Below are 53837 nucleotides of genomic sequence, written 5' to 3' on the forward strand. Positions count from 1 at the left end.
CCGTGCCGGCCATTCGCGACCGCTTGCAGCGGCTCGGCATCAACGTGCCGCTGGTCGGCGATTTCCATTATATCGGCCACAAGCTCCTGGCCGACCATCCGGCCTGCGCCGAAGCGCTGGCAAAATACCGCATCAACCCCGGCAATGTCGGGTTCAAGGACAAGAAAGATCGGCAGTTCGCCGCGATCGTCGAGATGGCGATCAAATATGACAAGCCGGTGCGCATCGGTGTCAATTGGGGTTCGCTCGACCAGGAGCTGCTGACCCGGCTGATGGACGACAACCAGGCGCAAGGGTTTCCGCTGACCGCGCAGGAAGTGACGCGCGAGGCGATCGTGCAGTCGGCTATCCTGTCGGCCGAGATGGCTGAAGAAATCGGCCTTGGCCGTGAAAAAATCATCCTGTCGGCCAAGGTCAGCGGCGTGCAGGATTTGATCGCTGTCTACACCGAGCTTGCCACCCGCTCCAACCATGCGCTGCATCTTGGCCTGACCGAGGCCGGCATGGGCTCGAAAGGCATCGTCGCCTCGTCGGCCGCCATGGGCATCCTGTTGCAGCAAGGTATCGGCGACACCATCCGCATCTCGCTGACGCCGGAGCCGAATGGCGACCGCACCCGCGAGGTGCAGGTGTCGCAGGAGCTTTTGCAGACCATGGGCTTCAGGCAGTTCGTGCCGATCGTCGCCGCCTGTCCAGGCTGCGGCCGCACGACCTCGACCGTGTTCCAGGAACTCGCCCAGAACATCCAGGCCGATCTCAGGAAGAACATGCCGGTGTGGCGCGAGAAATACCCGGGCGTCGAAAACCTCAAGGTCGCGGTGATGGGCTGTATCGTCAACGGCCCCGGCGAATCCAAGCACGCCGACATCGGCATTTCGCTGCCCGGCACCGGCGAGACGCCGACAGCGCCGGTGTTCGTCGACGGCAAGAAGGCGGCGACGCTGCGCGGCCCGTCGATCGCGGCCGATTTCGAGAAAATGGTCGCCGATTATATCGATCAGCGGTTCGGCCAGCACGGCAAGGCCGCAGCGGAGTAGAGGATGCAGCGTTTCCTCACGGTGACGCTGGCTTTGCTTTGCACCCTGGGCTGGGTGACAGCCGTTCAGGCCGATCCACCGCAATCCGCCGCCAAAAGGTTGATCGGCCGGGTCTGCGACCTGATCGAGACCCATGCCGACCAGAACGGCTTGCCCAGGGATTTTTTCGCCCGGCTGATCTGGAAGGAAAGCCGCTTCGATCCGAACGCGGTCAGCCCGGTCGGCGCCGAAGGCATTGCCCAGTTCATGCCGGGCACCGCCAAGATGCGTGGCCTCGCCAATTCCTTCGACATTGCTCAGGCGATCCCGGCCTCGGCGAAATACCTCGCCGAAATGAAAACCGGTTTTGGCAATCTCGGCCTGGCGGCCGCCGCCTACAATGCCGGCGAAAGCCGCGTGTCGCGCTGGCTAAGCTCCGGCGGCTTCCTGCCGATGGAGACCGAAAGCTATGTTTTCGACATTATGGGCGAGCCGGCCGACAAGTTCACCGACACCGCCTATGCCGGCACCATCCAGCCGCTCGACAGGAAAGCGCCCTTCGCCGTCGCCTGCCGCAAGCTGCCGGTGATCATGTCGACAACCGTGGCGATGGCGTCGATCAACATCAAGCCATGGGGCGTCCAGGTCGCCGGCAATTTCCGCCGCGGGGCGGCGATCAATCAGTGGGTTCGGGTCAGGGGCCGGTTTCCGGCTCTGCTTGGCGACCATGATCCGGTGGTCAGCCGGGTGCGTACGCCGATCGGCCGGCGCGGCATCTATGCGGTCCGCATCGGCGTCGACGATCGCGCCGCCGCCAACGTCATCTGCCAGAAACTGCAGAGCATCGGCGGCGCGTGTATCGTCGTGCGCAACCGGTAAAACTTCGGAAGGGTTCGCGTTGCAGATGATCGCCAAAATCATCCTGCTCAATGGTGTCGGCAGTGCCGGCAAGAGCTCGATCGCGCGAGCCCTGCAGACACTGACCGCTGAGCCTTTCCTGCACGTCCAGATGGATGCCTTCATCGACATGCTGCCGGAGGCGCTTCAGGATCATGCCGAAGGGTTCTCCTTTGAGACGGTGCTGGAAGACGGCAAGCCGTCGGTGGTGATCAGGAGCGGGCCGGTCGGCGCGCGAGCCATGCGCGGCATGCGCCACGCCATCGCCGCCATGGCCGGGCAAGGCAACGATCTCATTGTCGACGACGTGATCTTCAATGACGAGATATCGGAGTATGTCGGGCTGCTGTCGGATTTCGACCTGTATCTGGTCGGGGTCATGGCGCCGCTGGCGGTACTCGAGGCACGGGAAGCCGCGCGCGCCGACAGGTTGCCAGGGCTGGCGCGCCGGCAGTATGAACGCGTCCACAAGGGCATTCGCTACGATCTCGAAGTCGACAGCAGTTCCGCCACGCCGTTGGAATGCGCCAGACGCATCCAGGAAAAGTTCCAGCTATAGGTTGCCATGACCGACCGCCTCTACAGCGACCCCGACCTCGTCCAGTTCTACGACATCGAAAACGAGCGCGGCGTTGATTTCGACTATTGCGTCCGTTTCGCTGGTGACGCTCGCTCGGTTCTCGATCTCGGCTGCGGCACCGGGCAACTGGCCGCGGCACTTGCCGATGGGCGCAGCGTCACCGGTGTCGATCCGGCCTCGGCGATGCTCGACATCGCCCGCCGCAGAGCGGGTGGCGAGAGCGTCGACTGGGTCGAGGCTGATGCGCGAAAAGTCCGGCTCGGGCGGCGCTTCGATCTGGTGTTGTTGACCGGACATGCTTTCCAGGTGTTTCTCACGCCAGAAGATCGCAAGGCGGTGCTTGGCACCATCGCGGCGCATCTTGCTCCGGGCGGGCGCTTCATCTTCGACACGCGCAATCCCGCGGTCGAGGAATGGCTGGAATGGACGCCGGAGCGGTCGCATCGGATGCTGGATCATCCCGGACTGGGCACGATCAAGGCATGGAACGATGTCCGGCACGATGCCGCCACCGGCGTCGTCACCTACTCGACCCACTATGAAATCCCGGGCCGCAGGGAGGTTCTGAGCGCCGAATCGAAAATCGCGTTCCCGGCAAAGGACGAGCTTGCAGGCATGCTCGGTGAGGCCGGCCTAGTTGTAGAAGAATGGCTCGGCAGCTGGCTCGGCCAGCCCTATGGTCCTGTGTCGCCGGAGATCATCCCGATCGGCCGGCTGCGCTAACGGGCTATGCCGTTTTTGCCACCACCGTCTCGCTGAGCCAGGTGCCGATCTTGCTGCCGAGGCGATCGGGCGAAACCGGCTTCGGCAGATAGTCGTCCATGCCGGCCTCGATGCATTTGTCGCGGTCGCCCTTCAGCGCGTGCGCGGTGACGCCGATGATCGGTGTATGGCTGCCGGTCGTCGCCTCCATCGTCCTGATGGCGCGGGTCGCTTCATAGCCGTTCATCTCCGGCATGGAGACATCCATCAGCACCAGCTTGGGCCGCAGCGCCCGGTACATCTCGACCGCCGTGCGGCCGTTGCCGGCAATGCGGTAGCTCAGGCCGAGACCGTTGAGGATCTGGCCGAAAACCAGCTGGTTGACGTCATTGTCCTCGGCAATGAGGATATCGATGGGGCCGTTCGGCGTGGCGGTCGATTCCGGTGCCATCGCTGCCGGCATCGCCGGGCCGCGGATGACGGTGAAGGCCGGCGGCGCCACTACGGGGACAACCGGCTCGCGGACGAACTGTGCTTTGCCGACCTGGAAACGGGCTCTCTGGATGACCGAGATGACGGTGCCGAGCAGGACGGCCGAGCGGGCCGGCTTGGTCAGATGCGCGGCGATGCCGAAATCGATGACCATCTTGCCGAAATCGATCTGGTCGACCGAGGTCAGCAACACGACCGGAATGGCTGACAGGCGGCTGTCCGAGGCAATGGCTCTGGCGACATCGGCGCCGTTCATGCCGGGCATCTGGTAGTCGAGGATGATGCAGTCGACGGCGGCGCCCAACTGGTTGGCGCGGTCGAGGAAGGCCAGGCCGACGGCGCCGCTTTCGGCGGCGGCGCAGTCGAAGCTCCAGCTTCTGAGCTGTTCGAGCAGGATCTCGCGGTTGACCGGATTGTCGTCGATGACCAGCACGCGGGCGCCGGTGACGTCGACCGGCACGATCTCGTCGCGCGCGTCCTGCTGATGCGCGGGCACGGGCACGGCGAACCAGAAGACGGAACCGCGGCCGATTTCGCTTTCGACGCCGATCTTGCCGCCCATCAGGTCGACGAGGCGGGCGGCGATGGCGAGGCCGAGGCCAGTGCCTTCGTGGCGGCGCGTCGACGAACCGTCGACCTGCGCGAATTTCTCGAACACGTTCTGCAGCTTTTCGGCCGGAATGCCGATGCCGGTGTCTTCGACGCGCACCTTGAGCTGGACCAGGCCGTCGACGATTTCGCCGCCGACATCGATCAGCACATGGCCCTTTTCGGTGAACTTGACCGCATTGCCGAGCAGATTGGTGACGATCTGCCGGAACCGGCCGGCGTCGCCGACGACAAAGGCCGGCAGGCGCGGATCGACACGCACGATCAGTTCGAGGTTCTTCTCGGCGACGCGCGCCGACACCAGGGTCGCCACGTCCTCGACCGCTTCGGCGAGACGGAACGGGGCAGGGTCGAGCATCAACTGGCCGGCATTGATCTTGGAGAAATCGAGGATGTCGTTGATGATGGTGAGCAGCGCATTGCCGGATTTGACGATGACGTCGGTGAAGGTCTTCTGGCGCGGGGTCAGCTCGGTCTTGGCGAGCAATTCGGCCATGCCCAGCACGCCGTTCATCGGGGTGCGGATCTCATGGCTCATATTGGCCAGGAATTCCGATTTGGCGCGGTCGGCGGCCTCGGCCTTGAACAGGGATTCGGCGGATTCGGCGAAGGCGCGGCGGATCGCCTTTTCCATCGGGCGGAAAATCCACAGGGCAACGATGGCAAGCACGGCAAACAAAAGTCCGCTCGCCCACAACAACAGCCTGTCGCCGGAGGCGTCGGCCAGATGGCGCTCGTCGTCCATGGCGGTGCGGACGCGGACCAGCATCGGCTGGGCAAACAGATCGTTCTGGTTGCGGATTTCGCGATAGCTCCATTCGTCGACCTTTTGCGCCACCGACATCAGGTTGAAGTTGCGCACCATGTCGCGCGTCGACCAGAACAGATCGCCATTGACGGAGGCGGATTCGAGCTCGTTGACGGTCTTGCTGGAGAGGCGCGGCCTGATCGAGGCAATCTGGGCGGTGAGCGTTTCGATCTCGCCGGTCAGGCGTTCGGAATGGCCGCGCGCCGATGCGGCCAGCCCGTCGCGCGTTTCCGCCCGCCAGGCGGTGCCGGTGGTTTCGGCGAAGCTGGTGGCGTTGCGCAGGTCGCGGGTGAACATGACGAGGTTGCTGCTCAGCGCATCGATGTCGTGACGGAAGGAATTTACGCGGTTCAGCGCAAACATCACGGCGGCGGAAGCCAGCGCGAAAATCAGCAATCCCGAGAGATAGCGGATGCGGATCGAGCGGATGAAGAAAGAATATTCCGGCATGCGCAACCCCAACACATACGCATCATTTTAATTGCCGGGATTACGCTTCATTTGCATTAAAATTTCGTTCGTACCGCGCGGCGCAAATCAGGGACTGACCGCTCTAGGAGGCCTTCTCGTCCTCAGACGGCTGGATCAGCTTGCGCGCCGCATCCGCTCCTGCCGCAAGGATGCGGTCCGACAGTTCCGTTCCTGCCACCGCGCGGGCCAGCTGAAGCGCGCCGATGAGGGTCGCAAAGACACCTATGGCGGCGCCTTCCGGATCTTTGGTCTGCGGTAGCGCTGCAGACAATTGGCGCACCAAAACCAGCAAGCGTTCGGTATAGACTGCGCGCGTTTCGGGTGGCTGACGCGCGACCTCCGGCAGCAGCGCGGCCGACGCGCAGCCCGTTCCAGGATTATCCCGGTGCTCGGCTGACAGATACGCCGCTATGCCCATCTCCGGACCACCGGCGGCCAATGCCTCCTGCAGTTGCTGCGACTGGATCTCCATAGCCGCCACCAGGCTTTCACGCACAAGCTCCGCCTTGGATTGGAAATGCGGATAGAAGGCTCCGTTCGTCAGCCCGGCGTCGCCCATGATGGTTGCCAGTCCGGAGGCGGCGATGCCGTCACCCCGAAAACGCTGGGCGGCGACCTCCACGATCCGATCGCGGGATGCGTCCTTTCGGCCCTTTTCGTAGCGCATGGCGGCCTTTCCTTTCTGCTATTGCATTATGCTCGTAATGTGATATTATGATCGTAATCCAATCAACGGCAAAAAGCTAGCCCTCATGTCTGTGGAGTATCAAATGAGCACCCTTTCGGGAAGAACCGCGATCGTGACCGGAGCCTCCTCGGGCATCGGCCGCGCCAGTGCCGAGGCCCTGGCGCGGGCAGGATTTACCGTCTTCGGGACAAGTCGCCGCAAGGCCGGCAACGGCCCGACACAAGTGACCATGTTGACGTGCGACGTGACCGATGGCGACTCCGTCAGTGCCCTCGTTTCAACCGTGCTGGCGCAGACCGGCCGGGTCGACATTTTGGTCAACAATGCCGGCGTCGGCCTGCTTGGCGGCGCCGAGGAATCCTCGGTCGCGCAGGTGCAGGCTCTGTTCGACGTCAATCTGTTTGGTGTCATCCGCATGACCCATGCGGTGCTGCCGTCAATGCGGCAGCGCGGCCAAGGGCGTATCATCAACATCGGCTCGATTCTGGGCCTCGTCCCTGCGCCGTATTCAGCGCACTATTCGGCGGTCAAGCACGCGCTCGAGGGTTATTCGGAATCGCTCGACCACGAGGTTCGTGCCTTCAATGTCCGCGTCTCGGTCATAGAGCCGGCATTCGTGCGTACCGTCTTCGACCAGAACGGCATCGAGCCGGATTCGCTGTTGAAGGAATACGATAGGGCTCGGGCCGGCGTCGACGCGCTGCTTCGCGATGTGATGCCCAAGGCCGACCGGCCGGAAGTGGTGGCGGATGTGGTCGTCAAGGCGGCGACCGATGCCCGTCCGCGACGGCGCTACACCGCTGGCAAGGCGGCGCGACAGGTCAGCCTTCTGCGCCGCTTTGCCCCCGCGGAGATGTTCGACAAGAGCTTGCGCAAGCAGTTCCGCCTGCCGGTCTGAACCACGGCGAGGCGAAGGAGTTCACGCATATGAGACTGGCAACCACAACACAATTGGTCAGGTCCCACAGCACGGAGGTGTCAAACATGGCACATGTATTCAATCAGTCGCCCCGTTCAGGGGTATCGTTCCAGGAGGCGCTAACACGCTCTGTCGATGTCGGCGGCACGGCATTTGTCTACCGGGAACTCGGGCCCAGGACGGGCGTGCCGGTGATCCTGCTCAACCATCTGGCTGCTCAGCTGGACAATTTTGATCCACGCATCGTCGATGGTCTGGCCGCGACCCGGCGGGTGATTGCCTTCGATAACAAAGGCATCGGCGCTTCGGGTGGCAAAACGCCGTCGACCATCTCCGGGATGGCGCGGGATGCCGTCGCCTTTATCCGGGCATTGGGGTTCGATAAAGTCGATCTCTTTGGTTTTTCACTCGGCGGCTTCGTGGCGCAGGAGATCGTGCTGACCGAGCCCAAGCTTGTGCGCAAACTCATCCTGGCCGGCACTGGGCCGGCCGGCGGCGAAGGCATCGACAAGGTGTCGCCGCTGACGATCGTGGACATGATCAAGGGCGCGCTGACCTTTCGGGATCCGAAATACTACCTCTTCTTCACGACGACGCCAAATGGGCGCCGCGCCGCGAACGCATTTCTGCAGCGGCTGAAAGAGCGCAAGAACAACCGGGACAAGCCAATTTCGCTGAGCGCTTTCGGCGCGCAACTCAAAGCGATCAAGGCCTATGGGCTGCATGCGCCGCAGGACCTGAGCGCCATCCGCATTCCGGCTTTGATTGCGAATGGCGATCAGGACAGGATGGTGCCGAGCAGCAATACCCACGATCTCGCCCGGCGTATCCCGGGGGCACAACTGGTGATCTACCCGGATGCGGGGCATGGCGGGGTCTTCCAGAACCACGCCGATTTCGTCCCGAAAGCCCTTTCTTTCCTTGAGGCATGACGCCTTCCCACAGGGCGGCCTTGCTGCGGAAACGCGTGGCTTGTTTCGTCCCTGAACACCAACAGACATTTTCAGAAAGTCACTGCCATGAAGGCATTCGTAGTCGACAAATACAACAAGAAGGGCATTCTGCGGCTGGCCGAGATGCCGGAGCCGGGGCTGCTGGACAATGACGTCCTGGTCGAGGTCCATGCCGCAGGCGTGAACCTGCTGGATTCCAAGATCAGAACCGGCGAATTCAAGCTCATCCTGCCCTATCGCCGGCCCTTCATCCTGGGTCACGACGTGGCTGGGACGGTTGTCAGGGTGGGCTCAAAAGTCCGCAAATTCAAACCCGGCGACGATATCTATGCGCGTCCGCGCGATGGCCGGATCGGGACATTCGCCGAATTCATCGCCATCGATGAAGCCGACGTGGCGCTGAAGCCCAAGAATCTCAGCATGGAAGAAGCGGCCTCAATTCCCTTGGTCGGCCTGACCGCTTGGCAGGTGCTCATCGAGAGGGCAGGCTTGAAGAAAGGCCAAAAAGTCTTCATCCAGGCTGGCTCCGGCGGCGTGGGGACATTCGCCATCCAGCTGGCAAAGCACCTTGGCGCGACCGTTGCGACAACGGCAAGCGCGGCGAGCGCCGATCTGGTCAAGCGTCTCGGCGCCGATGTCGTCGTCGACTATAGGAAAGACGACTTCGAGAAAGTCCTGTCGGGCTACGACGTCGTGGTGAATAGCCAGGACGCCAAGACGCTTGAAAAATCCCTGACTGTGCTCAAACCGGGCGGCAAGCTGATCTCCATCTCCGGTCCGCCGGATCCCGACTTTGCCAAGGAGAAGGGGTTGAACGTGGCGCTGAGGCTGGTGCTGCGCCTGCTGAGCCGCGGCATCCGGACCAAAGCCAAGCGCCGGGGCATGGGTTTTTCATTCCTGTTCATGTGGGCGCAAGGTGATCAGCTGAGCAAAATCACGGCCCTCATCGAATCCGGAGCGATTCGCCCGGTTGTCGACAGGGTCTTTCCCTTCGAAGCGACCAATGAGGCTCTGGCTTACGTCGAAACTGGACGTGCCAAGGGCAAGGTCGTCGTCAAGGTTAGATAGCGCGCGCCTTCCCGTTCCGCTGGCAGGTCATCACGAAGCGGACGCCGCGACTTTGGGGCGTCCGAACTCGACGTCCCAGCTGCGCTCCTGCGGTGCGGTCTCGCCGCTGAGCCCGAGTTTGGGGAACAGCAGTTCGGCGACGTTGAACGCCTCTTCCAAATGCGGGTAGGCGGACGCGATGATGGTTTCGATGCCGATCTCCTGATACTCGCGAATGCGCGCGGCAACATTGTCTGGATTGCCAACCAGCGCCGTTCCCGCGCCGCCGCGCACCAGCCCGGGTCCCGCCCACAGATTCGGGCCGACAACCAATTTGTCGCGCCGGCCCTGATGCAGCGCCGACATGCGCTTTTGGCCGAGGGATTCCGAGATGTGGACAAATCCCTTCTGGGCTTCGGCGATCAGGTCGTCGGTGACGTGGCTGATCAGCCGGTCAGCGGCCGCCCAGGCCTCGTCCTCCGTCTCGCGCACGATCAGATGAATGCGAAGGCCGAAGCGGATCGTGCGGCCTTGCGCTGCCGCTGCCTGTCTGACGCGGTCGATCTTTTCGGCGAGCTGGTCCACCGGTTCGCCCCAGCTCAGATAGGCGTCCACATGCTTGGCGGCGATCGCAATGCCGGCGTCGGAGGAGCCGCCGAACCAGAGCGGCGGATGGGGCTGCTGGATCGGAGGGAAGGAAATGTCGGTGCCGTGGGCAGACAGGTACTTGCCCTCGAAATCGGCCGGCTCACCCGAAAGGATCCGCCGCCAGATGGTCAGGAATTCGTCGGTCTGCGCATAGCGCTCGTCATGGCTGAGCTTGTTGCCGTCGCCGGCGAGGTCAGCCGGATCGGCACCGGTGACGACGTTGAGCAGGACGCGGCCGCCGGAGATGCGGTCCAGGGTGGCGGCATGACGTGCAAACAGCGCCGGTGTGCCGCTGCCCGGCCGCAGCGCCACGAGGAACTTCAGCCGTTCGGTCAGCGGGATCAGCCCGGCCGCCACGATCCAGGCGTCCTCGCAGCTCGTTCCGGTGGGCAGCAGCACCCCCTTGAAGCCAAGCCGGTCGGCTGCCTGGGCGATCTCCTTGAGATATCCGAAAGTTGCCGGGCGGTGCCGCTCGTCAGTGCCGAGATACGGTCCATCGCCATGGGTCGGCAGGTACCAGTAGAGATCGAGCGGCTTGCTGGACATCGGATTGTTCCTTCAGCGATGTGGAATGTGTGGAGAGGCAGGCGTCAGAGCTTGCCCTTCCAGGGGATGAGGCGGTGCTCCAGCCAGCGCATGCCGCTGGTGAAGGCGAAGGCGAGGACAGCGATGACAATGAGACCGACGAAGACGACGTCGGTGGCGAGGAAATTGGCCGCCGACATGATCATGTAGCCAAGACCCGACTGGGCCGCGATCAGCTCGGCGGCGACCAGCGTCGACAAGCCGGCGCCGATGGCAATCTTCAGGCCGGTCATGATTTCCGGCAATGCCGACGGCAGGATGATGCTGGTGAACAGTTGCAGGCGGCTGGCGCCAAGCGACAGAGCGGCGTTTATCCGTTCATCCGGCACGGACCGGACACCGGCCTGTGCGGCAAAGCAGATCGGAGCGAAGGTCGACAGCGACAGCAGCACGATCTTGGAGGTCTCGCCGATGCCCAGCCAAATGATCAGCAGCGGCAGGTAGGCCAGCGGCGGCAAGCCCCAGTAGAGGTCGATCGGAACGCTGAAGATGCCCTTGACCCAGCGGTTGAGCCCCATCAGCAGGCCGAGCGGAATGCCCAGCAAAATACCGACGCCGAGCGCCGCGGCGATGCGGCCAAGGCTGGCCAGCGTGTGCTCGAGGAGCGTGCCGTTGGCATAGCCGTCGACCCAGACGGCGCTGAACTGGGTCAGCACCTCGGCCGGCGACGGCAGGAACAGCGGCGACGCCCATTCGAAATGTGCTGCGAGGAACCACAAGGCAATCAACGACGCCAGCGTGACCAGGCTGATGCCAAGCGTGCTTGTCGATGAGGACCGGCGCGGCGGAGCGGACGGCCTGCGCTGGGTCGTTGAAGGCCGGAATGAAGTCGGGAAGTTGGCGGCAAGCGTCATTGCAAGTTTCCTGTTCGGGGCAAGGTTCCTGTACGGGCGGCTTCCGGCTGGTGGATGAGCGAGCGGATTTCCTGCCGCAGTTCGATGAAACGCGGATGGGACTGGATCGGCCCGATGTCGCCACTCTCGGCGAACTCGCGGACGAAGTCGGCGTCGAACCGGGCAACGATGCGGCCCGGCCTCGGCGACATCACGACGATGGTGGTGCCGAGCGTCAGGGCTTCCTCGATCGAATGGGTGATGAACAGGATCTGCTTGCCGGTCTTGGCCCAGACCGAGGCCAGAAGCTGCTGCATCGTCTCGCGCGTCAGGCTGTCGAGGGCGCCGAACGGTTCGTCCATCAGAAGAATCTTCGGATCGGTGGCCAGCGCCCGCGCGATGCCGACGCGCTGGCGCATGCCGCCGGACAGTTCATAGGGCGGCTTTTCGGCGAAATCGGCGAGCCCGACCAGTTCCAGCAGACGCCTTGACCGCTCATGGCGTTCGTTGCGCCGCACGCCCCGGTATTTCAGGCCGAGCGCGACATTGTCCAGCACGTTGGCCCAGGGCAGCAAGGTGTCCTTCTGGAAGACGACGCCACGATCGCCGCCGGGCGCCACAATCTCTTTTCCGTCCAGTGTGATCGTGCCTTCGGTGAGCGGCAGGAAGCCGGCGATGGCGTTGAGCAATGTCGACTTGCCGCATCCGGACGCACCGACCGCGACAACGATGGAATCCGGAGCGATATCGAGCGAGACGTGATCAAGCGCGTGCACGTCCTGGCCATCCGAGGCGGGAAAGGTGACGCTGGCATCGCGGATTCGAAGCATGGTGGCCTCCAAGCAGTCTGGCTGGCGGGAATTCCGCCAGCCAGAACCTGAATGTTGTCAGTGATTTCTAGTTCGAGGCCTTGGCGGCCTCCACATATTGCGGATCGGCGGCTGCGGCGTAGCTGTCCTTGATGGCGGTGATCTTCTTCTGGTCCTTCAGGAAGCCCGCAGTGTCCTTGAGGATTTTCGCAACGGCGCCCTTCTCACCACCGCCCAGCCATTTGTCGGACACCTGCTCGTCGAGCGGCGGAACGACTGTCGTCTTCAACTGCTCCGAATTCTCAGCCGCCGTACCGCCTTGCAGTTTTGCGATCAGCTTGGCGCTCTCGGACTCGGGTCCCCATGCGGCCGGGTTGCTCAGATAGGCCGTGTTGTAGCCGTCGATCAGCCGGACATACTGGCCGAGGAAGTCGGGATTGGCCTTGGCGAAATCGCCGGTCACCACCAGCGCGCTGAAGGTCGGCGCGCCACGATCGGCGACCTGGCCGGCTGTGAGCAGGACCTTGCCGTCCTTCTTGAGTTCGGAGAGTGCCGGATCCCAGACGAAGGCACCGTCAATGTCACCGCGCTTCCAGGCGGCGACGATTTCGGGCTGGGGAATGGCGATGACCTGGGTTTCTTTCTCCGAAATGCCTTCCTGCTTGAGGACGGCGAGAAGCTGGTAGTGGTCGGTCGAGACGGGTGCCGCGGCAAGCTGCTTGCCGCGCAGGTCGGCCGGCGACTTGATATCGGGCCGCACCACGAGCGCTTCGCCGTCACGGGAGACCGAGGAGATGTAGAACGCCTTCACGTCGAGGCCCCTGCTGACGGCAGCGGCGAACGGGCTCGATCCGACATCGCCGATCTGGACGTCGCCGGATGCGATGGCGGCGAAAATATCAGCACCGGAATTGAAGCGACGGAATTCGATGTCCCAGCCGGTCTTCTTGGCAAGATCGCCATTGGCGATGCCGAGATTGTAGGGGTTGGCTCCGGTCTGATAGGCGATGACGACTTTCTTATCGGCGGCAAGGGCTGCGGCGGAAGTGGCCGCCAAAGCAAGCCCGACAAGGGCAGCGGAAATCAGTTTTCTCATGGCATTTAATCCTTTTGAACAGAGGGCAAGTCCCTCGATTGCCCGCTCTGGCCAGGAGCGTTGGATTAAAGTCCACTTAACTTATAGACTTAGATAGAAATGGAATTCTGAAAATCAGCTCGCGCTTAAAAAAGAATTCGGATTGGACGGCAGGCCGTCGCTTCAGGACTGTCGCATACGCAAAATGCGGAGCTTCTTGCTGGTTTTACAGATTGCCTGGAAAAAGAGCGCAAGCGGCAATCGGAGATGGCTTCGACGGACGGTTCTCGACGTCAATCTCCCTTTGTCGCCTTTGTCGCGCACTGGCGCTCCGGCCGTCGCTCCATCACGGAGTGAGAGGATTTCCTTGCAGGAGGTGTAGCGCAGACGCCGAAGCACTTTGCAACGGCAAGGGCGGAAGGTTGGAGAACATATGATCCCAATGATGCTGGGCCACTTTCGTAAGCGTGTCCGGCACGCAATCCTTCAATCGATCTTCGAACCCGGGAAAAACCTCGACCTGCAGATAAATTTCGTTCTCCGCGAGCAGCCGCCGCATTCCAGCAAGCACCCGCGCCTCACTTCCTTCCACGTCGATTTTGACGAACAGGATCGCGCCTTTGACGTCCAGCAATTCGTCAAGAGTGACCACCTGGACGGGTTCGGAGTCTTCGCTGGATTCCTGTATCATTGCGCCGCCGCGATTGCCGTCGGCAATCGACGTGCTGCGCAGCAGTCTCGCCGTGCCCGGTTTGTCCAGAACGGCCGCCTTGATGCGCTTGATGTCGTAGCTGGCTCCATTGAGAAACATCTGCGCTTCCAACTGCGCGAAGTTGTTTGCGTCCGGCTCGAAGCAAAGTATCTCGTCAAACACCCCCAGGCGCCACATCTTGAGGCTATACAGGCCCCAATAGGCGCCGACATCGAGAAACAGTTTGCGCCGCGGGTTGCCTTTGAGGGCTCGCGCTGCGTCGATCATCAGGCCGATTTGTGTGGCCTCCCAAGCCCCATGGTCCAGCATCTCCCGGTCGACCAGCGAGGAAGGGTCGAGCAGTAGCCGAAGATCGCCCCGTTGCACAACGGTGGCCCCGTCGCGCCGATACAGTTCGGACACGATCCCTCCAAGGCGTCGTGCCTCTTGCTCGGCAAAGCGAAGCTCGCGACGAAGTCGCCTCACATGAGGGATGCGTTCGAGCGCCCATTTTGCAAAGGCGGGGGTTCTCATCGTCGGTTGCCAATTTCCATCCGGAAAGCCTACAGGCGATGCAGATTGCGTGGCAAATGATATCCGCCAGAGCTGCGTCGGGGCCCAAGCGGCGGTCATTCTATGACCACTGGTGGCGCAACGCAGACAATTCCAAAACCGGTCTTCCGACGATTTGACCGGCGCAGTCTCAGTTGTTGCGGGCCGCGACGAACTTTGCCGCAGCTTTGAGCAGAACCGCCTGTTCGCCATAGGGTTCGAGCAGCGCGTGGGCCTGGTCTACGAGGCCGTGGAGCTGCTCGCGCGCCCATTTGGCGCCATGCAGCGCCACCAGCGTCGCCTTGCCGGCGGCCGCATCCTTGCCGGTGGCCTTGCCCATCTGGCTGATATCAGCCGTCAGGTCGAGCAGGTCGTCGGCAAGCTGAAAGGCAAGTCCGATCGCCGAGCCGAATTCGGCCAGCCGGTCGCGGTCTTCGCGTGGCGCGCCGGCAATGATGGCGCCCGCCTCGCAAGCGAAGCGGATCAGCGCGCCAGTCTTCATCCCCTGCAGCCGGATGATGCCGGCCTCGTCGGGCCTGATACGCTCGGCTTCGAGGTCGAGCATCTGGCCGCCGACCATGCCGCCGGCGCCGGCGGCGCGGGCCATTGCAAGCACCAGCGCTGCCCGGCGCTCCGCCGGTAGTGCCGTCGCCTCGTCGGCGAGGATGTCGAAGGCGAGCGTCAGCAAGGCGTCGCCGGCAAGGATGGCGGTGGCCTCGTCGAAAGCCTTGTGCACGGTCGGCTGGCCGCGGCGCAGGTCGTCATCGTCCATGGAAGGCAGATCGTCATGGATCAGCGAATAGCAATGCACGCATTCGAGCGCTGCCGCCACGCGCAGTGCCGCCTCGCCATCGGCGGCAAACAGGGCAGCGCTTTCCATGACCAGGAAGGGGCGCAGCCGCTTGCCGCCGTTCAGCGCACCGTGGCGCATGGCTGCCATCAGGCGCTCCGGGCGAGCGATCTCGCCAGAAAGCGTGCGTGCGTCGAGAAGCCGCCGCAGCAGCGCCTCCAGCGCGCCTGCGCGCGCGCCAAGCAAGGCTTCGAAGGCGATTTGGTCGTCTTTCGTCATGGCCGGGAGCGGTAGCCGACACTCAGACGTTGCGCAAGAAGCCAAGCGCCATTATGCCGGAGCAGGGGTGTAGCACGGGTTGGGCGGCTTGGCGGAACCGATCGTCGATCAAGAAACCGAAGGGCTGGACATGGCGGCGAGACCGAAAGGCGGCAACCGCATCGGTCTCAAACGCTGGGTCCGGCGCGGCATTGTCGTGGCTGCGGTGCTGGCGCTGATCCCGACGGTGCTGACTTTTCTCTACATGCCGTCCTTCGTGCATCCGGTGTCGACATTGATGCTGAAGGATCTGGCGACGTTTTCCGGCTACGACCGGCGCTGGGTTTCGATCGACGATGTGGCGCCGGTGCTGGCCAATTCGGTGATCATGTCGGAGGATGGGCAGTTCTGTTTCCATCGCGGCGTCGATCTTGGCGAGTTGCGCGGCGTCGTCGACGATGCGCTGGCCGGCGAGATGACGCGCGGCGCTTCGACCATCACCATGCAGACGGTGAAAAACCTCTATCTGTGGTCGCGGCCGCTTGGCTCGGTGCGCAAGGTGGTCGAACTGCCGCTGGCGGTCTATTTCGACGCGGTGCTGTCGAAGCGGCGGATCATGGAAATCTATCTCAACATCGCCGAGTGGGGACCGGGTATCTATGGCATCGAGGCCGCCGCCCAGCATCATTTCGGCGTTTCGGCAAAACGGCTGACACGGCGCCAGGCGGCGCTGCTGGCCGTCAGCCTGCCCAACCCGATCACCCGCAACCCGGCCAAGCCCGGACCGGGGCTGAGACGGCTGGCGGCGCTGATCGAGCGGCGCGCGGGAAGGTCCGGCGCCTATGTCGGTTGTCTTCAATAGAGTTGCGGCTTCAAAAGTCTGGCGGCTTCAAAAGTCTGCCGGCTTCAAAAAAATTCGGCGCGGTGCTGGCCAAAACCACATCAGGCGTGTATAGGCACCCGACTTCTTCAGATTTCGGCCCCTGACACGGCCCTTTCACGAGGGCGGGCGGGGCTTTTTGACCATGTAGTGGAGCATATCCATGGCCGTTCCGAAACGTAAAACCTCTCCGTCCAAGCGCGGCATGCGCCGCTCGGCCGACGCCCTCAAGGCCCCGACCTATGTCGAGGACAAGAATTCCGGCGAAATGCGCCGTCCGCACCATATCGACCTGAAGACCGGCATGTATCGCGGTCGCCAGGTGTTGACGCCCAAGGAAAGCTGAGACCAGCTTTTCCGAAAGGTCTGAGTTCTAAAGGACCGGCCCAGTGGCCGGTCTTTTTGCGTCTGGCAGCCGGTCGTCGGGGCTGGAGCGTCTGGGCAGATCTGCCGGATTACGGCCAAGCTCCGCTGACATCGTTGTTTCGCGCCGTTTTTTTCCGTGTTTGCGGTTGTTTACGAAAATTCTTGACGGCGGGCGCCGGGCGCATACTACAGAAGGCAGTCCAACCCGGAGCCGTCTGATGTTCGGTGCCATTCCGCTGCTGATCGTGCCTTTCGTGCTCTACAATCTCGGGCTTCTGGGAATATTCGGCGGCGGCGACGATCCGTGGGCGGGCGAAATCTTCTCGTTCAAGATGATGTCGGGCGGAGTGTTCTCGATGACGCTCGGCGACCTGATGGTGCTGATCGGGCTGGTCTTCCTGTTCCTCGAAATGGTGAAGTCGGTGCGCACGACAAACGCCTCGATCATGGATCACCTTTTGTCGACGCTGGTCTTCGTCGCCTTCCTGGTCGAGTTCCTGCTGGTGAAGGGCGCGGCACACTCCGTCTTCTTCACGCTGATGCTCATCGCGCTGTTCGACGTGCTTGCCGGCTTCTCCGTCTCGATGCGGTCAGCCAGCAGGGATATCAATCTCAACTAGGCTGCATTGATATTCAGGTGATGCCGGCCTGCGAAGGGTGGCTTCCTGCGCTTCCAGTACTCAGCCCGGATCGGCGGTGAAACCGGCCGCCTCGATGCCGGCGATGGCGGCGGCCTCGTCATTGTCCGACGTGTCGCCGGAAATGCCGACCGCGCCGATGACGACGCCCGCCTTGTCGCGGATCAGCACGCCGCCGACCACCGGCAGGACGCGTCCGCCCGACACGTCGGAGATGCCGGCGACCAGATGCGGGCGTTCCTTGGCGAAAGCCTCGACGCGGCGCGAGCCCATGCCGATGGCCAGCGCGCCATAGGCCTTGCCGGCCGACATTTGCGGGCGCAGGAACGAGGCGCCGTCCTGACGCTGGAAGGCGACCAGATGAGCGCCGGCGTCGAGCACCGAGACACCCAACGGCCTGAACTTCAATTCGGCACCCTTGGCAAAGGCGGCGTCGATGATTTGCTTGGCTTTGTCGAGCGTCAGGGCGGTCATGGCAGTCTCCTGTTGGAACACGTGATTCATTGACCGGGAGCGGGAGGAATGAAATCCCGGTTGCGGTTGAAATTGCTTCGCGTGAAGAGGCGTAGTGGAAGGCGATGGCATTCTGGATCATGCCGTTGGCAGGCACCGTCCTGATATGGCGTTGCCGTGCGGCTGCTTCCAGACCTGCTGTAGAAGACGGGGTTTTCTAAGCGGTTTTTTTCTTGGCGCGCGCCGGCTTCTTCACCGGAGCCGCAGGCGCATTGGCGAGGTCTTCGGCTTCCTTGGCGAGGCGCAGGGCCCTCAGCTTATTGGTCTTGGCCTGGCGGGCATCGCTCTCGGCGACATATTCCGCCATTGCCTTCTGGCGGACCGTGGCTGCTTCTTCCTGCTTCTTGAAACGCGAATCGGCCCGCGCGCGGGCAGTGTCCTTAGAGTTCTCAACCAAGTGCGTTTTCCAATCCCGTAAATTATAATTTTCAGTCACTTGATAGCAGAGCCGGCCTGCAAATGGCAAAATATGTTGGTCAGGAGGCCGGCTAACGCCCGGTCGCCTGCGCCTTGCGGGCGACCACCGCCTCGTATGCGGCCTGCAAGGTGGCGCGGACGGTGGCGCCGGCCGGCGTGGCGGAAGGCGTCCCCAGGTGGTCGTGGCGCAACTCATCCATGAACCGTTCCCATAGTGGCGGGCCGCCTTTTTCGAGAAGCTCGGCGCGGATCGAGAGTTCCTCGCTGACCGGCAGCCAGACACGGCCCCAGGCGCCGAGATGCGCCAGGATGGGCACCAGGGTGATGGCCATTTCGGTCAGGCTGTAGATTGCCTTCTGCTTGTGGCTTGGGTCGTCGGCCTTGGTCAGCATGCCCAATTCCATGAGCCGCTTCAGCCGGTCAGCGAGGATGTTGGAGGCGATGCCTTCCATTGAGCCGTTGAGCAGTTCGCGAAAATGGCGTCTGCCGCCAAAAATCATGTCACGAAGGATGATCAGGCTCCAGCGGTCGCCAAACACCTCGAGCGACAGATTGATCGGGCATCCGGACCGGTGATCGAGGCTCATGCGACTCTCCAGGAAAAACTGGTTGCATTATCGTATCGGTTTTATTATCGTGCAACCGATTGCAAAATGCAATCAGTTTGAGATGCGGAGAGGAGATCCCCATGACAAAGACTGAAGCACCCGAAATCGCGTCGCAAACGTTTGGCGATCCCAAGGATCCGGCGCTGCTGCTGATCATGGGCGCCATGGCTTCGATGCTGTGGTGGCCGGAGGCGTTTTGCCGAAAGCTCGCCGGCGAAGGTCGTTTCGTGATCCGCTATGACAACCGCGATACCGGCCTGTCGACCAAATATGCGCCGGGCGCGCCGCCCTACACATTCGACGACATGGCCGACGATGCCATTCGTGTTCTCGACAGCCATGGCATCCAAAGCGCGCATGTGGTCGGCATGTCGATGGGCGGCATGGTCGCGCAGTTTGTGGCGTTGAAGCATCCGTCGCGTGTCATCTCGCTGACCGTGATCAGCAGTTCGCCGGTGGGGATCGACACGTCGCATCTGCCCGGAACGACCGAGGCTTATATCGAGCACTCGGCCGCGGGCGCCGATGTCGACTGGTCGAACCGCGATCAGGTGGTCGGTTTCATCGTCAAGGATGCACGCGCGATCGGCAGCACCGTGCATCCGTTCGACGAGACGCGGATGAGGATTTTCGTCGAACAGGACTACGACCGATCCGGCGGGTTTTTGAGCGCCACCAATCATTTCATGCTGAAAGGCGGCGAGGACTGGAAAGGACGCCTGCACGAGATCAGGACTCCGCTTCTCGTCCTCCACGGGACGTCAGATCCGATCTTTCCGGTCGAGCATGGCGCAGCCCTTGCCGAAGCCGTGCCCGACGGACAGCTTATCCGCATCGAAGGCGGCGGCCACGAACTGCATCCGCAGGATTGGACAACGATCGTCGCTGCTATCGTCGCCCACACTCAAGCCAGATAAGTGCCCGAGCCGGACCTTGACACCAAATGGCCGCGGCAATAGTTAAGTAAATGCTTCAGTGTTAAGCTCTGCCGCCTAAGCAAGGCCAGATCTGCAAACCACGAAAAGAGACGAGCAAGACAATGTCCCTGATGATGCATCTCCATCCGCTGGCGTCCTTCTGCTGGAAGCCGCTGATCGCGCTTTACGAGAACGGCACGCCGTTCGCCGCCGTGATCGTCGATCTCGGCGACGAGCAATCACGCGCGGCCTTCCTGAGGATATCGCCGACCGGCAAGATGCCGGCGCTGCGCGACGATGCGCGCGACCGCACGGTGCTGGAATCGACCATTGTCATCGAATATCTGGCCGCGCACTATCCCGGTCCGGTCGACCTCGTTCCCGCCGACATCGACCTGGCGCTGGCAGTTCGTCAGGCCGATCGTTTCTACGATTTCTACGTGCAGGCGCCGATGCAGAAGATCGTCGCCGACAGGCTGCGGCCGCAGGACAAGACCGACCCGTTCGGGGTCGAGGAGGCGCGCGCGCAATTGCGCAATGCCTACGCCATCATCGAGCAGGAGATGCAATCGAGGACCTGGGCGACCGGCGAGGCCTTCACCATGGCCGACTGCGCTGCGGCGCCGGCATTGTTCTACGCCAACAAGGTGGAGCCGCTGGGTGACAAATACCCGGCTGTGAGGCGCTATCACAACCGGTTGCTGCAGCGCCCGTCGGTCGCCCGCGTCATCGAGGAAGCGCAGCCTTACTTCAAACTCTTTCCCTACAATAACGGTTGAGGCGAACGCCGATGCTGCACGATCCCGCCCAGCTCGACCTGATGTTCCAGGCGCTTGCCGACCCGGCGCGGCGCAGCATGGTCGAGCGGCTGTCGCGGGGACCCGCTTCGGTCAGCCAGCTGGCCGAGCCGCTGGCGATGTCGCTGTCGGCGGTCGTCCAGCACCTCAATGTGCTCGAGGCGAGCGGCCTCGTGCGTACGGAAAAACTCGGCCGGGTGCGCACCTGCCAGATCGAACCGAAGGCGCTGCGGAACGCCGAGCACTGGATCAACGAGCGGCGCCTGACCTGGGAGCGCCGGCTCGATCGGCTGGGCGACTTCCTGGCGCAGGCCAAAGACGAAATCGACCAGACCTAGAGGAGCCCAGCATGACCGAACGATCCGTCGTCCATTCCACCTTCGTCATCGAACGCTTCTATCCGGCAGCGCCGGCGAAGGTCTATTTCGCGCTCAGCAATGCGGCCGCCAAGCGACGCTGGTTTGCCGACCCGGACAATCCGAACCCCAGCAGGCACGAGATGGACTTCCGCGTCGGCGGCAAGGAGGTCAATGCTGGTGGACCGAAGGACGGACCGATCCATGTCTACAACGCCGTCTATCAGGACATCGTGCCGAATGAGCGCATCGTCTACAGCTACGATATGCTGTTTGGCGAGGTCCGCATCTCGGTGTCGCTGGCAACGATCGAACTTCGCCCGGAGGGCAAAGGCACGCGGCTGGTCTTGACCGAGCAAGGCGCCTTTCTCGACGGCCATGACAAATCGGCGACCCGCGAACATGGCACAGGCGTGCTGCTCGATATGCTGGGCGCTGCGCTGGCCGCCGAGGGCTGACAGCGGCTCGACGCCTCAGCTTCCCGGCGTTCCAAGCTGCTCGGCTTCCCAGAACTGGTCGAGCCAGATGTTGAGTTTCAGGAAGCCGGCAGTGCTGACCGTATAGACGCGTCGCGTGCCTTCGGCCTTGGCGTTGACCAGCCCGGCCTCGAGCAGCACCTTGAGATGTTGCGAAACGGCCGGGCGGGACACCGGCAGTCCGGCAGCCAGTTCATTGACTGTCTTCGGCCCGCGCCGGAGCTCTTCGAGAAGATGGCGCCGATTGGGATCGGCAATCGCCAGGAAGGCGTCGGAAAAGATCATGCCTCATTTGTGAGGCAAAGTTTTCCGAATCTCAACCATTGGTTTCATCTTTTCTGCGCGGGTCGAGCCGCAATGCTTCCGGCGTGACCGAGCGATCGGCCGGTTGCGTCTTGAACGCATCGCGGTTTTCGATCGGCACCGGCGCGCGGCGGCTGATGCGCAGCAGCGTGTAGCCGGCCAGACTGAGATGGGCGAGCGCGGTCGCCAGAAACAGGCCTTCGGGACGCATCCAGCCCATCAGGCCAGCGGCCAGCAGCGGTCCGATCATGGTGCCGAAGCCATAGAGCAGCAGCAAGCCGCCCGACACTTTGACGAAATCCTCGGAGCGGGCGTGGTCGTTGGCATGCGCCACGGCGATCGAATAGAGCGTGTAGGCAAAGGCGCCGTAGGCGCCGGTGAAGACCAGGACGAAGACCGCGGAGCGTGGTTCGAACAGGAAGATGGCGAGGGCAAACAGTGCCGCACCAAAAGACGCGCCCGCCAGCACGAAGCGGCGATCGGTCTTGTCGGAAAGGCGTCCGGCCGGAAGCTGCATGGCCGCACCCGCGACGACGACCAGGCTCATCATCAGCGCGATCTCGGCCGTGGAAATGCCGATGCGGGCGCCGTAGACGGCGCCCAGCGTGCCCCAGGCGCCGTTGGCGATGCCGATCAACAGGCAGGCGATCGCCGACACCGGCGAATTTTTGTAAAGGCCTTTGACGTCGAGTGAGACGTCCTGCAGCGGCTTGGGGTGCGAAGCCGTCGAGACGGCGGTTGGAATGAGCGACAGGCAAAACAGGATGCCGGTGATCATGAACAGCGACGCCGATTTCACGTCACCGCCGGCGACGATCATCTGGCCGCCCATGATCGAGGCGTAGGTGACCATCATGTAAAGGCCGAAGACGGTGCCGCGGTTCTCGTTGGTGGCCTTCTCATTCAGCCAGCTTTCGATGACCATGAAGGCGCCGGCCATGGTGAAGCCGGTGAAGGCGCGCAGCAGGATCCAGAAATATTCGTCGATTATCAGGCCGGTGAGCAGCGCGACGATCGCGCCCGACGCGGCAAAGGCGCCAAAGGCCCTGACATGGCCGGCGCGGCGCACGATGCGCGGCGCAAAGAAGCAGCCGGTGACGAAGCCGCCGGCCCAGGCCGTGCCCATCAGGCCGAGCGATGCCGTCGAAAAACCTTCGAGCTGGCCGCGCAACGGCAACAGCAGGCCGTGCAGCCCCGATGCCGCCAGCAGGAAGGCGGTGCCGCGCAGCAGCGAAAGGATCGGTCGGTAGGTTGCAAACATTTTTGGATCCGGCTGGGGTTACGGGGCAGGTCTGAAGACAGTCGTATTCGGGCTTTTCGGCGGCGCTAGGGCGGTTCATCGTTTCAGGGAAAACGTCGAACCGCCCTGTCTCTTTGTTTTGACGCAATTCCCTAGGGAAAGCGCTATGCGCTTTTCCCGGGAAAACCGTTTCACACTTTTCCTGGAATTGCTCTAGCGCCAGCCCCCCGGAATTATCCGCGGCGAAACAGTGCTTCGGCCGCGGACTTGGTGGTGTCCTTGCTCTTAAGCTCAGCTTCCAACCGAGCAATTTCGTCGCGCAGGATGCCGATCCGCTCGGACAGTTCGCTGAGCGAAAGCAGCGACAGATCCTGTCCGATCTCGTGCGGTCGTGCCTTCTTTTTGGGTTCGTCGTCGAAGATCGCCATCGTCGCTCCTCCCTGATTTGGCCATTTGCCTGATTTGGCAATCAGCATACATAGGGCAAGGGCGTGGATGCAAATAGCGGCTAGAAACTGGCAGCCGGCCACAAGCAGGCGAAGCAAGACGGGAAAGTTCATGGCGAGCGGACAGAAAATTCCGGCGAAAATGACGGCCATCGCAATCTCCGAACCCGGCGGCCCCAAGGTGCTGAAGCCGGAAACGCGCGACGTGCCGATGCCGGGCCCAGGCGAAATCCTGATCCGGGTGCGTGCGGCCGGCGTCAACCGGCCGGATGTGCAGCAACGCAAGGGCGCCTATCCGGCGCCGCCCGGCGCGTCGGACCTGCCGGGCCTCGAGGCATCGGGCGAGGTGGCTGCGCTTGGCGACGAGATATCGCGCTGGCGCGTCGGCGACCGGGTCTGCGCGCTGACGCCCGGCGGCGGCTATGCGGAGTATGTCAAGGTTCCCGCCGGCAGCGTGCTGCCGCTGCCCGCCGGTTTCACCCACACCGAAGCGGCGGCGGTGCCGGAAAACTACTTCACCGTCTGGCACAATGTGTTCGAGCGCGGCGGCCTGAAGAAGGGCGAGACATTGCTCGTCCATGGTGGCTCGTCCGGCATCGGCACCACGGCGATACAGCTGGCGTCCGCCTTCGGCGCCTATGTCATCACCACGGCCGGCAACAAGGAAAAATGCGATGCCTGTCTGAAGATCGGCGCCGACCGGGCGATCAACTATCGCGAGGAGGATTTTGTCGCCGCGGTCAAGGAGGCAACCGGCGGCAAGGGCGCCAATGTCATTCTCGACATGGTCGGCGGCGACTATGTGGCGCGCAACTACGAGGCGGCAGCGATCGAAGGCCGCATCGTCCAGATCGCCGTGCAAAGCGGGGCGGTGGCGAGCGCCGATTTCTCGAAGATCATGGTCAAGCGGCTGACCCATACCGGTTCGACGCTGCGGCCGCGCACCGTTGAGTTCAAGGCTGCGCTGGCTGCTGCGCTGGAAGCCCAGGTGTGGCCATTGCTCGGCACGCGCAAGGTGGCGCCAATCATGGACATGATCTTTCCGCTCAAGGAAGCCTGGCGGGCGCATGAGCGGATGGAGGAGGGCGAGCATATCGGCAAGATCGTGCTCGACGTCGGCTAGGATGTGCCGATATTCAGGTGAGGTCGGCCTGCGAACAGCTGATACCTGCGCTTCCGGCCTTCGCCGGCCGAAGCACTCATGAATGGTCGTGGCAGCTAAGGCTACGGCCGGCGTAGGCCGGTGCTCACGTACTGAAGTACGCTCCGCGCCGGTTCTCGGGATCAGCCATTCTCGGCTCGGCCTGACCTGAATCTCGACACATCCTCCGCGCTCACCCCTGCCAACAAGATGAACAAAGGCTTAATGCTGCAATGCACAATTGCATTGCGGCCATGCAAAAGCGTCTGTTCATTTCGTGGGCAGCGATGCCTATCTAAGCGCCATCGAAACGATTTGATCCAACAAATGGAGGAATGTCATGAACCCGATCCGCGCTTACCGTAACTGGCGTATGTACACCGAAACCGTGCGCGAGCTGAACAAGCTCAACGCCCGCCAGCTCCACGATCTCGGCATCAACCGCGCCGACATCGAAGCAATCGCCCGCAAGGCGATCTGAATTAGAGCATGGTCCGCCCCCAAGACCGGACCATGCTTTAGAAGCCAGAGCCGAAGCAGACGCTTGCCGTCGCCGGTTCCGAACCCGCTGGACCCCGTCCGGCGGGTTTTGTCTTTTCAGCCGTTGGGTCCATGGCTTTCGCCGGTCCCACGTGCGTGCTGTCGCCGCCTTTGTCGCGTGCCCTCCCAAAACCGTTGCGATTTGACCTGAGAGCGGTTATACAGACCGCGAATTTCCCATTTTGGTGGCTCTAAACCACCGCCCGCGCGGGAACGCGGGCGAACGAGAAGGATTTTTGCAATGGCCAATACGCTGCTGATGCCCAAGGCGACCGCCGTCTGGCTGGTCGACAACACCGCGCTGTCCTTCGAGCAGATCGCGCAGTTCTGCGGGCTGCATCCGCTCGAGGTCAAGGCGATCGCCGACGGCGAATCGGCGCAAGGCATCAAGGGCATGGACCCGATCATGACCGGCCAGCTGAGCCGCGACGAGATTGCGCGCGCCGAGAAGGACCCGAACCAGCGCCTGAAGCTGTCGGATCCCAAGGTGCGGGTGCCAGAATCCAAGCGCAAGGGTCCGCGCTACACGCCGCTGTCGAAGCGCCAGGACCGGCCCAATGCCATTCTCTGGCTGGTGCGCAACCATCCCGAACTGAAGGACGCACAGATCTCGCGCCTCGTCGGCACCACCAAGTCGACGATCGATCAGATCCGCGACAGGAAGCACTGGAATTCGGCCAATCTGCAGCCGATGGACCCGGTGACGCTGGGTCTCGCCTCGCAGATCGACCTCGACATGGAAGTCAACCGCGCCTCGCGTGGCCGCGAGCAGCCGCAGGCGGTTGGCGACACCCTCCTGCCGGCGGCATTGACCGAACGGCTGGTGCCGGCGCCGGAGAAGCCGAAGGACGAGGACGCCGAACTCGACGCCAACGCCGTCTTCGCTAAGCTTTCGGCGCTGAAGTCGAAGAATCCGGATCCGGACGAAGAAGAGTAAGAATCGGTGGCCGCAGGCCGATCCGGCACAGCAAAAAGCCCGCTTCGAGCGGGCTTTTTATTGGCAGGATTTTTTGCGGTTTCAGGTTCGCGCCGCCCGGTCCGGCGCCATGCCGTAATCCTCTGAGCGCTCCACCGCCCGATAGAAGTCGGTCAGCTGCTTGCCACGCTCCGGCTTGAAGTTGCGGCCGGCGATGACCACCGAGGCGAGGCGATCGATGCGGAAGGCGCGGAAATCGTCGCGCATCTCGCACCAGGCGACCAATGTCCACACCTTGCCCCAGAACCAGAGGCCGAGCGGGCGGATATCGCGCGCGGTGCCGCGGCCGGCCTCGTCGGAATAGTCGATGGTCAGCACCTGGCGTTTTTCGACCGCGCGCTCGATCAGGTCGATCGCCTCGCGGGCTGCATCGCTCACCACCCACATCGGCGTGTGGATCTCGGTGCGGGCGATACGGTCTTTCTCGGCATCGGGCAGCACGGCGCCGATCTTGACCAGCGCCTCCTCGGCGGCCCGTGCCATGGCGGCACCGCCGAAGGCGCGCACCATGCGGGCGCCGGCGACCAGCGCCACGATCTCGTCACGCGTAAACATCAGTGGCGGAAGGTCAAAACCCTCCCTCATCATGTAACCGACACCGGCCTCGCCGTCGATCGGCACCCCGGTCGACTGCAGGTCGGCAATGTCGCGGTAGATGGTTCGCTCGGAAACCTCGAGCCACATGCCCAATTTCTGGGCGGTGACCAGACGGCCACCGCGCAGATGCTGCACGATCTGGAAGAGCCTGTCGGCGCGACGCATCGTATGGTCCCTCGGCGTTGTTTCTATGCATGTCGCGACCCCAAAACCGGTTCCCGTTTTTGGGCGGCATACACTATGGTTCCAGACCTTCGCGCTTGCGCTGCGCGGCAACGAATGCCGTGCCGAAGGACAATTTCTTGGTGGTCGGCGTGTTGGCGTCGAGCACCCGCCAGAAAGGCGCGATGTCATTCAATGTCATGCCGCGCTCGAGATCCTCGTTGGCGGCTTCGGCGACAGTGCGCAGATGATAGCCGATGGTGACCGGACATGTCACTTCGGCACCGTGCTCGATGGCGAGCGCGGTGCGCAGGGCACGGACATCCATGTCCACGCCTTTGGGAATTGTGCGGATGAAGTCGTCGACCTGCCGTGCCGTCGGCACCAGCATCGGCTGGCCTTCGACGACGTCGGACATCGTGCGCGGCGTCGGCCTGACGTCAGGAATGCCAGGCGCATTCAGTTTGTCGTTCCAGCTTTTCACCATTCCGGTTGCTCCCCTCTAGACGAACAGCCCAAAGCTGTTGCCGTCCGGGTCGAGACAATAGGCGAATGTGCCAGCCGGGATTGAGATCGCCGGCGAGACGACCTGCCCGCCATTCTCAGTCACCCGTGCCATTGCGTCTTCAATCGGTGCCGCGACCGACAAATGGATGGTCGGCCCGGTTCCGGGCACCGCCGGCTTTCCGGGATAGACGTGCCCGGATGCCATTCGCTCCTGGGCGGCGAACATCGCAATCGGGTTGGGACCGCTCTCCTCGAGCGTCAGATCGTTCTGCAGCACCGAGGCATAGAAGGCGCGCGCCCTGTCCATGTCAGTAACCGGTATTTCGAACCATGCCGATGCTTTTGCGGGAATCAAGGCCATGTCTCTCTCCTGACAGGATTGCACTATCGCACGCCACTCCTGACACCATACTGTCAGGAGCCTTCAGCATATTCCCTGGCGAACAGCGTACGCATGTGCGCAACGTCGCCGCTTCTCTCGGGATAGAGCGTCTTCAAGTAAGCCAGGGCAAACGTGCCCGGCGCTGAACCAGGCGCTGAGACGATGCGACTGTCGGCCACCGCATGCGGCATGTCCTGGTAGTTCTCGGCGCCGGAGTAGCCCGGCTCGTTTTCGTTGATCCAGTCGCGGCCGTTGCTGGTGTGTTTGACCTTGTCGAACAGGCCGGCACGCGCCAGTGCCAGCGTGCCGGCGCAGATGCCGCCAACCACGCCGCCGCGGGTCGCAACCGCCGTCAGCAATCCGGAGACGTCCGGCGACGCATCGCTGGTCCACCGGTCGGAGCCGATGACCGCAACCCCATCGAGGTCTGTGTTCTCGTCGGCTTTGGCCGAACGATCGGGTGTCAGCAGAAAGCCGCTGGCCGAGCCGACCGGCTTGCCGTCCGGCGTCAGCGACACCGCGCGGGTGCCGAACCATTCGACCGCCGATGCCGCCAACAGGCCGTATTCCCAGTCGGCGAAGCGATCGATGAAAAGCACACCGATGATCTTCTGTTCAGGCATATGTTCGCTCCATCCTCGTGCCAGCCGTATTTGTTATCTGGGCGCTGCGACGCCCGCATCCAACCGATGCGGGGAAGAAATTGCTTCAGTTGCCGCGGATGTGGCGGCCTTCAAACATATCCGGCCAACCAATGTCCTTGCGGACATCCGGCGGCAGCGAATTCATGAAGCGCTGGGTGCGGATCTCGTTGCGCATCGTCCGGATCTTGCCGACATAGTGCTGCACGCTGCGAAGAATTGTGGAACCGTTCATGGCGACTCTCCTCTGTTTTGATGAAAGCATCATCGCACACCCCTCCTGACAGCAGTCTGTCAGGAGCCTTCAGGGTCGTTGACGATCCTTGCCGCGCTCGCCGGCGTTGCGTTTGAGGCTTGGCGATTGTTCACTATCAGTGTCGGTTGAGGTGGGCGTCGTTCAGTCTCCAGCGACGGACTGTCGGCGTTTGCGGCCTTCAGCAACAGGGCCGGCATTCTGATATGGGAGGGGAATAATTTTCCATAAGAACAGGTCCACGACCTGGGGAGACGACCATGAGCCTGCAACTGACAGGAATTCACCATCTGACGGCAATCACCGCCAACGCGCCCGGAAATCTTCATTTCTACACCAGGGTTCTGGGCTTGCGGCTGGTCAAGAAGACGGTGAACCAGGACGACACGTCCGCCTATCATCTTTTCTACGCCGATGGAGAGGCGACGCCGGGCACCGACCTGACCTTCTTCGACTGGCCGGTCGGGCGCGAACGCCGTGGCACCCACAGCATCATCCGCACTGGCCTGCGGGTGGGCAGCCCCGAAAGCCTTACCTGGTGGAAAGAGCGCCTGGCCGGCGAAAACATCGCGACCGGAGAGATCGGCGATATTGGCGGCACCCTGTCGCTGGATTTCGAGGATCCCGAGGGCCAGCGCCTGCGTCTTGTCAGCGATGGCGGCGCAGGTGGCAGCCACCCCTGGGCGCAAAGCCCGGTCCCGGCCGCGCACCAGATACGCGGGCTCGGGCCGATCGTGATCAGCGTTCCCGACATCACCAACACCGAGGCGGTGCTAACCAGGGTGATGAACATGCGCAAAGGGCGCGACTATGCCTCGCCGGACGGTCAGGGTCAGGTGCATGCCTTCGAAATGGGCGAGGGCGGGCTGGCGGCGGAGCTCCATGTCGCGGTGCAGCCAGGCCTTTCGCCGGCCGGCCAAGGTGCGGGTGCCGTCCATCACGTCGCCTTCCGGGCGCCGGATCAGGCAACATTGCATCAGTGGACGGCGCGGCTGGCGGAGTTCCGCCTGCCGTCAAGCGGCGAGGTCGAGCGCTACTACTTCCGCTCGCTCTATTTCCGCGAGCCGAATGGCATCCTGTTCGAGATCGCCACCGACGGACCGGGCTTCACCGCCGACGAGCCGCTGGAGACGCTGGGCGAGAAGCTGGCGCTGCCGCCGTTCCTCGAACCGAAGCGCGCCGCGATCGAGGCCGGTCTCAAGCCGCTGGCCTAGCGTCTGCCAGGACAGGCGAAGGAGCGCTTTGACAGCCGGGCGCGATGCTGGTCAAAGGCGGCATGTCGAAACTCCTCGCCCTCGTCATCATCGCCATGATGGCCATCCAGCTGATCAAGCCGCTCGGCTGGCCGGGGCTGAAGCGGCGCAGCGATTTCTGGAAGCTGGCGCTGCTGGCGATGGCGGCGATTTCGATCACGGCGGTGCTGGGGCATTGGACCTGAGATCTGCCATCCGGCCTGCCGACTATTCCGCGATCACCAGCCCAACGAGATGTTCCGCCCAGGCGCGGTAGCCGGCCTCCGAGGCGTGAAATCCATCCGATGCGAAGCCGACCTCGGGGTCGGGGATCGGCAGTCGTGGCGCCGGCACCGCGCCGCGCTCGAGACAAAGGCGCTCGCCCATGCGGTTCATCTCGCCAGCGCGGATTTCCAGAATCTTGCCGAGCAGCGACGGCATTGCCGGAGCCCTCGTGAATTCCAGCACCGGCGACCACACCACGCGCGCCTCCGACCATTTGGCGCGTAGCGCATAGAGTAGGCCGCCAAACTCCTTCTTGAAGCGCGGCACCGAGTGAAAATTCTTGGTGTCGTTGGTGCCGATGGCCAGCACGATATGCGTCCACGGATCGGCCGACAGATTGGGTAAGACGTGGTCGCGGATCTGGCCCGATGTCGCCGAGTTGAAGCCGGCCGCCCGCCAGCGCACGGCGCGGCCGGTGCGTTGCGAGATCAGCGCTGCCAGTTGCGCGGCAAGCCCATTCTCGGAATTGCCGATACCGACCGAGGCAGCGGAGGAATCGCCCAGCACCAGCAGCGAGATGGTTGGCGCCTTGCCCTTGATATCGTGCATGACCGGGCCTTGCGCCGGCAACATGCGCGAGGTGCGGCGGCGAACGCCGAGCCCTTGCCAGATGTAGACCGGAAAGGCGAACCAAGTGAGGAGGGCAAGAAAGCGCACGGCGAAGACCTAAGACTATCGAGGATATGTACTTAACGCATCTGGCCTCGCCGGTGAACGACCTTGTGCCGGCCGGTGTCAGCCTTTGCTTTCGTGGCAGCAGTCGTCGCCCTGTGTTCCTGACCTGTCGCCATACTCATCGTGCAGCCGCACCCAGTCCATCAGGCTGTGGTAGGGACCGGTCTCGTTGCGGCCTTTCGGCGTCATGTCGAGATAATGATAGGCGCCGATCAGCGGATCGCCGCCCCTGGAGCGCGACATGAAGGTCAGGAAGATGTCGCCTTTCTCGTCCCTGTAGAACACGCTGCAGCCGGCAAGCTCCTTCGATGTCCGGGGGCGTGTCTCGAAATTGTAAGTGGTGTCGCCGGCCGCGATCTGCTTGTCGGTGAAGGAAACCTGCATGTCGAAGTTGAAGTCCGAGGCGTAGGCCGACAGCCAGTCGAACTTCCAGCCCATGCGCTGCTTGTAGGGAAGCAACTCGGCCAGCGGCGCACGCGACACCACGACCAGCGACACATCGTGGTTCCTCAGATGCTGGTTGGCGCCGTCGATGTGGTCGGCAAGGAAGGAACAGCCCTCGCAGCGGTAGTCGGCGCCTGGCCCGAACATGAAGTGGTAGACGATCAGCTGGCTCTTGCCGGCGAACAGGTCGGCCAACCGCTTCGGCCCCTGTTCGGTCTCGAAGACATAGTCCTTGCGCATTTTCAGCCACGGCAATTCCCGGCGCTCGGCGGCGATGCGGTCGCGAAACCGCGTCAACTCCTTCTCGCGCGCCAGATGCGCCTTATGCGCCTGGAACCAGTCTTCCCGCGAAACGACCTTGTTGCGATGCATGAACTTCTCCCTGTCATTCACCCCAAGGACGTTCGAGGTCGGCGCAAACCGACATTGCCGCCAGCTTTCCCAGACAGGAGATAGGTATGCCGCCGCAGCGCCCCAAGCCGGAGGGCCGCAAAACAAAACCCGGGCGCATCCGCCCGGGTCGGGATCAAGACAAATGCGTTGGGGTCAGGCAGCCTTTTCCAGGCTGGCCTGCCATTTTCCGAGCGCCGCCAGATGGTTCATTCGGGCGCGGTGGGCGAAGGCGGCCTGGCCGGCGGCGATGTTCGACGCCTTGCCGCTCCAGGCCTTCTGCGGCGCCGCCTGCAGCGCGCGGCCATAGGAAAAGGTCAGCTTCCACGGATGCGGGCCGATGGCATTGATGGCGTTGAGGTTGGCGGTCGCCTCCTCGTCCTCCTGGCCGCCGGAGAGGAAGGCGATGCCCTGCACCGCGGAAGGCACCGTCTCGCGGAACAGCTTTATGGTCTTTTCGGCGACTTCCTCGGGGCTGCTCACCTTGCCCGATTTCTTGCCGGCGAGCACCATGTTGGGCTTCAGGATGGTGCCTTCCAGCACGACGCCGGCCGCATGCAGCTCGTCATAGAGCTTGATCAGCGTCGCCTTGGAGATCGCATAGCAAGTGTCGATGTCGTGGGCGCCGTCCATCAACACCTCCGGCTCGACGATCGGCACGATGCCGGCCTCCTGGCAGAGCGCTGCATAGCGGGCCAGCGCATGGGCGTTGGAGGCGATCGAATTTGCGGAGGGCACGCCCTTGCCGGTGTCGATATCGATCACCGCGCGCCATTTGGCAAAGCGGGCGCCGAGCTTGTAATAGTCGGCGAGCCGCTCGCGCAGGCCGTCGAGGCCCTCGGTGACGGTGTCGCCGGGAAAGCCGGCCAGAGGCTTGGCGCCGGCGTCGACCTTGATGCCGGGAATGGCGCCGGCGGCCTTGATGATGTCGACCAGCGGCGTGCCGTCGGCGGCCTTCTGGCGAATGGTCTCGTCATAGAGGATGACGCCGGAGATGTATTTGGTCATCGCATCCTTGGCGCGGAACATCATCTCGCGATAGTCGCGGCGGCTGTCGGCGGTGGATTCGACACCGATGACGTCAAAGCGCTTCTTGATGGTGCCGGAGCTTTCGTCGGCGGCCAACAGGCCCTTGCCATCGGCCACGATTGCGGCGGCAATGTCTTCGAGACGTTCGCTCATGCTTGCTTCTCCTGAAACGGGTTTCCGCGCCAACGGAACTCTACCGCCAAAGGAATGGCGCCGGAAAGCGTGAATCGCTTGAAAGCCGCCGGCGCTCCTGTTCGCTCGCTGAGTGTTGATCGGTTCAGCGTTTCAACACATCGACGCCGGGCAGCGGCTTGCCTTCCATCCATTCCAGGAAAGCGCCGCCGGCGGTCGAGACATAGGTGAAGTCGTCGGCGACGCCAGCATGGTTGAGCGCCGCCACCGTATCGCCGCCGCCGGCGACAGAGACCAGCTTGCCGGCCTTGGTGCGCACTGCTGCGTGCCTGGCCGCCGCCACCGTCGCATGGTCGAAGGGCTCGATCTCGAAGGCGCCAAGCGGACCGTTCCAGACCAGCGTCGCGGCACGGTCGATCCATTCGGCAACGCTCTTCACGGTCTTTTCGCCGACATCGAGGATCATGCCATCGGCCGGCACCGCCGATATGGCGACGGTCTCGCTGGCAGCGCCCGCCTTGAACTCCTTCGCCACCACGCCGTCGACCGGCAGGATGATGGCGCAGCCGGCCTCGGCCGCTTCAATCATGATCTGCTTGGCGGTCGAGGCCAAATCATGCTCGCACAGCGACTTGCCGACAGCGGTGCCGCGCGCGGCAAGAAAAGTGTTGGCCATGCCGCCGCCGATGACCAGCGCGTCGACCTTCTTCACCAGATTCATCAACAGGTCGATCTTGCTCGACACTTTGGCGCCGCCGACGATGGCGACCACGGGGCGGACGGGATTGCCGAGGCCCTTTTCCAGGGCGTCGAGCTCGGCCTGCATGGTGCGGCCGGCGAAGGCCGGCAGCAGATGCGCCAGCCCTTCGGTCGACGAATGGGCGCGGTGCGCGGCGGAAAACGCATCGTTGACGAAGATGTCGCCATTGGCAGCCAGCTTTTCGGTGAAGGCCGGATCGTTCTTCTCCTCGGCCTTGTAGAAGCGGGTGTTTTCGAGCAGCAGCACGTCGCCCTTGTTCATGGCGGCAACCGCACTCGCGGCCTTGTCGCCGATGCAGTCGGCAGCAAAGCCGACCGGGCGACCGAGTACCTCGGCAGTCGCCTTGGCGATCGGCTCCAGCGAGAATTCCGGCGACGGGCCATCCTTGGGCCGGCCGAAATGGGCGAGCAGGATGACCTTGGCGCCTTTGCCGGACAATTCGGCGATGGTCGGGGCGATGCGCTCGATGCGGGTGGCGTCGGTGACCTTGCCCTCAGCGACGGGAACGTTGAGGTCGACGCGCACCAGCACGCGCTTGCCGGAGATGTTGCCGATATCGTCGAGTGTCCTAAAGCCGGCCATGCTGGTTCCTTTCCGCGGAAAATCGCCGGGACCATACCCCGCGCCAACGACGATGCAAGACCTGCGACCGGTCGAGGCGGAAAATATGATCTGGTGGCTTGTGTCGGGAGTGGTCAGCTCTCGCTTTGTGTCTTTTCCCCCGCCGGTTCCGGGGCTGGTTCCACCTGCGCCTCAGCCTCGGCAATCTGCGTTTCACCGGGCTTGCGCCAATTGCGGACAAGGGCGGAGACACGGTCGCGGATTTCGCCGGCGCTGAGGAAAACTGGCACCCGCGCCACCGGCGCTGTCGGCTCGAAGGACAGGCCGAGGCCCATGATCTTGCCCTTGTCGTCGACGTCGCGGACGATCAGTTCGATCGGGCCAATCAGCACCCGGTCCGCATATTCGGCATGGCCGCCAAGCCGCGCCGTCACCAGGGCGCCGACTGTGAGCTTTTGTTCTGCCTCGGTCAGGCCCGGCGCATAGGCGGCCTCCAGTTCCTCGGCCGAGCGGGCCGGGTCGACGGCGAAGGCGCCGAAGAAATCCGCATCCTCGGGATCGACCACGGCGCGGCTGGCGAACAATTTGTCGAGCAGGCGCGGATAGCGGTCCGGCACGAAGATGTAGACCTGGTCGCCGGCCGCCAGCCGGCCCATGTCCTGGAAGCGCATCGAGCGCCCGTCGCGCAGCACCAGTGAGGGCCGCGCCCAGCGCGGAATGCGCTCGCCGCGCGCCACCGGGCTGCCCGGCGCGACGCGGTAGGCAAGCAGCTCGTGATGGGCCGAGCCCGGCAGTTCGAGCTCGACCTTGTCCAGCGGCCCAAGGCGGGCCGGCACGATCAGGCCAAGGCGGCGCGCCAGCGGTCCGACGGTCCAGCCCTGGAAGACCAGCGACACCAGCACGATGATGAAGGCGGTGTTGAAGATGAGGCGGCCGTTCTCGAGGCCGCCAAGCAGCGGGGTGATGGCGAGCAGGATGGAGACGGCACCGCGCAGGCCGACCCAGGACACGAAGGCGACCTCGGGGCGCGGCAGACGAAACGGGATCAGGCACAGCCAGACGGCAAGCGGCCGGGCGATGAAGATCAGGAACAGGCCGAGCAACACCGCCGGCACCATGATCGCCGGAAACTGCGACGGCGTCGCGAACAGGCCGAGGATCAGGAACATGATGATCTGCGCCAGCCACGACATGCCGTCCTGGAAGCGCTTGAGAATGGTGACGGCGCGGATGTCGGAATTGCCGGCAACCAGGCCGGCGAGATAGACCGCCAGAAAGCCCGAGCCGCCGATGGCGCCGGCGGCGGCGAACACCATCAGCGACAATGTCAGCACGAAGATCGGCAGCAGGCCGTGATCAAGGTTAAGCCGGTCGACGAGGCGCACGATGGCCATGCCGCCGAGAATGCCGACGACGGCGCCGAGCCCCATATTGAGCAGGAAGCCGAGGACGAGGTTGGTGACCAGAACCTTGGCTTCGGGGTCGGCATGAGCGGCGATGATCTCGACCAGGGTGATGGTCAGGAAGATGGCGATCGGGTCATTGGTGCCGGATTCGACTTCGAGCGTGGCGCGCACGCGCTCGCGCAGATTGATCTCGCCGGCACGCAGCAGGAAGAACACCGCCGCGGCATCGGTCGAGGCGACGGCGGCACCGAGCAGGAAGGATTCCAGCCAGGTGAGATCGAGCACATAATAGGCTGCGGCGCCGAACAGGCCGGTGGTCAGGAGGACGCCGACGGTCGCCAGCGACAGCGCCGGTCCGGCTGCCTGGCGCAAGGCGTTGAGCGGCGTGCCGAAACCGGAATCAAACAGGATGACGGCGAGCGCCAGTGAGCCGGCAAAATAAGCCAGCCGTGCATTGTCGAACTGGATGCCAAGACCGTCGGTTCCGGTGGCCAGGCCGATGCACAAAAACAAGAGCAGGAGGGGTGCGCCGAAGCGGAAGGCGATCAGGCTCGAAAACGCGGCGGCAAGGACAAGCGCGGTGCCGACCAGCGTGACGAGATAGATCGCATGCTCCATCCGTGATTTGCCCCTCGAATTCCTCTGTCTCTCGCTTTACGGGAGAGTGGGGCGAAGGCATGGCCAGCGCAAGGCGAGAGGATGGTTTTTTGGCCTCATCGCCAACAACGACAGCGGCCGATCGCCGGGTGTGGTTTCAGACGCGAACGAAGAGCGTCGGATAATCCATGACCAGGGCGTGCTCGTCGACGGGAAGCTCGGCGGTGAAGCTGCCGTCGGCGGCCTCATAACGGTAAAGTTTTCCGGCTTCGAGACAGGTGTAGCGCTGGCCGTCGACGACGGGAATGAAGTCGTCGAAAGGAACGTAGAGCATCCGCAATTCGACGGTGCCGTCTTCGGGTCTCAGCGCCAGCCGCTGTATCGGCAGCGTGTTGGTGAAGGGTGTGCCGGCCAGGTCGATGTCGATGCAGCCGTCGAATTCCTGGCGTGGTTTGCCGTCCGGGTCGCTCCAGTGGCCGGCGCCGTCCGACACGAGCGAAAGCGTGCGGCCGTCGGTGGTCTCGACCGTGAACGAGCGCACGCACCAGCACGCATCGCACTCGATCCGGTAGGTCGCGCCGAAAGGCTTGCCGTCGCGCTCACCGATCACCACGCTGTCGGCAACGAGACCGCCAGCTTTCGGCTGCAACGTCAGATGCTCGAGCCCGGTGCCTTGCACCGGGCGCCAGCGACGCGTGAGCGGCGGCAACATGCCGTCAGATGGTTTTGCCGAAGGCGACTGCGGTGTCGGACATACGGTTGGAGAAGCCCCACTCATTGTCGTACCAGGACAGCACCGAAACGAAGTTGCCGTCCATGACCTTGGTCTGGTCGAGCGCCATGATCGAGGAACGCGGATCATGGTTGAAGTCGATCGAGACGTTCGGATGATGGGTAACGCCGAGGATGCCCTTGAGCTTGCCATTGGAGGCGGCGATGACCGCGTCGTTGATTTCCTGGACGGTGGTCGAACGCTTGGCGATGAACTTGAAATCGACGACCGAGACGTTCGGGGTCGGCACGCGGATCGAAATGCCGTCGAGCTTGCCCTTGAGGTCGGGCAGCACCAGGCCGATCGCCTTGGCGGCACCGGTCGAGGTGGGGATCTGCGACAAAGCGGCGGCGCGGGCGCGGTAGAGATCCTTGTGCATGGTGTCCAGCGTCGGCTGGTCGCCGGTGTAGGAATGGATCGTCGTCATCATGCCCTTCTCGATGCCGACGGTCTCGTGCAGCACGGCAGCCAGCGGCGCCAGGCAGTTGGTGGTGCACGACGCGTTCGAGATGACGATGTGGTCCTTGGTCAACTGGTCGTGGTTGATGCCGTAGACGACGGTGAGGTCGGCGCCCTCGGCCGGAGCCGAGACGATGACACGCTTGGCGCCGGCGGCCAGATGCGCGGCTGCCTTGTCGCGGGCGGTGAAGATGCCGGTGCATTCGAGCGCGATGTCGATGCCGAGTTCCTTCCACGGCAGCTGCGTCGGATCCTTGATCGCGGTGACCTTGAACTTTTCCTTGCCGACTGTGATCTGGTCGCCATCGACGGACACTTCATGCGGGAAGCGGCCGTGCACGCTGTCGTAGCGCAGCAGGTGCGCGTTGGTCTCGACCGGGCCGAGATCGTTGACGGCGACGACGTCGATGTCCTTGCGGCCGGATTCGTGGATGGCGCGCAGGATGTTGCGGCCGATGCGGCCGAATCCGTTGATGGCTACTCTGACGGTCATTTTTCTCTCCCGGGGAGCTGGAGGGCAGACAATTGGTCCGCAGCTTCATAGCGGCGGAAGCGGAAAGAATCCAGCCGCAGCGACATGAATTTAAATCGATTAGGTTAGGCCAGTCCGGCGAAACCGCTGTGTGCGATTCCGCCGGAGCATTCTTGTTTGGTGCATGTCGCTATCCCAAAACCGCAATACACGTTTGGGCGACAGGCACAGGTCTTACTTGCCGTGCAGGCGGGCTTCCGCCGCCTTGGCTGCCGCATCGGCGGTTATGCCAAAATGCGGATAGAGCTGTTCGATGGTGCCGGAGGCGCCGAAACCGGTCATGCCGATGAAGATGCCGTCGGAACCGATCAGATGATCCCAGCCCTGGCGGATGCCCGCTTCGATCGCCATCTTGATGGGCGCGTTGCCGATCGTCTTCTTGCGGTAGTCGGCGCTCTGCTGGTCGAACAGCTCGAAGCAGGGAACCGAGACGACGCGGGTCGGATGGCCGTGTTTTTCCAGCAGCTCACGGGCAGCGACCGCGATCTCGACCTCGGAGCCGGAGGCGAAGATGGTCACCGCCGCTTCGCCGCTGGCGGCGACGAGCTCATAGGCGCCCTGGCCGCTGAGATTCTTGGCGACGAATTCGGTGCGCAGCGTCGGCAGGTTCTGGCGGGTCAGCGCCAGGGTCGACGGCGTCTTTTCCGCTTCGATGGCCAGCTGCCAGCATTCGGCGGTTTCGACCGCGTCGGCCGGACGGAAGACATTGTGGTTGGGAATGGCGCGCAGCGCCGCCATGTGCTCGACCGGCTGGTGGGTCGGGCCGTCTTCGCCCAGGCCAATGGAATCATGGGTCATGACGAAGATCGAGCGGATGCCCATCAGCGAAGCGAGGCGCATCGCCGGACGCGCATAGTCGGAGAAGCACATGAAAGTGCCGCCATAGGCGATGAGGCCGCCATGTAGCGTCAGGCCGTTGAGCGCGGCGGCCATGCCGTGCTCGCGGATGCCGTAGTGGACATAGCGCTGGCCGTAGTCGTCGGCGGTGATGTTCTTGGTCTGGCTGGTCTTGGTGTTGTTGGAGCCGGTCAGGTCGGCCGAGCCGCCGATGGTTTCCGGCACCGCGCCGTTGATGATCTCAAGCGCCATTTCCGAGGATTTGCGGGTGGCGACCTTCGGCTTGTCGGCTGCGAGCTTCTTCTTGTAGTCGGCGATGACGGCGTCGAAGTTCGACGGCAGCTTGCCGGCGATGCGGCGCTCGAACTCGCCGCGCAGATTGGCGTCGGCCTTGGCAAGGCGACCTTCCCAATCGGTGCGGGCCTTGACGCCGGTCTTGCCGGCGCCGCGCCATGCGTCGAGGATGTCGGCCGGAATCTCGAAGGGCGGCGACTCCCAGTTGAAGAACTTGCGCGCGCCGGCGATCTCTTCGGCGCCGAGCGGCGAGCCGTGCGCCTTGTTGGTGCCGGCCTTGGTCGGTGCGCCGAAACCGATGGTCGTCTTGCAGGCGATCATCGTCGGCTTGTCGGAATGGCGGGCGGCCTCGATGGCATAGGCGATCGCTTCGGGATCGGTGCCGTCAATGTGGCTGGCGTTCCAGCCGGAGGCCTGGAAGCGGGCGACCTGGTCGGTGTTGTCGGCCAGCGAAACCGGACCGTCGATCGAGATGTTGTTGTTGTCCCAGAAGACGATCAGCTTGTTGAGCTTGAGATGGCCGGCAAGCGCGATGGCTTCCTGCGAAATGCCTTCCATCAGGCAGCCGTCGCCGGCCAGCACATAGGTGTAGTGGTTGACGAGGTCATTGCCGAAGGCGGCGTTCATGATGCGCTCGCCAAGCGCGAAGCCGACCGAATTGGCGAGACCCTGGCCTAGCGGGCCGGTCGTCGTCTCGATGCCGGCGGCGTGGCCATATTCGGGATGGCCCGCCGTCTTCGAGCCCAGCTGGCGGAAGCTCTTGATCTGGTCGATCGCTATGTCTTCGTAGCCGGTGAGATAGAGCAGCGAATAGAGCAGCATCGAACCGTGGCCGGCCGACAGGATGAAGCGGTCGCGGTCGGCCCAGTGTGGGGCCTTGGCATCGTATTTCAGGAAGCGCGTGAACAGCACCGTGGCGATGTCGGCGCAGCCCATGGGCAGGCCGGGGTGGCCCGACTGGGCCTTCTCGACGGCGTCCATGGAAAGAAAACGGATCGCATTGGCCATCCGGTCATGTTGTTCACGCGATGTCATGCTTCCTCCAATATGGGGGGTTGGGGCCTTGGGAGAGCCCTTGAAAAGGGTGCGCGACACATAGCAGGCGCGGCCTTTTAGTCAACAAACCGGTGCGTTTTTGCCGGCCTTGTGATGGTGGGTATGCGCGTACATTAGCGTTAGCGGGGGACAGTCGTGAGAGCTTTGTTGACGTCACCTTCACACGGCGCCTAATGTTTCGGAGATAACGCGTTCTGAATGCGAATGATTCGGTGATGGGCAGGGCACAGGACGAAGGCCATGACCGGGGAAACGACACTTAAGGAAGTCATCGGCAGGCTGGGCAAGGCCATCGAAGGGCTGGAAAACGCGGTCGCGGCCAAGCTCGAGCATGAGCGGGATTATTCCGAATCCGAAGCCGAGGTGCAGCGCATGAACGCCGACCGCTCGCGGCTGGCGCAGGAACTCGACAATTCAGAAGCCCGCGCCGAACGGCTGGAAGACGCCAACAAGGAAGTGTCGCGCCGACTGGTGACCGCCATGGAAACCATCCGCGCGGTGCTGGACAGGTAGGCTCATGGCACAAGTCACGGTTTCCATCGACGGCAAGCAGTATCGGATGGCCTGCGACGAGGGCCAGGAAGAACACCTGATCGACCTTGCCGAGCGCTTCGACCGCTATGTCTCGCATCTGAAGGATTCGTTTGGCGAGATCGGCGACCAGCGGCTGACGGTCATGGCCGGCATCATGGTCATGGACGAGCTGTCGGAACTGCAAAAACGCGTCAAGGGCATGGAAAGCGAAGTGCTGACGCTGCGCAAGACGCGCGACGACGCGCTGACCAAGGCCGACAAGAACGATTCCGTGCTGACCGGCGCGCTCGGCGCACTCGCCCAGCGCATGGAAGACCTGGCGACGTCGCTGGCGGTGAAGAAGGCCTGACGCTGCCTTCGTATTCCCGGCAGCAGGAAAATGCTCACGCCGCCGCTGACAAGAGTTTCATATTTTCTTGCAACCCGAATTTTTGCGCTAAGATGCAGCACGCCGGGCGGACGGCTTGAAGGCGGCTTGCCGGCTGCCCGACATTCGCTGCCGGCGGCAATTGTCTGTAAAAGCATCTGTTTACAAGGGGAGTGTGTCATGAGCCTTCGTATCAACGATATCGCGCCGGATTTCACCGCCGAGACCACGCAGGGGACGATCAGCTTTCATCAATGGATTGGCGACGGCTGGGCGGTGCTGTTCAGCCATCCGAAGAATTTCACCCCGGTGTGCACGACCGAGCTCGGCACGATGGCGGGGTTGGAAGGGGAGTTCAAGAAGCGCAACGTCAAGATCATCGGCATTTCGGTCGATCCGGTCGCGAGCCATGACAAGTGGCAGGCCGACATCAAGACGGCGACCGGCCAGACGGTTAATTATCCGCTGATCGGCGATAAGGAGCTCAAGGTCGCCAAGCTCTACGAGATGCTGCCGGCGGGAGCCGGCGAAACTTCGGAAGGGCGCACGCCGGCCGACAACGCCACGGTGCGATCGGTCTACGTCATCGGCCCCGACAAGAAGATCAAGCTGGTGCTGACCTATCCGATGACCACCGGCCGCAACTTCGACGAAATCCTGCGCGTCATCGATTCCATCCAGCTGACCGCCAAGCACCAGGTGGCGACACCGGCCAACTGGAAGCAGGGCGAAGATGTCATCATCACCGCCGCCGTTTCCAACGAGGACGCGATCAAGCGCTTTGGCGCCTTCGACACGATCCTGCCGTATCTCAGGAAGACCAAGCAGCCTTCCGCCTAGATTCAGGTGATGCCGGCCTGCAAATGGCGGCTTCCTGCGCTTCCGGTGCTCACGTACAAAAAGTACGCTCCGCTCCGGTTCTCGGAAGCCACCATTTTCGGCTCGGCCTGACCTGAATCTCATCACGCCCTGGAGCGAGCGACAAAAAAACGGCGGCGTCAGTTTCCTGACGCCGCCGTTTGTGTTCCTGCCGTAAGGCTTTACGCCGCCGGCTGTACCTCGATGGTGCGCAGCGCCTGCATCTGGCGCTTGGCCGCGGCCTTGACCGCGTCCTGTACCTTCTCGAAGGCGCGCACCTCGATCTGGCGCACGCGCTCGCGGCTGATGTCGAACTCGGCCGACAGCTCTTCCAGCGTCAGCGGCTCTTCGGCGAGGCGACGCGCCTCGAAGATGCGCCGTTCGCGCTCGTTGAGCACGGCAAGAGCGCCCGACAGCATGCCGCGCCGGTTTTCCAGCTCGTCCTGCTCGATCAGCATCTCTTCCTGGCTTTCATGGTCGTCGACCAGCCAGTCCTGCCATTCGCCGGATTCACCTTCGCTGGCGCGGATCGGCGCGTTGAGTGAAGCGTCGCCCGACAGGCGGCGGTTCATCGACACCACTTCGGCTTCCGAGACGTTCAGACGTGTGGCGATCTCGGTGATCTGGTCAGGCTTCAAGTCGCCATCGTCGAGCGCCTGGATCTTGCCCTTCACCTTGCGCAGGTTGAAGAACAGGCGCTTCTGGTTGGCGGTGGTGCCCATCTTGACCAGGCTCCACGAGCGCAGGATGTACTCCTGGATAGAGGCCTTGATCCACCACATGGCGTATGTGGCGAGGCGGAAGCCACGCTCGGGTTCGAATTTCTTGACGGCCTGCATCAGGCCGACATTGCCTTCCGAGATCACCTCGCCGATCGGCAGGCCATAGCCGCGATAGCCCATGGCGATCTTGGCAACGAGCCTGAGGTGGCTGGTGACGAGCTTGTGCGCAGCCGTGGTGTCCTCATGCTCGGCATAACGCTTGGCGAGCATGTACTCTTCCTGCGGCTGAAGCATCGGAAAGCGGCGGATTTCTTCCAGGTAGCGGCTGAGGCCGCCTTCGCCGGAAACGATACTGGGTAATGACTGGGCCATGATAGCGCCCCCTCTCTCTTGGAGTGATGCCCCCGAAACGCGGCGGGCATGTGACGCGAACGCCAAAAGGCTCATTCGCGACAACGAATTCATATAGGAACAAAACCAGAAAAGACAGGCATTTGTTCAACACGAAACAGTGTGTCACGCCAAAGTGAACAATGCCGCTCAGGTTTTAGAAGACCGGTTCAGAGTTTGCGAAAACCGCCGACGAGTTCCTCCATGTCCCCCGGTATCGGCGCCTCGAACCTCATCGGTAGATGGGTAGTCGGGTGGCGAAATGCAAGGAGGCGGGCATGCAAAGCCTGTCGCGGAAATGCCTTCACGTTGGTCTTCAACGGTTCGGGCAGCCGGTTGGCCTTGGTGCGGAAGGCCTGGCCATAATCGGGATCGCCGACCACCGGATGGCCGATATGCGCCATGTGGACGCGGATCTGGTGGGTGCGGCCGGTTTCCAGCCGGCATTCGACCATGCTTGCGGTGGCAAATTCCTGCTGCTGTTCGCCAAAGCGCTCCAGCACGGCAAAATGGGTGATGGCGTGGCGGGCATCGTCGCGACCAGCCGGCACCACGGCGCGACGCACGCGGTCGGCGGCACGGCCAAGCGGCGCATCGACCTTTCCCGTCGGCCTTGTCGGTATGCCCCAGACCAGCGCCAGATAGGCGCGTTCGAGATCGCCGGTCAGTCCGTGATCGGCAAAGGCTTCCGACAAGGACTTGTGGGCACGATCAGTCTTGGCCACGACCATGACGCCGCTGGTCTCCTTGTCGAGGCGGTGAACGATGCCCGGCCGTCTGACGCCGCCAATGCCGGACAGGCTGTCGCCGCAGTGATGGATCAGCGCGTTGACCAGTGTGCCGGTCCAGTTGCCGGCGCCGGGATGGACGACCAGCCCGGCAGGCTTGTTGATGACGATCAGCTCGGCGTCTTCGTAGAGCACCTCCAGCGCAATGGCTTCGCCTTGCGGCTCGGCCGGCTCCGGTTCCGGCATCTCCACCGACACTTGCTCGCCGGCGGTCATCTTGCGCTTCGTCTCGTCGACCGGTTTGCCGCCGATCTTGACCGCACCCTGCTTGATCAGCATCTGCACCCGGCTGCGCGACATGTCCGGGCCGAGCTGGCCGGCCAGCCATTGGTCGAGCCGCTGCCCGACCGCGTCAGCGCCTGCTTCCAGCGTGATCGGCGCGGCCTCTATGAATTGCTGGGTCTCTTCGCTATGAGCGCTCATCGAAAATGTTCCGGAATTTTGCCATGGCCAAGCCGCTTGCCGACGAAGACCAGGAAAAACCGCTCGACCCCGAAGTCGAAAGCGTGCGGAAGAAACTCCTGCGCTTCATGGCCGTCAATCTCGGCCTGCTGTTGCTGGCCCTTATGGTGGTGATCGGCGCGCTTGTCTACAAAGCCCGCAATGCGCCTTCCGTCAGCCCGCCGCTGGCCGGCGACATCCAGGTGCCCGCCGGCGAGCCGCTGACCGGGGACATCGTGCTGCCGGTCGGGGCGAAAATCGTCAGCCAATCGCTGTCCGGCAACCGCATCTCGATCGACGCCGAGCTTGCCGACGGCAGCCGGACAATCTTTGTCTATGACATTGCCGAGCGTCGCATCGTCGGCCGCTTCGCAATCCGCAACAAGTAGTTGGCCGCACATGCAGCAAACAAGTATGCAGCAGATATGACCGGGTTTGCCGAAAGCCGCCGCATTGCAACCGTCACGCTCGTCGTCGCCGATTATGACGAGGCGATTGCCTGGTATGTCAGCAAGCTTGGCTTTGCCCTCACCGACGACATCGATCTCGGTGACGGCAAGCGCTGGGTGACGGTCACACCGGCAAACGGGCAAGGCGCGCGGCTGCTTCTGGCCGAGGCAGCGGACGATGCGCAGAAAAGCCGGATCGGAAACCAGGCCGGCGGCCGGGTTTTCCTGTTCCTCGAAACCGACGACTTTGCCCGCGACCACGCGACGATGCTCGAAAACGGCATCGAATTCCGCGAAACGCCGCGCCATGAGCCCTATGGGACGGTGGCGGTTTTCGCCGATCTCTACGGCAATCTCTGGGACCTGATCGAGCCGAAACGCCAGGCCTGAAACAGCCCGGATAATACGGACAACCGATTGTCCCGAAGCCCCGTTGCTTTTTCCCAGCCGTCAGCCTATATCGCCGGTTCTTGAACGCGCCCATCGTCTAGCGGTCAGGACACCGCCCTCTCACGGCGGGAACAGGGGTTCGATTCCCCTTGGGCGTACCAACAAGATCAATACTTAGCTTTTCTCACTACCCCCCGCCCGCGGTGCGTTCCCGCAGGTGTGGCCTTAAGTCGCAAGCTATTGGCTTCACGGAAGGCGCAACCAACACCATATAGCGGTCCACAGCCTCTAAAACGAGAGAAGCTCACCCAAGCGCGGTCGCACTGCGGCCGTCAGCCGGCGTCGGCTTATGAACCAGGAACCTGAAAACCATCATGCCTAAGAATGTCAGACTAGCTTCGAGAGACGTCCCCCTTATTCAGCTCGGCGTTTATCAGTGCCGCTTCCCGGTTAGCGAAGATCGGTCAGTGCCCGGGGGTTACCGTTTTTGCGCTGGGGCAACTTCGCCGGATCGCGTGTATTGCGATCACCACCACACCATTGTGACCGCGGTGGACCCTCGTCGAGTCCGTTCGGGCCTCCAGTTGGCTCAACGACGCGCCGCGTAGGTTACGATTGGTCAGTTGAGCCCACCGCGCGCTGGCGGTGGACGTTGCTTCGTCGGCTATCAGGTCGTCCTTCAAATCCAATCGGCGACCCCATTTCGGTCAACGAAAAGGTTCAACGCAAACATTGACGGCGTCAGCGAACCAGCGCTGCGCGCACGCGGAATTGCCAAAGAGATCGCCGCGGCCGCTTGAAGCCGGTCGCGGCTGACGAGTGCGGCCGGGTCAGTCTGAGACAATTTCGTAGTGAAGAACCTGGGCGTCGCCGAGGGACGGCCTCAGTCCAGGCGAGATGACGCCGGAGCCGAAGAGGAGAATATCTTCGCGGCGTACGAACACTTCATGGCCGGGTCCCATCGATACAAATGTGCCCGACGAGCTTCGCTCGACAAGCCGGGCCCTGCCATTCGAAATGGTGAAGGTCGCGTGGTGCCTTGAAACCCAGGGCCGCTCGACGACAATATTGCATTCCGGAGATCGGCCGATGGTCACGAATTCGTTGTTTCGACAGGATCGCAACTGATCTCCATAGCGGATGACCAGTTTGGCCAGCCGCGGCGGGACGGAGCGCCTGCTGGTAATGGTGCCCCGGCTGGTGATCTGCGTACTGAGGGCCCCATCGTCGCTCCACAGGGTATAGACATCGAAGAGTTCTTGTTTCCCCTTCAAGGCCATTTTGTCGAGGAGCCGCAAGCCACTGCGGCTCCCCGCGGAAAGGGCTTCGCAGAAGCTCTGGCTGATCAGCACCTCCCCGGGGTTGGCCGTAGTGGACAACCTTGCGGTGACATTGACAACGTCACCGAAGACCTCGCCCCGTGCGCGGATGACCGCCCCGAAATGCAATCCTATACGGGCGCTCAACGGCCCTTCCGTCAGTTGGCGGCTGATTTGGCAGACGGCCCTCAGCGCTGCCTCCGGGCTCTCGAACAGGCTGAGTACGTCATCGCCTTTCGAATGAATGAAATCACCGCCGTGCCGGGCGACGATCTCGCGCATCGCGTCCAGGCAATCCGAGACCTGCTGCAGAGCGGCATCGTCGCCGATGCGCTCATAGAGGGGCGTGCTGCCCACGACATCAGCTAGGAGGACTGCAGCTAGAAGTCTTTCCTGATCCATCGAACTCGTATCCGCCCCGAGAACACAGCGTATATAACACACCAAAGCTGCCTTTGACCTATCCACTTGCGCGCCTGGGGCCGCGGCGGTGCTTCGCTTCTAAGGGTTACGCCCTCACTCGGGAACAGGGGTTCGATTCCCCTTGGGCGTACCAAGATCTCAAAACATTGTGCTCGGATTCGTCGCTTCTGGCGCGGCGCTGCCAATTGATTTAGCATCGCTTCAAAAGCCATGAGCCAAAGGCTCGGGACGGCGCGCAGGACGCCGGGGAACGGATCGGGAAAGCCGCCAGGCAAGCACATCCGCCGCGCGCATGACGTGGTTGGCTATGTCATGCGGCGGCCAGAGATCGAAGCTCGTCGCAAGGGACGGGACGAGGCAGGGAGAGGGCCAATGCAGAAACTGCAATCGCAAGGCGTCCATCACATCACGCTGGTCGGTGCCGGGCGCCAGACCTCCATCGATTTCTGGGAAGGTGTGCTGGGCATGCCGTTCATCTTCGAGCAGCCCAACCTCGACAAAGCCAAGGAGAGCCATCTCTATTTCGATCCGGGCGACGGAAGGCTGATCACCATCTTCACCGATGAGAGCCGCACGGCGGTCAAGCGGCGCACGCCGACCGATCCGGGTTGCGTCCACCACATCGCCTTCTCGGTGTCGCGCGTCACTTTCCTGCAGGCGGTCGCCCGGCTCGACGAGCGCGCCATCAAGCACAGCGGCGTCAAGGATCGCGGCTTCATGGATTCGATCTATTTCGAGGATCCGCTTGGCCTGCTGATCGAGCTTGCCTCCTACCGCTTCGAGCCGCCGGCGGGCTTCACGCATGCCGACGTGCTGATGGAGGCGCACAAGATCCGCGTCGCGCGCGGTGACTACGCAATAGCCGAAGTGCATCTCGCCGACGCGATCCAGGCGCTCGTAGAGCGCTCCCGCGCGACCTTGTCGGACGACCGGGCGGCGAAGAATCCGTACTGACGACCAACAAAAACCAGAGGGAGGACCACAATGGCAAAGACAGCGACGAAAAGTGCGAAGAAGCCCGCGGCCAAGGCAGCCGCCAAGCCGACAGCGAAAGCTGCAACCAAGGCAGCGTCGAAAGTTTCGGCAAAGCCGGTAGCGAAATCGGCGGCAAAGCCGGCGCCGAAGGCGACGGCAAAAGCCGCGCCGAAGACCAAGGCGAAAGCGGCGAAAAAGCCGGCGCTGAAGCTCAGCATGCTGAAGCCGAGCGTCAACAACATGACCGTTCGGGTGTTTGCGCGCGCTGCCGGGTTCGACGCTGCCGAGACCGACGCCTGGGGCCACACGCGCTCGCCCGAATATATGGCGCGCAACCCGGCGCATCTGACGCCGATGATCGAGGACAAGGGCCTGCCGCGCGGCGTGCTGTGGGAAAGCTGCGCCATCATGCAGTATCTCGCCAACAAGCACGGGCTGGACAAATTCTATCCCAAGGCACCGGCCAAGCGGGCGATGGTCGACAGCGCCATGTTCTACCTGATCGGCACGCTCTACCCCTATGTGGCGCGCGCCACCTATCCGGCGCTCGGCTTCCCGCAATATGCCGGCGAGGTCGGCCACAGCGACGCCCATCCCGACAGCAAGTCGCAAGCCCAGAAGGCTGCCATGGCCGCGATCGCCGAGCCGCTGGAAGTCTTTCACAGCTTCTTCCGGGACGGCAAGCCGTTCATCGGGGGCAACAACCCGTCGATCGCCGACATCCGCCTGGCGTCGACGCTCGAGTTCCTGGCGGTCATCGATTACACGCTGCCCAATTGGGCGAAGGAGTATATGGCGGCGATCGAGAAAAAGCTTGGCAAGGCCTATGCTGAGCCGGCCGCCGATGTTCGCGGCTATATCGCCTATGTGAAATCGCAGGCCACGGCATGATGCTAAGAACTCGTTAACCAAAGCCCTGTCTACTCAAGGCAATTCACTTCCGGTCCGTGACCACGGATGTACTGGCGCGGATGTCGAGGTGGAAGGAAAGGTCGGCCCCGCGCCGGCCTTTTTGCTTTTCGCGGACGCCCATACAAAAAGCCCGCGCGTTTCCGGGCGGGCTCGTTCAAGCGCGGGTCAGCGTCGCTGGTGCGGACAGTCCTAGACTACGGGGGACTGTTTGGTAGCTGCCGTGACGTTCGACAGCTTTTCTCGCTTCTGAAGCGTCGGCTTTTCGTAGGTCTTCTTCATGATTTTCCCCCGGGGCAAATGATGGTGCGAGTGGTCATATTCCACTGAAGACTGGATCGAATTTCTATCGAAAATGCTACGTCCGGACAACAAAAAGTATCAAGCCCACGAGATGCGGGCCAGTCACAGGTGGGTGGAGCATTGCTGCCTTGTCGCGATCAATGGTGTTGGCGCCTGGCATTGACATGCCGTTCCAGCTCCGGCGTCTCGAAAACATAGTCGTTCCAGGCCGATTCCGGAATCTGGCCGGCCAGATAGCATTCCAGCAACAGGCTTTGCTCAGGCGTCAGGGGTCTCGGCGCCCGCTCATGGTCCAGTCCCAGCGAGTGGATCAGGTTTCTGGTCAGGCCAGAGACGGTGAAGTGAATAGACATCTTCGGTCTCCTTTGCGCATACAACGCGCAAGGCCGGGCAAAGGTTTCAACGGCAAGCGGCCGATTTTGCGGGATTGGTCACCGTGGCGCGCCTCGCTCGATGCCGTCTGTCCGGCTTCACATTGAACTGCCTGGAACGCTCTTGCTGTCACGGCGTTGTGGCAGGCGATCAACCAGGAGCAATCGCCATGGTTACGTTCAGGGAAATGAAGGTGCAGGAGATTGTCGAGGACCAATCTCTCACCATCGAAGAGAAAATCGCCGGGCTTCGCGAGATCGAATCCGAGGCGCGCGGGTTGCAGCGCGCAGCGTCAGAAAGTTCGATGAGCGACGACGACGGCTGGCAGGACGAGTTGCGCCAGGTGCGTTTCGCTCTGGAAAAACTCGGCGCCAAGGAGCCTAAAAAGGGCGCAGCGTCGCTTTGACTACCTTCAGCTGAGAAAAGTCGGCCGGCTATTCGCAGACCACGCGGTAGCGCTTGCCGGGTGCGGTGACATCCTTGCAGGCCAGCGGCTTCGTTGGTTCGGCAGAAAGGCTTGGTGGGTTGGAGAGCCTCGTCGGGCGCCTTGCCGGCGGAGCGTCCCTGCTGGCTGCGAACCGTCTTGGCTCGTGCGGCGCCACCGGAAAGACACCGGTTTGCGCCTGCAATTGGCTTGCCCGTGTCTGCGATGGATCCGGGTCCCAAAACCGCCTGACATCGAGCGGCCTGGGGATGACCACCGTGCCGTCATAGCTGCGTGCGCAACCGCTGCCGAAAAGCAGCGTCGCGCCCAGGAAAAAAGGCAGAATCCGACCGAACATTAGCAATACCCCTGGGTACTTATAACGCGGCCGCGGTCTCGCCGACAACCGGCCGAATTGACGCGTTCCAGTTGCGGTTTTTTGGATCATTGCAACCCGTTATGGTTAGCGGATCGTTAATGCTTCTCGGGCACATTCCGTCGGCGAACCGCGGGGAGGGTTCGGCCTTGGTTTTCGGGGTGGGACGGGATGGCGGAAGCGGACGAAACAGTTGGGGCACGTGGCAAGCGCGGTGCCCGCAAGAAGGGTGTGCACGGCAACGATGCGCTCGCCGATCACATCGATTCGGCCGAGGCGCTACGCCAGCTGGTCGAAGCGGGTGCTGACTGGATCTGGGAGACCGACGCCGAGCTGCGCTTCTCCTGGGTTTCGGAAAACTACCAGGCCGCCACCGGCATCGATCCCGCCAGCATTCTTGGCCGGTTCCGCTTCGATTTCCTCAAGCAGATGCTGGACGGCAATCGCAATGCTGCCGCACATCTGGAGGATTTGCAGGCGCATCGGCCGTTCCGGGATTTCGTCTACGAATTGCAAGGCGGCCGCCCCGACTGCCAATGGGTTTCGATCACCGGCTTTCCACGCTTCGATGCCGAGGCGAAATTTGCCGGCTATCGCGGCATTGGCCGTAACGTCACGGCGTTGGCCGATGCATTCGACCAGCTGAAGCCGACGCCGCAAGTCAGCGATGCGCCGGCAGCCGGCGAGAATGCGCAGCATCTGGCCGATCTCGAGCGGACCATGGATGCCATGCATATGGGCGTCGTGCTTCTCGACGCCCGGCTCGACACGCTGATCGTCAACAAGGCCTATCGCGACCTCTCCAGGATTCCGGAAGGCGCCGTGACCATCGGCGCCCCGTTCAGCCTGTTGATGGAGTTGAACCGCCGCAACGGCATCTATGGCGATATCGACGAGGGGGCGTGGCAGCGCTACCTCGCCAGCCGCATCGAGGAGATTCGCGCCGGCTCCGTCGCGCCGCGCGAGTTCCCGCACGCCGATGGCCGGACGATGATGTTCTCGGTGACGGCGCTGTCCGGAGGCAAGCGGCTGTTGACCTACTACGAGGTCACCGAGCTCAAGGCTCGCGATGCCGAGATCGTCAGCGCCAACGCCCGCACGGCTGAAACCTTCGCCAATCTGCGCACAATGGTCGACCAGATGCCGATCGGCGTCCTCGTCCTCGATGCCGATATGCGCGCCGAAGTCATCAATCGCGCCTTCTACGATTTCTGGGGGATCGACGCCCGGCGCGCCGAGATCGGCTGCAGCTTCCGCGACCTGATGCAGGCCAGCCGCGACGTCGACCCCTATGGTTCGGACGATGCGACATGGCAGCAGCATATGGTCGAGCGCGAGGCGGAGATCAGGGCGGGCACGGCCGGATCCAAGCAATTCCCGCGCAATGACGGCCGCACGCTGATCTCGTCGATGGCGCCGCTGGCCGGTGGCAAGCGGCTGATTTCCTACGTCGACGTCACCGAGATGAAGGACCGCGAGGCGGAACTGGCGGAAGCGCTGGAGAAATCGCGGCTGGCCGAAGCGGTGATCAACGGCGTCAAGGACCCGATCTTCGTCAAGGACGACAATCTGCGCTTCGTCTTCGTCAACGAGGCGTTCTCCTCACTGTTCGGGCAGAAGCCGCAGGCGATGCTCGGCAAGTCCGGTGTCGATTTCGTCACGCCGGACGAGGTGGTGCTGTTCGAGGAAAGCGAAAAGCAGGTCCTGGCAAGCGGCAAACCTTACGAAGTGGAAGAGAACTTCGCGTCTGCCGGCATCGGCCGTTCGCGCATTGTCAGGAAAAACCGCGTCTCGATGGCCAGCGGCCGCAACTATGTCGCCGGTTTCATCTTCGACATTTCCGACATGAAGCGCCGTGAGACGGAAGCCGAGGATGCGCGCAAGAATCTCGCCACCGTGCTGGAATCGCTGCCGGCTGCCGTCATCATCTACGATCGCGACGACAAGTTCGTTTTCGCCAACCGCAAGCTGCAGGACACGCTGCCGGCCCTGAAGCCGGCATGGCACCCCGGCGGCACCTTCCGCGACGCGCTGAAGCTCGGCCATTCGGTCGGCTATTTCCGCCTCAGCGGCGATCCTCAGGTCGACAAACTGTATGACGGCGATCCCGAGCGCTGGCTCGACGCCATTCTCGCCCGCTACCGCTTGCCCAACTCGTCCTATGAGCGCCTCAATCCCGATGGCCGCTGGTACCAGGTCTACGACATGCGGACCGAGGACGGCACGTTCATCGGCGTGCGCGTCGACATCTCGGAGATCAAGTCTCGCGAAAAGGCGCTGCAGGAAAGCATGCGCCAGATCGACCTGTTCCGGCACGTGATGGACGAACTGCCGGTTGCCGCCTTCATCAAGGCCGAGGATCTGAGCATCGAATTCGTCAACAAGGCCTGGTGCGCGCTGACCGGCATCCCCAAGGAAGAGGTCATCGGCCGCACCGACCGCCAGCTTTTCGGCGTCGACGATGCCGAAAGCTACAGTCATGACGACACCGAAGTCGTCGTCACCGGCCGCGTCCGCGAGATCGAGGAGCCCGTCACCCATCGTGACGGCACGCTCAAGCAATTGATGACGCGCAAGAGCCGGCTGGTGGCGCTCGACGGGTCGGTGCACCTGGTCGGCTCCAGCACCGACATCACCGAGGTCAAGGCGCGCGAGCACGCGCTGCAGGAGAGCATGCGCGAGAACGAGGTGTTCCGCAGCCTCATCGACAACGTGCCGGTGTCGATCTACGCCAAGCGCTCCGACCTCAGGCAGTTCTATGTCAACAAGGGCTGGTGCGACCTCACCGGTCTCAGCAGGGAAGATGCGATCGGCAAGACCGACATTGAGATTTTCGGGCAGGACGGCGAAGCTTTCGTCAATGGCGATCTCGCCGTGCTGCGCACCGGCGAGACCCAGGAGGTCGAAGAGACGGTGACGCTTGCCGACGGCAGTGTGCGCTACCAGTTCGCCCGCAAGGGCGCGATGATCGCGTCCGACGGCTCGCTCTATCTGATCGGATCGACCACCGACATCACCGAATTGAAGCTGCGCGAGGCCGAATTGCGCGAGGCGCGGCAGCGCGCCGTGCTTGCCGATCGAGCCAAGTCGGAATTCCTGGCCAATATGAGCCACGAGATCCGCACGCCGATGAACGGCGTACTCGGCATGGCCGAACTTCTGGCCAAATCCGATCTCGATCCGAAGCAGAAGACGTTTACCGACATCATCGTCAAGTCGGGCAACGCGCTTTTGACCATCATCAACGACATCCTCGACTTCTCCAAGATCGACGCCGGCCAGCTCGTGCTCGACCCGGCGCCCTTCAACCTCCCCGAGGCGATCGAGGATGTGGCGACCCTGGTGTCGACACGCGCCAAGGAGAAGGACCTCGAGCTCATCGTGCGCATCGAGCCTGGCCTGGAGAGCCTGTTCATAGGCGATGTCGGCCGCATCAGGCAGATCGTCACCAATCTGGTCGGCAATGCGGTGAAATTCACCGACGAAGGCCATGTGCTGGTCGACGTGACCGGGCAAAAGGTGCCGACGGGAACAAAGCTCACCATCTCGGTGACCGATACAGGCATCGGCATTCCGGATCAGAAGCTGAAGCTCGTCTTCGAAAAATTCAGCCAGGTCGATACCTCGTCGACCAGACGCCACGAAGGCACCGGGCTCGGCCTCGCCATCACCTCGCGCCTGGTTGAGCTGATGGGGGGCGAGATCGGCGTCGAAAGCGACGAAGGCAAGGGCTCGACCTTCTGGTTCACCGTGACCT

General features: G+C 62.9%; 60 protein-coding genes and 1 tRNA gene (2 of these 61 running past the window's edge). 29 read left to right on the forward strand and 32 right to left on the reverse strand.

Translation table 11 applies throughout. From position 1 onward, the window contains the following. The 4 genes in view from ispG to AC1DX6_RS23795 are tightly spaced (at most 25 nt apart) and all read left to right on the forward strand, a layout consistent with a single transcriptional unit that may run on beyond the window. Positions 1–1037 carry the 3' portion of a flavodoxin-dependent (E)-4-hydroxy-3-methylbut-2-enyl-diphosphate synthase gene (ispG, locus tag AC1DX6_RS23780; protein WP_477317852.1) on the forward strand. It extends 217 nt beyond the left edge of the window, so the window shows 1037 of its 1254 coding nt (coding positions 218–1254); its start codon lies beyond the left edge, outside the window; the stop codon is at positions 1035–1037. Positions 1038–1040: 3 nt separating this feature from the next. Continuing rightward, a complete protein-coding gene (locus AC1DX6_RS23785; protein WP_477317854.1) occupies positions 1041–1895 on the forward strand; it encodes a transglycosylase SLT domain-containing protein in 855 nt (284 codons plus the stop codon). A 25-nt stretch (positions 1896–1920) separates the two neighbouring features. Further along, positions 1921–2472 (forward strand): chloramphenicol phosphotransferase CPT family protein, encoded by a 552-nt coding sequence (locus AC1DX6_RS23790; protein WP_477317856.1) that lies wholly within the window; start codon positions 1921–1923, stop codon positions 2470–2472. Positions 2473–2478: 6 nt separating this feature from the next. Further along, a complete protein-coding gene (locus tag AC1DX6_RS23795; RefSeq protein WP_477317858.1) occupies positions 2479–3216 on the forward strand; it encodes a class I SAM-dependent methyltransferase in 738 nt (245 codons plus the stop codon). A 4-nt stretch (positions 3217–3220) separates the two neighbouring features. On the opposite strand, the gene AC1DX6_RS23800 is transcribed toward AC1DX6_RS23795, so the two are convergent. Both AC1DX6_RS23800 and AC1DX6_RS23805 read right to left on the reverse strand, forming a co-directional pair. Further along, on the reverse strand, positions 3221–5554 hold the full coding sequence (locus AC1DX6_RS23800) for a response regulator (protein ID WP_477317860.1): 2334 nt from the start codon (positions 5552–5554) through the stop codon (positions 3221–3223). 103 nt (positions 5555–5657) lie between these two features. Next, complete coding sequence (locus tag AC1DX6_RS23805; protein ID WP_477317862.1) at positions 5658–6242, reverse strand: TetR/AcrR family transcriptional regulator; 585 nt, start codon at positions 6240–6242, stop codon at positions 5658–5660. Between the two features lie 103 nt (positions 6243–6345). Between AC1DX6_RS23805 and AC1DX6_RS23810 the strand changes: the two genes are divergently transcribed. The 3 genes from AC1DX6_RS23810 to AC1DX6_RS23820 all read left to right on the forward strand — a co-directional run bounded on the left by AC1DX6_RS23810 (position 6346) and on the right by AC1DX6_RS23820 (position 9203). Further along, the gene (locus AC1DX6_RS23810; protein ID WP_477317864.1) at positions 6346–7161 is read left to right on the forward strand and encodes an oxidoreductase; all 816 of its coding nucleotides are present in this window, start codon (positions 6346–6348) and stop codon (positions 7159–7161) included. An 86-nt stretch (positions 7162–7247) separates the two neighbouring features. Next, positions 7248–8114 carry an alpha/beta fold hydrolase gene (locus AC1DX6_RS23815; RefSeq protein ID WP_477317866.1) on the forward strand — a complete coding sequence of 289 codons (867 nt, stop codon included), beginning with the start codon at positions 7248–7250 and terminating at the stop codon, positions 8112–8114. An 87-nt stretch (positions 8115–8201) separates the two neighbouring features. Continuing rightward, positions 8202–9203 (forward strand): NADP-dependent oxidoreductase, encoded by a 1002-nt coding sequence (locus AC1DX6_RS23820; protein ID WP_477317868.1) that lies wholly within the window; start codon positions 8202–8204, stop codon positions 9201–9203. A gap of 30 nt (positions 9204–9233) precedes the next feature. On the opposite strand, the gene ssuD is transcribed toward AC1DX6_RS23820, so the two are convergent. The 6 genes from ssuD to AC1DX6_RS23850 all read right to left on the reverse strand — a co-directional run bounded on the left by ssuD (position 9234) and on the right by AC1DX6_RS23850 (position 15444). Then, positions 9234–10376 carry an FMNH2-dependent alkanesulfonate monooxygenase gene (gene ssuD / locus AC1DX6_RS23825; protein ID WP_477317870.1) on the reverse strand — a complete coding sequence of 381 codons (1143 nt, stop codon included), beginning with the start codon at positions 10374–10376 and terminating at the stop codon, positions 9234–9236. A 44-nt stretch (positions 10377–10420) separates the two neighbouring features. After that, a complete protein-coding gene (locus AC1DX6_RS23830) occupies positions 10421–11269 on the reverse strand; it encodes an ABC transporter permease subunit (RefSeq protein ID WP_477317872.1) in 849 nt (282 codons plus the stop codon). Next, entirely contained in the window at positions 11266–12078 is an 813-nt protein-coding gene (locus AC1DX6_RS23835; protein WP_477317874.1) for a taurine ABC transporter ATP-binding protein, read from the reverse strand. The genes AC1DX6_RS23830 and AC1DX6_RS23835 overlap by 4 nt, the downstream gene beginning before the upstream one ends. Before the next feature lie 67 nt (positions 12079–12145). Continuing rightward, the gene (gene tauA, locus AC1DX6_RS23840) at positions 12146–13153 is read right to left on the reverse strand and encodes a taurine ABC transporter substrate-binding protein (RefSeq protein WP_477317876.1); all 1008 of its coding nucleotides are present in this window, start codon (positions 13151–13153) and stop codon (positions 12146–12148) included. A 325-nt stretch (positions 13154–13478) separates the two neighbouring features. Next, positions 13479–14357 carry an FkbM family methyltransferase gene (locus tag AC1DX6_RS23845; RefSeq protein ID WP_477317878.1) on the reverse strand — a complete coding sequence of 293 codons (879 nt, stop codon included), beginning with the start codon at positions 14355–14357 and terminating at the stop codon, positions 13479–13481. Positions 14358–14526: 169 nt separating this feature from the next. Next, on the reverse strand, positions 14527–15444 hold the full coding sequence (locus AC1DX6_RS23850; protein ID WP_477317880.1) for a polyprenyl synthetase family protein: 918 nt from the start codon (positions 15442–15444) through the stop codon (positions 14527–14529). Between the two features lie 79 nt (positions 15445–15523). Between AC1DX6_RS23850 and AC1DX6_RS23855 the strand changes: the two genes are divergently transcribed. From AC1DX6_RS23855 to AC1DX6_RS23865, 3 genes are all read left to right on the forward strand, one after another. Beyond that, entirely contained in the window at positions 15524–16285 is a 762-nt protein-coding gene (locus AC1DX6_RS23855) for a biosynthetic peptidoglycan transglycosylase (RefSeq protein WP_477317882.1), read from the forward strand. A gap of 181 nt (positions 16286–16466) precedes the next feature. Further along, positions 16467–16649: a 50S ribosomal protein L32 gene (gene rpmF / locus AC1DX6_RS23860; RefSeq protein ID WP_008834724.1), complete on the forward strand. Its 183-nt coding sequence runs from the start codon at positions 16467–16469 to the stop codon at positions 16647–16649. A 238-nt stretch (positions 16650–16887) separates the two neighbouring features. Continuing rightward, entirely contained in the window at positions 16888–17289 is a 402-nt protein-coding gene (locus AC1DX6_RS23865; protein WP_477317884.1) for a hypothetical protein, read from the forward strand. Positions 17290–17349: 60 nt separating this feature from the next. On the opposite strand, the gene AC1DX6_RS23870 is transcribed toward AC1DX6_RS23865, so the two are convergent. From AC1DX6_RS23870 to AC1DX6_RS23880, 3 genes are all read right to left on the reverse strand, one after another. Beyond that, on the reverse strand, positions 17350–17781 hold the full coding sequence (locus AC1DX6_RS23870; protein ID WP_477317886.1) for a GlcG/HbpS family heme-binding protein: 432 nt from the start codon (positions 17779–17781) through the stop codon (positions 17350–17352). A 196-nt stretch (positions 17782–17977) separates the two neighbouring features. Next, entirely contained in the window at positions 17978–18217 is a 240-nt protein-coding gene (locus tag AC1DX6_RS23875; protein WP_477270769.1) for a hypothetical protein, read from the reverse strand. 91 nt (positions 18218–18308) lie between these two features. After that, complete coding sequence (locus tag AC1DX6_RS23880; RefSeq protein WP_477317888.1) at positions 18309–18824, reverse strand: winged helix-turn-helix transcriptional regulator; 516 nt, start codon at positions 18822–18824, stop codon at positions 18309–18311. 101 nt (positions 18825–18925) lie between these two features. Here AC1DX6_RS23880 and AC1DX6_RS23885 point away from each other — a divergent pair, with 101 nt between their 5' ends. The 4 genes from AC1DX6_RS23885 (at position 18926) to AC1DX6_RS23900 (ending at position 21373) form a co-directional block, all read left to right on the forward strand. Further along, the gene (locus tag AC1DX6_RS23885; protein WP_477317890.1) at positions 18926–19762 is read left to right on the forward strand and encodes an alpha/beta fold hydrolase; all 837 of its coding nucleotides are present in this window, start codon (positions 18926–18928) and stop codon (positions 19760–19762) included. Positions 19763–19884: 122 nt separating this feature from the next. Then, positions 19885–20541 carry a glutathione S-transferase family protein gene (locus AC1DX6_RS23890; RefSeq protein WP_477317892.1) on the forward strand — a complete coding sequence of 219 codons (657 nt, stop codon included), beginning with the start codon at positions 19885–19887 and terminating at the stop codon, positions 20539–20541. 11 nt (positions 20542–20552) lie between these two features. Continuing rightward, a complete protein-coding gene (locus AC1DX6_RS23895; RefSeq protein WP_477317894.1) occupies positions 20553–20897 on the forward strand; it encodes an ArsR/SmtB family transcription factor in 345 nt (114 codons plus the stop codon). An 11-nt stretch (positions 20898–20908) separates the two neighbouring features. After that, positions 20909–21373, forward strand: coding sequence for an SRPBCC family protein (locus AC1DX6_RS23900; protein WP_477317896.1), 465 nt, complete (start codon positions 20909–20911; stop codon positions 21371–21373). Positions 21374–21388: 15 nt separating this feature from the next. Here the strand turns inward: AC1DX6_RS23900 and AC1DX6_RS23905 are convergent, their stop codons facing one another. The 3 genes from AC1DX6_RS23905 to AC1DX6_RS23915 form a co-directional block, all read right to left on the reverse strand. Continuing rightward, positions 21389–21676: an ArsR/SmtB family transcription factor gene (locus AC1DX6_RS23905; RefSeq protein WP_477317898.1), complete on the reverse strand. Its 288-nt coding sequence runs from the start codon at positions 21674–21676 to the stop codon at positions 21389–21391. A 31-nt stretch (positions 21677–21707) separates the two neighbouring features. Then, positions 21708–22955, reverse strand: coding sequence for an MFS transporter (locus AC1DX6_RS23910; RefSeq protein WP_477317900.1), 1248 nt, complete (start codon positions 22953–22955; stop codon positions 21708–21710). 212 nt (positions 22956–23167) lie between these two features. Then, positions 23168–23362, reverse strand: a complete 195-nt coding sequence (locus AC1DX6_RS23915) for a DUF1192 family protein (protein WP_477246286.1) — start codon at positions 23360–23362, stop codon at positions 23168–23170. 130 nt (positions 23363–23492) lie between these two features. Here AC1DX6_RS23915 and AC1DX6_RS23920 point away from each other — a divergent pair, with 130 nt between their 5' ends. From AC1DX6_RS23920 to AC1DX6_RS23930, 3 genes are all read left to right on the forward strand, one after another. Continuing rightward, complete coding sequence (locus AC1DX6_RS23920; RefSeq protein ID WP_477317902.1) at positions 23493–24503, forward strand: NAD(P)H-quinone oxidoreductase; 1011 nt, start codon at positions 23493–23495, stop codon at positions 24501–24503. Positions 24504–24861: 358 nt separating this feature from the next. Beyond that, the gene (locus tag AC1DX6_RS23925) at positions 24862–25002 is read left to right on the forward strand and encodes a DUF1127 domain-containing protein (RefSeq protein WP_477317903.1); all 141 of its coding nucleotides are present in this window, start codon (positions 24862–24864) and stop codon (positions 25000–25002) included. Positions 25003–25302: 300 nt separating this feature from the next. After that, positions 25303–25998: a DUF1013 domain-containing protein gene (locus tag AC1DX6_RS23930; protein WP_477317905.1), complete on the forward strand. Its 696-nt coding sequence runs from the start codon at positions 25303–25305 to the stop codon at positions 25996–25998. Positions 25999–26079: 81 nt separating this feature from the next. Here the strand turns inward: AC1DX6_RS23930 and AC1DX6_RS23935 are convergent, their stop codons facing one another. From AC1DX6_RS23935 to AC1DX6_RS23955, 5 genes are all read right to left on the reverse strand, one after another. Further along, entirely contained in the window at positions 26080–26799 is a 720-nt protein-coding gene (locus tag AC1DX6_RS23935) for a helix-turn-helix transcriptional regulator (protein ID WP_477317907.1), read from the reverse strand. Between the two features lie 73 nt (positions 26800–26872). Next, positions 26873–27283 carry a hypothetical protein gene (locus tag AC1DX6_RS23940; RefSeq protein WP_477317908.1) on the reverse strand — a complete coding sequence of 137 codons (411 nt, stop codon included), beginning with the start codon at positions 27281–27283 and terminating at the stop codon, positions 26873–26875. A gap of 15 nt (positions 27284–27298) precedes the next feature. Beyond that, complete coding sequence (locus AC1DX6_RS23945; protein ID WP_477317909.1) at positions 27299–27664, reverse strand: VOC family protein; 366 nt, start codon at positions 27662–27664, stop codon at positions 27299–27301. Between the two features lie 53 nt (positions 27665–27717). Next, positions 27718–28308 carry a DJ-1/PfpI family protein gene (locus AC1DX6_RS23950; protein ID WP_477317911.1) on the reverse strand — a complete coding sequence of 197 codons (591 nt, stop codon included), beginning with the start codon at positions 28306–28308 and terminating at the stop codon, positions 27718–27720. Between the two features lie 85 nt (positions 28309–28393). After that, on the reverse strand, positions 28394–28561 hold the full coding sequence (locus tag AC1DX6_RS23955) for a hypothetical protein (protein ID WP_477246300.1): 168 nt from the start codon (positions 28559–28561) through the stop codon (positions 28394–28396). 278 nt (positions 28562–28839) lie between these two features. Here AC1DX6_RS23955 and AC1DX6_RS23960 point away from each other — a divergent pair, with 278 nt between their 5' ends. After that, positions 28840–29793 (forward strand): ring-cleaving dioxygenase, encoded by a 954-nt coding sequence (locus tag AC1DX6_RS23960; RefSeq protein WP_477317913.1) that lies wholly within the window; start codon positions 28840–28842, stop codon positions 29791–29793. A 44-nt stretch (positions 29794–29837) separates the two neighbouring features. Next, the gene (locus AC1DX6_RS23965; RefSeq protein WP_477271510.1) at positions 29838–30017 is read left to right on the forward strand and encodes a hypothetical protein; all 180 of its coding nucleotides are present in this window, start codon (positions 29838–29840) and stop codon (positions 30015–30017) included. A gap of 22 nt (positions 30018–30039) precedes the next feature. On the opposite strand, the gene AC1DX6_RS23970 is transcribed toward AC1DX6_RS23965, so the two are convergent. The 8 genes from AC1DX6_RS23970 to tkt form a co-directional block, all read right to left on the reverse strand. Continuing rightward, complete coding sequence (locus AC1DX6_RS23970) at positions 30040–30753, reverse strand: SGNH/GDSL hydrolase family protein (protein WP_477317915.1); 714 nt, start codon at positions 30751–30753, stop codon at positions 30040–30042. Positions 30754–30831: 78 nt separating this feature from the next. Continuing rightward, positions 30832–31587, reverse strand: coding sequence for a DUF899 domain-containing protein (locus tag AC1DX6_RS23975; RefSeq protein ID WP_477317917.1), 756 nt, complete (start codon positions 31585–31587; stop codon positions 30832–30834). Between the two features lie 174 nt (positions 31588–31761). Then, positions 31762–32787 carry a class I fructose-bisphosphate aldolase gene (locus AC1DX6_RS23980; RefSeq protein WP_477317919.1) on the reverse strand — a complete coding sequence of 342 codons (1026 nt, stop codon included), beginning with the start codon at positions 32785–32787 and terminating at the stop codon, positions 31762–31764. A 124-nt stretch (positions 32788–32911) separates the two neighbouring features. Beyond that, positions 32912–34108: a phosphoglycerate kinase gene (locus AC1DX6_RS23985; protein WP_477317920.1), complete on the reverse strand. Its 1197-nt coding sequence runs from the start codon at positions 34106–34108 to the stop codon at positions 32912–32914. 113 nt (positions 34109–34221) lie between these two features. Continuing rightward, positions 34222–36111, reverse strand: a complete 1890-nt coding sequence (locus tag AC1DX6_RS23990; protein WP_477317922.1) for a potassium/proton antiporter — start codon at positions 36109–36111, stop codon at positions 34222–34224. Between the two features lie 136 nt (positions 36112–36247). Beyond that, positions 36248–36802, reverse strand: coding sequence for a putative glycolipid-binding domain-containing protein (locus tag AC1DX6_RS23995; protein WP_477317924.1), 555 nt, complete (start codon positions 36800–36802; stop codon positions 36248–36250). A gap of 4 nt (positions 36803–36806) precedes the next feature. Beyond that, positions 36807–37814, reverse strand: coding sequence for a type I glyceraldehyde-3-phosphate dehydrogenase (gap, locus tag AC1DX6_RS24000; RefSeq protein WP_477317926.1), 1008 nt, complete (start codon positions 37812–37814; stop codon positions 36807–36809). A 213-nt stretch (positions 37815–38027) separates the two neighbouring features. Then, the gene (tkt, locus tag AC1DX6_RS24005) at positions 38028–40019 is read right to left on the reverse strand and encodes a transketolase (protein ID WP_477317928.1); all 1992 of its coding nucleotides are present in this window, start codon (positions 40017–40019) and stop codon (positions 38028–38030) included. Positions 40020–40280: 261 nt separating this feature from the next. Between tkt and AC1DX6_RS24010 the strand changes: the two genes are divergently transcribed. From AC1DX6_RS24010 to AC1DX6_RS24020, 3 genes are all read left to right on the forward strand, one after another. Next, positions 40281–40553: a DUF4164 domain-containing protein gene (locus AC1DX6_RS24010; RefSeq protein ID WP_477317930.1), complete on the forward strand. Its 273-nt coding sequence runs from the start codon at positions 40281–40283 to the stop codon at positions 40551–40553. A 4-nt stretch (positions 40554–40557) separates the two neighbouring features. Beyond that, positions 40558–40923: a cell division protein ZapA gene (locus tag AC1DX6_RS24015; RefSeq protein ID WP_258606986.1), complete on the forward strand. Its 366-nt coding sequence runs from the start codon at positions 40558–40560 to the stop codon at positions 40921–40923. A gap of 198 nt (positions 40924–41121) precedes the next feature. Next, positions 41122–41781, forward strand: a complete 660-nt coding sequence (locus tag AC1DX6_RS24020; protein ID WP_477317932.1) for a peroxiredoxin — start codon at positions 41122–41124, stop codon at positions 41779–41781. Positions 41782–41981: 200 nt separating this feature from the next. Here AC1DX6_RS24020 and rpoH read toward each other — a convergent pair whose 3' ends face one another. Continuing rightward, positions 41982–42893 (reverse strand): RNA polymerase sigma factor RpoH, encoded by a 912-nt coding sequence (gene rpoH, locus AC1DX6_RS24025; protein ID WP_477246322.1) that lies wholly within the window; start codon positions 42891–42893, stop codon positions 41982–41984. Between the two features lie 188 nt (positions 42894–43081). After that, the gene (locus tag AC1DX6_RS24030) at positions 43082–44122 is read right to left on the reverse strand and encodes an RluA family pseudouridine synthase (RefSeq protein WP_477317934.1); all 1041 of its coding nucleotides are present in this window, start codon (positions 44120–44122) and stop codon (positions 43082–43084) included. Positions 44123–44145: 23 nt separating this feature from the next. Here AC1DX6_RS24030 and AC1DX6_RS24035 point away from each other — a divergent pair, with 23 nt between their 5' ends. The 3 genes from AC1DX6_RS24035 to AC1DX6_RS24045 all read left to right on the forward strand — a co-directional run bounded on the left by AC1DX6_RS24035 (position 44146) and on the right by AC1DX6_RS24045 (position 45140). After that, complete coding sequence (locus AC1DX6_RS24035; protein ID WP_477317936.1) at positions 44146–44529, forward strand: fimbrial protein; 384 nt, start codon at positions 44146–44148, stop codon at positions 44527–44529. Between the two features lie 36 nt (positions 44530–44565). Beyond that, positions 44566–44979, forward strand: a complete 414-nt coding sequence (locus tag AC1DX6_RS24040) for a VOC family protein (RefSeq protein ID WP_477317938.1) — start codon at positions 44566–44568, stop codon at positions 44977–44979. An 86-nt stretch (positions 44980–45065) separates the two neighbouring features. Further along, positions 45066–45140 (forward strand) — tRNA-Glu (locus AC1DX6_RS24045). A 669-nt stretch (positions 45141–45809) separates the two neighbouring features. Here AC1DX6_RS24045 and AC1DX6_RS24050 read toward each other — a convergent pair. Next, positions 45810–46700, reverse strand: a complete 891-nt coding sequence (locus AC1DX6_RS24050) for an adenylate/guanylate cyclase domain-containing protein (protein WP_477317940.1) — start codon at positions 46698–46700, stop codon at positions 45810–45812. Between the two features lie 393 nt (positions 46701–47093). Between AC1DX6_RS24050 and AC1DX6_RS24055 the strand changes: the two genes are divergently transcribed. Both AC1DX6_RS24055 and AC1DX6_RS24060 read left to right on the forward strand, forming a co-directional pair. Beyond that, on the forward strand, positions 47094–47675 hold the full coding sequence (locus tag AC1DX6_RS24055) for a VOC family protein (RefSeq protein WP_477317942.1): 582 nt from the start codon (positions 47094–47096) through the stop codon (positions 47673–47675). A gap of 30 nt (positions 47676–47705) precedes the next feature. Beyond that, entirely contained in the window at positions 47706–48587 is an 882-nt protein-coding gene (locus tag AC1DX6_RS24060; protein ID WP_477317944.1) for a glutathione S-transferase family protein, read from the forward strand. Between the two features lie 458 nt (positions 48588–49045). Here the strand turns inward: AC1DX6_RS24060 and AC1DX6_RS24065 are convergent, their stop codons facing one another. Further along, the gene (locus AC1DX6_RS24065; protein WP_477317946.1) at positions 49046–49261 is read right to left on the reverse strand and encodes a hypothetical protein; all 216 of its coding nucleotides are present in this window, start codon (positions 49259–49261) and stop codon (positions 49046–49048) included. 83 nt (positions 49262–49344) lie between these two features. Between AC1DX6_RS24065 and AC1DX6_RS24070 the strand changes: the two genes are divergently transcribed. Then, on the forward strand, positions 49345–49686 hold the full coding sequence (locus tag AC1DX6_RS24070) for a hypothetical protein (RefSeq protein WP_477317950.1): 342 nt from the start codon (positions 49345–49347) through the stop codon (positions 49684–49686). A gap of 28 nt (positions 49687–49714) precedes the next feature. Here the strand turns inward: AC1DX6_RS24070 and AC1DX6_RS24075 are convergent, their stop codons facing one another. Next, a complete protein-coding gene (locus AC1DX6_RS24075; protein ID WP_477317952.1) occupies positions 49715–50062 on the reverse strand; it encodes a hypothetical protein in 348 nt (115 codons plus the stop codon). Positions 50063–50251: 189 nt separating this feature from the next. On the opposite strand from AC1DX6_RS24075, the gene AC1DX6_RS24080 reads away from it, so the two are divergent. Continuing rightward, a protein-coding gene (locus AC1DX6_RS24080; protein WP_477317954.1) for a PAS domain-containing protein crosses the window boundary here: on the forward strand, positions 50252–53837 show its 5' portion. 995 nt of this gene lie beyond the right edge of the window; 3586 of the gene's 4581 nt are visible here — the first part of the coding sequence; it begins with the start codon at positions 50252–50254; the stop codon falls past the right edge of the window.

The organism is Mesorhizobium sp. P2_C4 (genome assembly GCF_056404575.1).

What these genes read in the sequence shown, in the direction of transcription:
- AC1DX6_RS23785 (WP_477317854.1), top strand. Translation starts at nt 1,041, where the DNA reads ATGCAGCGTTTCCTCACGGTGACGCTGGCTTTGCTTTGCACCCTGGGC.
- AC1DX6_RS23790 (WP_477317856.1), top strand. Translation starts at nt 1,921, where the DNA reads ATGATCGCCAAAATCATCCTGCTCAATGGTGTCGGCAGTGCCGGCAAG.
- AC1DX6_RS23795 (WP_477317858.1), top strand. Translation starts at nt 2,479, where the DNA reads ATGACCGACCGCCTCTACAGCGACCCCGACCTCGTCCAGTTCTACGAC.
- AC1DX6_RS23800 (WP_477317860.1), bottom strand. Translation starts at nt 5,554, where the DNA reads ATGCCGGAATATTCTTTCTTCATCCGCTCGATCCGCATCCGCTATCTC.
- AC1DX6_RS23805 (WP_477317862.1), bottom strand. Translation starts at nt 6,242, where the DNA reads ATGCGCTACGAAAAGGGCCGAAAGGACGCATCCCGCGATCGGATCGTG.
- AC1DX6_RS23810 (WP_477317864.1), top strand. Translation starts at nt 6,346, where the DNA reads ATGAGCACCCTTTCGGGAAGAACCGCGATCGTGACCGGAGCCTCCTCG.
- AC1DX6_RS23815 (WP_477317866.1), top strand. Translation starts at nt 7,248, where the DNA reads ATGGCACATGTATTCAATCAGTCGCCCCGTTCAGGGGTATCGTTCCAG.
- AC1DX6_RS23820 (WP_477317868.1), top strand. Translation starts at nt 8,202, where the DNA reads ATGAAGGCATTCGTAGTCGACAAATACAACAAGAAGGGCATTCTGCGG.
- ssuD (WP_477317870.1), bottom strand. Translation starts at nt 10,376, where the DNA reads ATGTCCAGCAAGCCGCTCGATCTCTACTGGTACCTGCCGACCCATGGC.
- AC1DX6_RS23830 (WP_477317872.1), bottom strand. Translation starts at nt 11,269, where the DNA reads ATGACGCTTGCCGCCAACTTCCCGACTTCATTCCGGCCTTCAACGACC.
- AC1DX6_RS23835 (WP_477317874.1), bottom strand. Translation starts at nt 12,078, where the DNA reads ATGCTTCGAATCCGCGATGCCAGCGTCACCTTTCCCGCCTCGGATGGC.
- tauA (WP_477317876.1), bottom strand. Translation starts at nt 13,153, where the DNA reads ATGAGAAAACTGATTTCCGCTGCCCTTGTCGGGCTTGCTTTGGCGGCC.
- AC1DX6_RS23845 (WP_477317878.1), bottom strand. Translation starts at nt 14,357, where the DNA reads ATGAGAACCCCCGCCTTTGCAAAATGGGCGCTCGAACGCATCCCTCAT.
- AC1DX6_RS23850 (WP_477317880.1), bottom strand. Translation starts at nt 15,444, where the DNA reads ATGACGAAAGACGACCAAATCGCCTTCGAAGCCTTGCTTGGCGCGCGC.
- rpmF (WP_008834724.1), top strand. Translation starts at nt 16,467, where the DNA reads ATGGCCGTTCCGAAACGTAAAACCTCTCCGTCCAAGCGCGGCATGCGC.
- AC1DX6_RS23865 (WP_477317884.1), top strand. Translation starts at nt 16,888, where the DNA reads ATGTTCGGTGCCATTCCGCTGCTGATCGTGCCTTTCGTGCTCTACAAT.
- AC1DX6_RS23870 (WP_477317886.1), bottom strand. Translation starts at nt 17,781, where the DNA reads ATGACCGCCCTGACGCTCGACAAAGCCAAGCAAATCATCGACGCCGCC.
- AC1DX6_RS23880 (WP_477317888.1), bottom strand. Translation starts at nt 18,824, where the DNA reads ATGAGCCTCGATCACCGGTCCGGATGCCCGATCAATCTGTCGCTCGAG.
- AC1DX6_RS23885 (WP_477317890.1), top strand. Translation starts at nt 18,926, where the DNA reads ATGACAAAGACTGAAGCACCCGAAATCGCGTCGCAAACGTTTGGCGAT.
- AC1DX6_RS23890 (WP_477317892.1), top strand. Translation starts at nt 19,885, where the DNA reads ATGTCCCTGATGATGCATCTCCATCCGCTGGCGTCCTTCTGCTGGAAG.
- AC1DX6_RS23895 (WP_477317894.1), top strand. Translation starts at nt 20,553, where the DNA reads ATGCTGCACGATCCCGCCCAGCTCGACCTGATGTTCCAGGCGCTTGCC.
- AC1DX6_RS23900 (WP_477317896.1), top strand. Translation starts at nt 20,909, where the DNA reads ATGACCGAACGATCCGTCGTCCATTCCACCTTCGTCATCGAACGCTTC.
- AC1DX6_RS23905 (WP_477317898.1), bottom strand. Translation starts at nt 21,676, where the DNA reads ATGATCTTTTCCGACGCCTTCCTGGCGATTGCCGATCCCAATCGGCGC.
- AC1DX6_RS23910 (WP_477317900.1), bottom strand. Translation starts at nt 22,955, where the DNA reads ATGTTTGCAACCTACCGACCGATCCTTTCGCTGCTGCGCGGCACCGCC.
- AC1DX6_RS23915 (WP_477246286.1), bottom strand. Translation starts at nt 23,362, where the DNA reads ATGGCGATCTTCGACGACGAACCCAAAAAGAAGGCACGACCGCACGAG.
- AC1DX6_RS23920 (WP_477317902.1), top strand. Translation starts at nt 23,493, where the DNA reads ATGGCGAGCGGACAGAAAATTCCGGCGAAAATGACGGCCATCGCAATC.
- AC1DX6_RS23925 (WP_477317903.1), top strand. Translation starts at nt 24,862, where the DNA reads ATGAACCCGATCCGCGCTTACCGTAACTGGCGTATGTACACCGAAACC.
- AC1DX6_RS23930 (WP_477317905.1), top strand. Translation starts at nt 25,303, where the DNA reads ATGGCCAATACGCTGCTGATGCCCAAGGCGACCGCCGTCTGGCTGGTC.
- AC1DX6_RS23935 (WP_477317907.1), bottom strand. Translation starts at nt 26,799, where the DNA reads ATGCGTCGCGCCGACAGGCTCTTCCAGATCGTGCAGCATCTGCGCGGT.
- AC1DX6_RS23940 (WP_477317908.1), bottom strand. Translation starts at nt 27,283, where the DNA reads ATGGTGAAAAGCTGGAACGACAAACTGAATGCGCCTGGCATTCCTGAC.
- AC1DX6_RS23945 (WP_477317909.1), bottom strand. Translation starts at nt 27,664, where the DNA reads ATGGCCTTGATTCCCGCAAAAGCATCGGCATGGTTCGAAATACCGGTT.
- AC1DX6_RS23950 (WP_477317911.1), bottom strand. Translation starts at nt 28,308, where the DNA reads ATGCCTGAACAGAAGATCATCGGTGTGCTTTTCATCGATCGCTTCGCC.
- AC1DX6_RS23955 (WP_477246300.1), bottom strand. Translation starts at nt 28,561, where the DNA reads ATGAACGGTTCCACAATTCTTCGCAGCGTGCAGCACTATGTCGGCAAG.
- AC1DX6_RS23960 (WP_477317913.1), top strand. Translation starts at nt 28,840, where the DNA reads ATGAGCCTGCAACTGACAGGAATTCACCATCTGACGGCAATCACCGCC.
- AC1DX6_RS23965 (WP_477271510.1), top strand. Translation starts at nt 29,838, where the DNA reads ATGCTGGTCAAAGGCGGCATGTCGAAACTCCTCGCCCTCGTCATCATC.
- AC1DX6_RS23975 (WP_477317917.1), bottom strand. Translation starts at nt 31,587, where the DNA reads ATGCATCGCAACAAGGTCGTTTCGCGGGAAGACTGGTTCCAGGCGCAT.
- AC1DX6_RS23980 (WP_477317919.1), bottom strand. Translation starts at nt 32,787, where the DNA reads ATGAGCGAACGTCTCGAAGACATTGCCGCCGCAATCGTGGCCGATGGC.
- AC1DX6_RS23985 (WP_477317920.1), bottom strand. Translation starts at nt 34,108, where the DNA reads ATGGCCGGCTTTAGGACACTCGACGATATCGGCAACATCTCCGGCAAG.
- AC1DX6_RS23990 (WP_477317922.1), bottom strand. Translation starts at nt 36,111, where the DNA reads ATGGAGCATGCGATCTATCTCGTCACGCTGGTCGGCACCGCGCTTGTC.
- AC1DX6_RS23995 (WP_477317924.1), bottom strand. Translation starts at nt 36,802, where the DNA reads ATGTTGCCGCCGCTCACGCGTCGCTGGCGCCCGGTGCAAGGCACCGGG.
- gap (WP_477317926.1), bottom strand. Translation starts at nt 37,814, where the DNA reads ATGACCGTCAGAGTAGCCATCAACGGATTCGGCCGCATCGGCCGCAAC.
- tkt (WP_477317928.1), bottom strand. Translation starts at nt 40,019, where the DNA reads ATGACATCGCGTGAACAACATGACCGGATGGCCAATGCGATCCGTTTT.
- AC1DX6_RS24010 (WP_477317930.1), top strand. Translation starts at nt 40,281, where the DNA reads ATGACCGGGGAAACGACACTTAAGGAAGTCATCGGCAGGCTGGGCAAG.
- AC1DX6_RS24015 (WP_258606986.1), top strand. Translation starts at nt 40,558, where the DNA reads ATGGCACAAGTCACGGTTTCCATCGACGGCAAGCAGTATCGGATGGCC.
- AC1DX6_RS24020 (WP_477317932.1), top strand. Translation starts at nt 41,122, where the DNA reads ATGAGCCTTCGTATCAACGATATCGCGCCGGATTTCACCGCCGAGACC.
- rpoH (WP_477246322.1), bottom strand. Translation starts at nt 42,893, where the DNA reads ATGGCCCAGTCATTACCCAGTATCGTTTCCGGCGAAGGCGGCCTCAGC.
- AC1DX6_RS24030 (WP_477317934.1), bottom strand. Translation starts at nt 44,122, where the DNA reads ATGAGCGCTCATAGCGAAGAGACCCAGCAATTCATAGAGGCCGCGCCG.
- AC1DX6_RS24035 (WP_477317936.1), top strand. Translation starts at nt 44,146, where the DNA reads ATGGCCAAGCCGCTTGCCGACGAAGACCAGGAAAAACCGCTCGACCCC.
- AC1DX6_RS24040 (WP_477317938.1), top strand. Translation starts at nt 44,566, where the DNA reads ATGACCGGGTTTGCCGAAAGCCGCCGCATTGCAACCGTCACGCTCGTC.
- AC1DX6_RS24050 (WP_477317940.1), bottom strand. Translation starts at nt 46,700, where the DNA reads ATGGATCAGGAAAGACTTCTAGCTGCAGTCCTCCTAGCTGATGTCGTG.
- AC1DX6_RS24055 (WP_477317942.1), top strand. Translation starts at nt 47,094, where the DNA reads ATGCAGAAACTGCAATCGCAAGGCGTCCATCACATCACGCTGGTCGGT.
- AC1DX6_RS24060 (WP_477317944.1), top strand. Translation starts at nt 47,706, where the DNA reads ATGGCAAAGACAGCGACGAAAAGTGCGAAGAAGCCCGCGGCCAAGGCA.
- AC1DX6_RS24065 (WP_477317946.1), bottom strand. Translation starts at nt 49,261, where the DNA reads ATGTCTATTCACTTCACCGTCTCTGGCCTGACCAGAAACCTGATCCAC.
- AC1DX6_RS24075 (WP_477317952.1), bottom strand. Translation starts at nt 50,062, where the DNA reads ATGTTCGGTCGGATTCTGCCTTTTTTCCTGGGCGCGACGCTGCTTTTC.